53 protein-coding genes and 5 pseudogenes are annotated in these 56658 nt (G+C 59.8%); 22 read left to right on the top strand and 36 right to left on the bottom strand.

Annotated features, from left to right (window positions below; all coding sequences use genetic code 11):
- Positions 1-942: 942 nt before the first annotated feature.
- Complete coding sequence (locus J4G43_RS42500) at positions 943-1155, bottom strand: hypothetical protein (protein WP_208088533.1); 213 nt, start codon at positions 1153-1155, stop codon at positions 943-945.
- A 1-nt stretch (position 1156) separates the two neighbouring features.
- A complete protein-coding gene (locus J4G43_RS42505; protein ID WP_135215647.1) occupies positions 1157-1408 on the bottom strand; it encodes a hypothetical protein in 252 nt (83 codons plus the stop codon).
- Between the two features lie 824 nt (positions 1409-2232).
- On the opposite strand from J4G43_RS42505, the gene J4G43_RS42510 reads away from it, so the two are divergent.
- Complete coding sequence (locus tag J4G43_RS42510) at positions 2233-2424, top strand: ParB N-terminal domain-containing protein (RefSeq protein ID WP_208088534.1); 192 nt, start codon at positions 2233-2235, stop codon at positions 2422-2424.
- A 516-nt stretch (positions 2425-2940) separates the two neighbouring features.
- Here the strand turns inward: J4G43_RS42510 and J4G43_RS42515 are convergent.
- The 14 genes from J4G43_RS42515 to J4G43_RS42580 form a co-directional block, all read right to left on the bottom strand.
- Positions 2941-3129: a hypothetical protein gene (locus J4G43_RS42515; RefSeq protein WP_224517481.1), complete on the bottom strand. Its 189-nt coding sequence runs from the start codon at positions 3127-3129 to the stop codon at positions 2941-2943.
- Between the two features lie 353 nt (positions 3130-3482).
- Positions 3483-4013 carry a DUF1269 domain-containing protein gene (locus tag J4G43_RS42520; RefSeq protein ID WP_028150077.1) on the bottom strand — a complete coding sequence of 177 codons (531 nt, stop codon included), beginning with the start codon at positions 4011-4013 and terminating at the stop codon, positions 3483-3485.
- A gap of 261 nt (positions 4014-4274) precedes the next feature.
- Positions 4275-5264 (bottom strand): dihydroxyacetone kinase subunit DhaK, encoded by a 990-nt coding sequence (dhaK, locus tag J4G43_RS42525; RefSeq protein ID WP_028150078.1) that lies wholly within the window; start codon positions 5262-5264, stop codon positions 4275-4277.
- Between the two features lie 39 nt (positions 5265-5303).
- Entirely contained in the window at positions 5304-5729 is a 426-nt protein-coding gene (locus J4G43_RS42530; RefSeq protein WP_028160804.1) for a hypothetical protein, read from the bottom strand.
- Complete coding sequence (gene ptsP, locus J4G43_RS42535) at positions 5726-7324, bottom strand: phosphoenolpyruvate--protein phosphotransferase (RefSeq protein WP_208088535.1); 1599 nt, start codon at positions 7322-7324, stop codon at positions 5726-5728. Before ptsP ends, J4G43_RS42530 begins: the two co-directional genes overlap by 4 nt.
- Positions 7325-7329: 5 nt before the next feature.
- Entirely contained in the window at positions 7330-7644 is a 315-nt protein-coding gene (locus J4G43_RS42540; RefSeq protein ID WP_028150081.1) for an HPr family phosphocarrier protein, read from the bottom strand.
- Positions 7637-8038 carry a dihydroxyacetone kinase phosphoryl donor subunit DhaM gene (gene dhaM, locus J4G43_RS42545; protein WP_028150082.1) on the bottom strand — a complete coding sequence of 134 codons (402 nt, stop codon included), beginning with the start codon at positions 8036-8038 and terminating at the stop codon, positions 7637-7639. Before dhaM ends, J4G43_RS42540 begins: the two co-directional genes overlap by 8 nt.
- Positions 8035-8649 (bottom strand): dihydroxyacetone kinase subunit DhaL, encoded by a 615-nt coding sequence (gene dhaL / locus J4G43_RS42550; protein ID WP_208088536.1) that lies wholly within the window; start codon positions 8647-8649, stop codon positions 8035-8037. The genes dhaM and dhaL overlap by 4 nt, the downstream gene beginning before the upstream one ends.
- Positions 8646-9653: an ABC transporter ATP-binding protein gene (locus tag J4G43_RS42555; protein WP_208088537.1), complete on the bottom strand. Its 1008-nt coding sequence runs from the start codon at positions 9651-9653 to the stop codon at positions 8646-8648. The genes dhaL and J4G43_RS42555 overlap by 4 nt, the downstream gene beginning before the upstream one ends.
- Complete coding sequence (locus J4G43_RS42560; protein WP_208088538.1) at positions 9646-10743, bottom strand: ABC transporter ATP-binding protein; 1098 nt, start codon at positions 10741-10743, stop codon at positions 9646-9648. Before J4G43_RS42560 ends, J4G43_RS42555 begins: the two co-directional genes overlap by 8 nt.
- Positions 10744-10749: 6 nt before the next feature.
- The gene (locus J4G43_RS42565; RefSeq protein WP_208088539.1) at positions 10750-10962 is read right to left on the bottom strand and encodes a hypothetical protein; all 213 of its coding nucleotides are present in this window, start codon (positions 10960-10962) and stop codon (positions 10750-10752) included.
- On the bottom strand, positions 10959-11912 hold the full coding sequence (locus J4G43_RS42570; RefSeq protein WP_135215678.1) for a carbohydrate ABC transporter permease: 954 nt from the start codon (positions 11910-11912) through the stop codon (positions 10959-10961). Before J4G43_RS42570 ends, J4G43_RS42565 begins: the two co-directional genes overlap by 4 nt.
- Positions 11909-12868 (bottom strand): carbohydrate ABC transporter permease, encoded by a 960-nt coding sequence (locus J4G43_RS42575; RefSeq protein WP_166344242.1) that lies wholly within the window; start codon positions 12866-12868, stop codon positions 11909-11911. Before J4G43_RS42575 ends, J4G43_RS42570 begins: the two co-directional genes overlap by 4 nt.
- A gap of 103 nt (positions 12869-12971) precedes the next feature.
- On the bottom strand, positions 12972-14318 hold the full coding sequence (locus J4G43_RS42580; protein WP_208088540.1) for an ABC transporter substrate-binding protein: 1347 nt from the start codon (positions 14316-14318) through the stop codon (positions 12972-12974).
- A gap of 249 nt (positions 14319-14567) precedes the next feature.
- Between J4G43_RS42580 and J4G43_RS42585 the strand changes: the two genes are divergently transcribed.
- Entirely contained in the window at positions 14568-14744 is a 177-nt protein-coding gene (locus J4G43_RS42585) for a hypothetical protein (RefSeq protein ID WP_208088541.1), read from the top strand.
- On the opposite strand, the gene J4G43_RS42590 is transcribed toward J4G43_RS42585, so the two are convergent.
- Positions 14745-17321, bottom strand: a complete 2577-nt coding sequence (locus J4G43_RS42590) for an ATP-binding protein (protein WP_208088542.1) — start codon at positions 17319-17321, stop codon at positions 14745-14747.
- Between the two features lie 425 nt (positions 17322-17746).
- Here J4G43_RS42590 and J4G43_RS42595 point away from each other — a divergent pair, with 425 nt between their 5' ends.
- Entirely contained in the window at positions 17747-17893 is a 147-nt protein-coding gene (locus J4G43_RS42595) for a hypothetical protein (RefSeq protein ID WP_208088543.1), read from the top strand.
- Between the two features lie 200 nt (positions 17894-18093).
- Complete coding sequence (locus J4G43_RS42600; RefSeq protein WP_080586612.1) at positions 18094-18516, top strand: hypothetical protein; 423 nt, start codon at positions 18094-18096, stop codon at positions 18514-18516.
- 701 nt (positions 18517-19217) lie between these two features.
- Here the strand turns inward: J4G43_RS42600 and J4G43_RS42605 are convergent.
- Complete coding sequence (locus J4G43_RS42605; protein ID WP_208088544.1) at positions 19218-19433, bottom strand: hypothetical protein; 216 nt, start codon at positions 19431-19433, stop codon at positions 19218-19220.
- Between the two features lie 255 nt (positions 19434-19688).
- Here J4G43_RS42605 and J4G43_RS42610 point away from each other — a divergent pair, with 255 nt between their 5' ends.
- Complete coding sequence (locus J4G43_RS42610; protein WP_321576357.1) at positions 19689-19913, top strand: PilZ domain-containing protein; 225 nt, start codon at positions 19689-19691, stop codon at positions 19911-19913.
- A gap of 552 nt (positions 19914-20465) precedes the next feature.
- Here the strand turns inward: J4G43_RS42610 and J4G43_RS42615 are convergent.
- Positions 20466-20843 carry a hypothetical protein gene (locus J4G43_RS42615; protein WP_208088545.1) on the bottom strand — a complete coding sequence of 126 codons (378 nt, stop codon included), beginning with the start codon at positions 20841-20843 and terminating at the stop codon, positions 20466-20468.
- A 373-nt stretch (positions 20844-21216) separates the two neighbouring features.
- Between J4G43_RS42615 and J4G43_RS42620 the strand changes: the two genes are divergently transcribed.
- Both J4G43_RS42620 and J4G43_RS42625 read left to right on the top strand, forming a co-directional pair.
- Positions 21217-23013, top strand: a complete 1797-nt coding sequence (locus J4G43_RS42620; RefSeq protein ID WP_208088546.1) for a flavin-containing monooxygenase — start codon at positions 21217-21219, stop codon at positions 23011-23013.
- A 267-nt stretch (positions 23014-23280) separates the two neighbouring features.
- Positions 23281-23796 (top strand): hypothetical protein, encoded by a 516-nt coding sequence (locus J4G43_RS42625; RefSeq protein WP_228411336.1) that lies wholly within the window; start codon positions 23281-23283, stop codon positions 23794-23796.
- 1749 nt (positions 23797-25545) lie between these two features.
- Here J4G43_RS42625 and J4G43_RS42630 read toward each other — a convergent pair.
- Entirely contained in the window at positions 25546-26889 is a 1344-nt protein-coding gene (locus tag J4G43_RS42630; protein WP_208084195.1) for an IS1380-like element ISBdi2 family transposase, read from the bottom strand.
- 669 nt (positions 26890-27558) lie between these two features.
- On the opposite strand from J4G43_RS42630, the gene J4G43_RS42635 reads away from it, so the two are divergent.
- Positions 27559-30054 (top strand): DUF5695 domain-containing protein, encoded by a 2496-nt coding sequence (locus tag J4G43_RS42635; RefSeq protein ID WP_225005433.1) that lies wholly within the window; start codon positions 27559-27561, stop codon positions 30052-30054.
- 57 nt (positions 30055-30111) lie between these two features.
- Positions 30112-30473, top strand: a pseudogene (locus tag J4G43_RS42640) (IS481 family transposase); the annotation flags it as partial.
- On the opposite strand, the gene J4G43_RS42645 reads toward J4G43_RS42640, so the two are convergent.
- The 7 genes and pseudogenes from J4G43_RS42645 to tnpC (J4G43_RS42670) all read right to left on the bottom strand — a co-directional run bounded on the left by J4G43_RS42645 (position 30428) and on the right by tnpC (J4G43_RS42670) (position 35510).
- Positions 30428-30697, bottom strand: a complete 270-nt coding sequence (locus tag J4G43_RS42645) for a hypothetical protein (protein WP_208089631.1) — start codon at positions 30695-30697, stop codon at positions 30428-30430. The pseudogene J4G43_RS42640 and the gene J4G43_RS42645 overlap by 46 nt on opposite strands.
- 4 nt (positions 30698-30701) lie before the next feature.
- The gene (locus J4G43_RS55440; protein ID WP_208088547.1) at positions 30702-30830 is read right to left on the bottom strand and encodes an AMP-binding protein; all 129 of its coding nucleotides are present in this window, start codon (positions 30828-30830) and stop codon (positions 30702-30704) included.
- Positions 30812-31494, bottom strand: a pseudogene (locus tag J4G43_RS42650) (AMP-binding protein). The gene J4G43_RS55440 and the pseudogene J4G43_RS42650 overlap by 19 nt, the downstream one beginning before the upstream one ends.
- Positions 31495-32194: 700 nt before the next feature.
- Complete coding sequence (locus J4G43_RS42655) at positions 32195-33259, bottom strand: IS630-like element ISRj1 family transposase (protein WP_026192128.1); 1065 nt, start codon at positions 33257-33259, stop codon at positions 32195-32197.
- Between the two features lie 103 nt (positions 33260-33362).
- Positions 33363-34133 carry an outer membrane protein gene (locus tag J4G43_RS42660; protein WP_208088550.1) on the bottom strand — a complete coding sequence of 257 codons (771 nt, stop codon included), beginning with the start codon at positions 34131-34133 and terminating at the stop codon, positions 33363-33365.
- 91 nt (positions 34134-34224) lie between these two features.
- The gene (locus J4G43_RS42665; protein ID WP_208088551.1) at positions 34225-34815 is read right to left on the bottom strand and encodes a YecA/YgfB family protein; all 591 of its coding nucleotides are present in this window, start codon (positions 34813-34815) and stop codon (positions 34225-34227) included.
- 29 nt (positions 34816-34844) lie between these two features.
- On the bottom strand, positions 34845-35510 hold the full coding sequence (gene tnpC / locus J4G43_RS42670) for an IS66 family transposase (protein WP_225005434.1): 666 nt from the start codon (positions 35508-35510) through the stop codon (positions 34845-34847).
- 47 nt (positions 35511-35557) lie between these two features.
- Here tnpC (J4G43_RS42670) and J4G43_RS42675 point away from each other — a divergent pair, with 47 nt between their 5' ends.
- Positions 35558-36586: an IS110 family RNA-guided transposase gene (locus J4G43_RS42675; protein WP_208088552.1), complete on the top strand. Its 1029-nt coding sequence runs from the start codon at positions 35558-35560 to the stop codon at positions 36584-36586.
- An 89-nt stretch (positions 36587-36675) separates the two neighbouring features.
- Here J4G43_RS42675 and tnpC (J4G43_RS42680) read toward each other — a convergent pair whose 3' ends face one another.
- The 4 genes from tnpC (J4G43_RS42680) to J4G43_RS42695 all read right to left on the bottom strand — a co-directional run bounded on the left by tnpC (J4G43_RS42680) (position 36676) and on the right by J4G43_RS42695 (position 39314).
- Positions 36676-37677: an IS66 family transposase gene (gene tnpC / locus J4G43_RS42680; protein ID WP_225005498.1), complete on the bottom strand. Its 1002-nt coding sequence runs from the start codon at positions 37675-37677 to the stop codon at positions 36676-36678.
- A gap of 146 nt (positions 37678-37823) precedes the next feature.
- Positions 37824-38177: an IS66 family insertion sequence element accessory protein TnpB gene (gene tnpB / locus J4G43_RS42685; RefSeq protein WP_208088553.1), complete on the bottom strand. Its 354-nt coding sequence runs from the start codon at positions 38175-38177 to the stop codon at positions 37824-37826.
- Complete coding sequence (gene tnpA, locus J4G43_RS42690) at positions 38174-38548, bottom strand: IS66-like element accessory protein TnpA (RefSeq protein ID WP_208088554.1); 375 nt, start codon at positions 38546-38548, stop codon at positions 38174-38176. The genes tnpB and tnpA overlap by 4 nt, the downstream gene beginning before the upstream one ends.
- A 337-nt stretch (positions 38549-38885) precedes the next feature.
- Positions 38886-39314: a hypothetical protein gene (locus J4G43_RS42695; RefSeq protein WP_208088555.1), complete on the bottom strand. Its 429-nt coding sequence runs from the start codon at positions 39312-39314 to the stop codon at positions 38886-38888.
- A gap of 41 nt (positions 39315-39355) precedes the next feature.
- On the opposite strand from J4G43_RS42695, the gene J4G43_RS42700 reads away from it, so the two are divergent.
- Positions 39356-39667 (top strand): hypothetical protein, encoded by a 312-nt coding sequence (locus tag J4G43_RS42700; protein ID WP_208088556.1) that lies wholly within the window; start codon positions 39356-39358, stop codon positions 39665-39667.
- Positions 39668-39875: 208 nt separating this feature from the next.
- Positions 39876-40430: a hypothetical protein gene (locus J4G43_RS42705; protein WP_225005435.1), complete on the top strand. Its 555-nt coding sequence runs from the start codon at positions 39876-39878 to the stop codon at positions 40428-40430.
- A gap of 802 nt (positions 40431-41232) precedes the next feature.
- On the opposite strand, the gene ltrA is transcribed toward J4G43_RS42705, so the two are convergent.
- On the bottom strand, positions 41233-42534 hold the full coding sequence (gene ltrA / locus J4G43_RS42710; RefSeq protein ID WP_208083522.1) for a group II intron reverse transcriptase/maturase: 1302 nt from the start codon (positions 42532-42534) through the stop codon (positions 41233-41235).
- 1202 nt (positions 42535-43736) lie between these two features.
- Between ltrA and J4G43_RS42715 the strand changes: the two genes are divergently transcribed.
- The 6 genes and pseudogenes from J4G43_RS42715 (at position 43737) to J4G43_RS55185 (ending at position 49832) form a co-directional block, all read left to right on the top strand.
- Positions 43737-45476 (top strand): oleate hydratase, encoded by a 1740-nt coding sequence (locus J4G43_RS42715; RefSeq protein WP_225005436.1) that lies wholly within the window; start codon positions 43737-43739, stop codon positions 45474-45476.
- Between the two features lie 72 nt (positions 45477-45548).
- Positions 45549-45821: pseudogene (locus J4G43_RS55445) on the top strand (SDR family oxidoreductase); the annotation flags it as partial.
- A gap of 79 nt (positions 45822-45900) precedes the next feature.
- Complete coding sequence (locus J4G43_RS55450; RefSeq protein ID WP_256461360.1) at positions 45901-46260, top strand: SDR family oxidoreductase; 360 nt, start codon at positions 45901-45903, stop codon at positions 46258-46260.
- 43 nt (positions 46261-46303) lie between these two features.
- The gene (locus J4G43_RS42725) at positions 46304-48049 is read left to right on the top strand and encodes an oleate hydratase (RefSeq protein ID WP_208088557.1); all 1746 of its coding nucleotides are present in this window, start codon (positions 46304-46306) and stop codon (positions 48047-48049) included.
- Positions 48050-48716: 667 nt separating this feature from the next.
- Positions 48717-49550: pseudogene (locus J4G43_RS42730) on the top strand (IS256 family transposase); the annotation flags it as partial.
- Positions 49545-49832 carry an ABC transporter substrate binding protein gene (locus J4G43_RS55185; RefSeq protein WP_249814890.1) on the top strand — a complete coding sequence of 96 codons (288 nt, stop codon included), beginning with the start codon at positions 49545-49547 and terminating at the stop codon, positions 49830-49832. The pseudogene J4G43_RS42730 and the gene J4G43_RS55185, both read left to right, overlap by 6 nt.
- A gap of 15 nt (positions 49833-49847) precedes the next feature.
- On the opposite strand, the gene J4G43_RS42735 is transcribed toward J4G43_RS55185, so the two are convergent.
- Complete coding sequence (locus tag J4G43_RS42735) at positions 49848-50972, bottom strand: type III PLP-dependent enzyme domain-containing protein (RefSeq protein WP_208088559.1); 1125 nt, start codon at positions 50970-50972, stop codon at positions 49848-49850.
- 323 nt (positions 50973-51295) lie between these two features.
- Positions 51296-52078 (bottom strand): annotated as a pseudogene (locus J4G43_RS42740) (IS5-like element ISBj2 family transposase).
- A 507-nt stretch (positions 52079-52585) separates the two neighbouring features.
- On the opposite strand from J4G43_RS42740, the gene J4G43_RS42745 reads away from it, so the two are divergent.
- The 3 genes from J4G43_RS42745 to J4G43_RS42750 are packed head-to-tail and all read left to right on the top strand — an operon-like array spanning position 52586 to position 53790.
- The gene (locus tag J4G43_RS42745) at positions 52586-53170 is read left to right on the top strand and encodes a hypothetical protein (protein WP_208088561.1); all 585 of its coding nucleotides are present in this window, start codon (positions 52586-52588) and stop codon (positions 53168-53170) included.
- Positions 53163-53297, top strand: coding sequence for a hypothetical protein (locus J4G43_RS55455; protein WP_256461361.1), 135 nt, complete (start codon positions 53163-53165; stop codon positions 53295-53297). Before J4G43_RS42745 ends, J4G43_RS55455 begins: the two co-directional genes overlap by 8 nt.
- A 46-nt stretch (positions 53298-53343) precedes the next feature.
- Positions 53344-53790: an HK97 family phage prohead protease gene (locus tag J4G43_RS42750; protein ID WP_208088562.1), complete on the top strand. Its 447-nt coding sequence runs from the start codon at positions 53344-53346 to the stop codon at positions 53788-53790.
- Positions 53791-54236: 446 nt separating this feature from the next.
- Here the strand turns inward: J4G43_RS42750 and J4G43_RS42755 are convergent, their stop codons facing one another.
- The gene (locus J4G43_RS42755) at positions 54237-54530 is read right to left on the bottom strand and encodes a DUF3892 domain-containing protein (RefSeq protein WP_321576296.1); all 294 of its coding nucleotides are present in this window, start codon (positions 54528-54530) and stop codon (positions 54237-54239) included.
- A gap of 270 nt (positions 54531-54800) precedes the next feature.
- Here J4G43_RS42755 and J4G43_RS42760 point away from each other — a divergent pair, with 270 nt between their 5' ends.
- Positions 54801-55004: a cold-shock protein gene (locus tag J4G43_RS42760; protein ID WP_028182460.1), complete on the top strand. Its 204-nt coding sequence runs from the start codon at positions 54801-54803 to the stop codon at positions 55002-55004.
- 381 nt (positions 55005-55385) lie between these two features.
- On the opposite strand, the gene J4G43_RS42765 is transcribed toward J4G43_RS42760, so the two are convergent.
- Positions 55386-55613: a hypothetical protein gene (locus J4G43_RS42765; protein WP_223153796.1), complete on the bottom strand. Its 228-nt coding sequence runs from the start codon at positions 55611-55613 to the stop codon at positions 55386-55388.
- Positions 55614-56658 lie beyond the last annotated feature (1045 nt).

The following is a 56658-nucleotide window of genomic DNA, read 5'->3' on the forward strand; positions in this document are numbered from 1 at the left end:
TCGGGGACGACCGTCGTTGGCCTCAATTGTGTCGACAAATTACGGTACTGATTCGCCAGTGAGCCAGCGTCTCGCAATCGGTTGGTCCTTTGGCCTCTGAACTCACAAGTCACCGACGCGAGTGGCGTGCAATGGGGCCCGGCCCAGCCGGGCCTTTTGTCCTTTGTGAATTATGTGCACTCATTGCACCCTGGGCCCACCGCGCCGCATCGCGACCGAGGACCCTCGTTGGCGCGAACTCACAAATATTCGGCCTGAACTGCCAAGATACAAACTGCCCTTTTTACTATGGCGACCCAGTTGGCCCAACGCACGGGGTGCACTTCGACCGGGGATCGATGACCAATGCGCGTCTTTTTTAGTTGCTTGTTTTGCGGGACGCTTCACAGCGCTATCCAAATAAGGCGGCCGGTCGTGGCAAGCGGGCGGTTCGATTGCAAAGCGTGCGGGCAGACACTGCATCGATGGTGGGCCGTATACGACTTTACAGATTGGAAGGGGCCGCTCGACCAGTAGCGGGCGCGGCCAATCCGGGTCGCCGCACCTTGCCGGCCCCGCCCAAATGCGCCTATGCCCGTCCTCACCCGCCGGCGCGATCCGCACCGCAGCGATTGCTGGCACATCCACTTTGACGACATCACGTCGGCAGCATAGCAAAAGCCGTCGGAAACCCCAGATTCGTCCGAGGTTTGGCAATGGCAGTGCGGCTTCTATCCCGGCTCGAAGCCCGGCGAGCACCGCAAAGGCTCGGCGCCGTCGTTCGAGGCGGCTCCCGCGCGGCGTTCGAGGTGGCATGGAGCGAATATCTGCCCAAGAGCACAGAGGCCAATTTCCAGGCCTCGCGCGTTCATGAGGCGTGGACTCGCGAGAAATACGCGCGCTTTGATTGCGGCGAACGGATACCGTCGGACTGCCGTCAGCATGGCTGAATGCGATGGTTGCTTACGCCGCTTTGACACTCGGATCGTGCTGCCCAGCGGCACCGAGCTCATCACGTTGCGCGATGCGATCCGGCACTTCAGCGAGACGGTGCCGAAACGCGAGCACAAGCACCCGCGCGTACTTCTCGCCGCCGCCGCGCTGACCGACGCCGCCGAGGGCCGAACCGCGCAGCGATTGCCTCGGATACCGCTGCGCACCTCCTATCGTCCGCATCTCAACATATCCTCGGATTGTCGCCATTGTCGCAAATGCGGCCGGGCACGCCCCGGACCGACGGACCGAACCATATTGGAATGCCCTCCCAGACAATCCAGCAGCCGCCGGGGCCGGTATTGAATATATGACAGGGCTTGCCGTACACCGTGATGCGCGTTGGCCCGGCTGCGAATTTCTCGCGAGCCACGGCGGTCGTTGTAAGGACGGTGATCGCGATCAATCCAGTCGCCAAGAACTTGATTGTGGTCATCGAGCTTGTCCTTTTGACCCTTGATGGGGGCTGCGACCTTAGCCTGTTTCCTGGGCCAGTGGAGGACCGGATGCGCTTGCTCGTTCGCATCCTGCCTGACGAAGCTCACAGTAGGTAACGGCAAGGACCTATTTGCCCAATCGTCGCAAAGAGTGGCGTTTGGCGCCGGAACGAGGACAAGAGCAAGACGCCCCGGCTCTGTGATTTATTGGGCCTCAAGCGCTTCACGCCGCACGATCTCCGCCGAACGGCGCGCGTCGGCGGTCAAGGCGTCAAGTAAAGCGCGAGCCACGCCAGTCGATTAGACTATTAGGCTCGTAAAGAAGGGCTTGGTTATCTCGACGACCGAGGGTTCTCTCTCATCAGGAGTGGCGGCGGTGACAAACTCGCTTTTGCAGTTAAAGCAGCGCCAAAGGTCATGGATTTCTTGGGCATTGACGCGCTCACGCCACTCTAGATGGACCAACCCAGAACCACATTGAGGGCATTTTTCTGGACGGGGAGTCGAGAAGATTGATGCCATGTGGAACCTCCCTCGTTTTCGGCGCAGCGTACGACTGTCTGGGCACATTGGAATTGATCCACAACAAACAATTTGCCCATTTGTCATCGCCGGGCGGCTTCCAGGCCCGGGACCGTCGAGTGCTGGCGCGCGCCCTCCGCAATCGGGCCTTGCCAGTTGGTACACAAAGGGCGGCGATGTGGCGCATGTCGAATACGGAAGCCATCATCTTCATGGGGTGGAACGCCCAGGGCCCGCATAAAGTTAGATAGATTGCGCACCATCGCGGCGGCCTGACCGCACGCTGGATTGGAGGCAGCACATGAAAATCGTGGACGAAGACGGCGAGATCATCGCAACAGCATCCGATGACCATACTTTAATCGGCGGCCACCACCGCCTCGCAGTGGCGGCCAGCCTCGGTAAAAGACTGTTCTGGCGAGATACCGGCGAACCAGTGAAGCTTGATAACTTCTTCAAGCATTATGGAAGTTCTCTTCGACATACAAACTGAGCCGCTCGCCGAGCGTACGTTGTTCGGCGCATCGCAACAACGCCAACGAGGATTTTTGCCATCGCGCATTCCTGGTTTAATTTTTATGCGGTCCCGTACACAAAGGCGGCGCGCGATGTGGCGCAAGTGCGACAATCGATCACCCCCGTTTGGCCCTGGTCTCCGAGGGACCCCGGAAAGCAAATAGGGGCATCGTTGGTTCGCGTCTGATCGCTCTTGCCATCAGCCCCGCTCCATTTAAGCTCTCCCTCCCTTTCCCACGCGCCGCTGGCGTGATCGAGGCGGTCGAGGCGGTGCGGCCGGCGGCACTGGCGCAGAGGCCATGCCGCAACGAAGGTTCGAGCGAAAGAAATCGACTGCGACATCTGTCGCAGTTGGGAAGCGCACGGGCAAGAATGGTAACGCCCGCAAGGTGCCGGTCGAGCGGCGCGCAATGGCCGCCTGCGTCGAGCCTGTGTCACGTCGCGAGATCTGGTCACCTCAAATGACCAATTGCGCGGGCCCGCCGCCGATCTATCAGGTCTGCCTCTTCACGATTTCAAATCCCTTTGCGTGCAATTCCAGCAGTATGCCCTGTGCCAAGTGCGTGCACTCTTCAGACTTGATCCAGTGCGGACTTCTCCAATCCGGGTCGTCTTCCTTTGGGTAACTGGTGAAGGCGGAGCGAATGGCGGCTTCGATCACGTCGATGGGATTGTCCGACATCTGCATCCCTCACGCATTTTGCGAAATAGATCAAAATCCTAAAAGAACAAGCCCAGCCGGACACTCACCCGGCGGCCCTCTCCGTTCAGAAGAACGTCACCGCCATCAATGGCTTGATCTAGGTCAACGCTGTGCCTCGGGCTCAGGCACGTGAACGGATCGCACTAAATTTAACGCGGTATGATGAATTTCAGATATATTCATACGGCGCGGTCGCGCGGTCCCGGCACTTGCCTCTGGCCCTCACAAAGGACCCGGAACTGCACCAATGACCGCACCCGGTGCGGCGTCACTGGGCCAGAGAGGGCTGCGGTAATGCCGAGAGCGGTCGTCGGGAGGCGGTCGCCATCGTTTCAAGCGCCCGGCAAATCAGGAGGCGAAGCCGCCGGTACCGCCGCTTTGACCTCTGCCAGCGCCGCTTGCAAGGCGGCTTCCTTAGTGTGGTCGAGAGAAGTCTTTAGCACCGTGCCGCCTTCGCCTTTTAGCCTCTCAAGAACCTTGTCTGCCGTGACTTTGCGCACCAGTACGAAGAGCGCTGCGGTTCCGGGTTGAACGGCGGCAGCGGTCTCTTTCATCCATTTGTCGTTGATGCCGACATCCGTTAAATATCCGCTGAGTGTGCCGGACGCGACGCCAAGGGCAGCACCAGCAAGCGGCATCAAAAAGATCAGGCCAATCAGCGTGCCCCAAAAGGCGCCAGTAGCCGCACCAGCAGCCGTGGTATTGATCAGTTGATTTAGTTTGATGTTTCCGTTGCTGTCTTTCACGGCGATCACGGCATCGCCGAGTTCGATCAAATACTCCTTCTGCATGGCCAGCAATTTTTGACGAACTTCCTCCGCCTTCGCCTCGGTTGGAAATGCAATTACGACAAGGTCGCTCATCTGTTCTGCTCCTCTACTCGAACGATTGCTGCCCATGCGAGAGAGGATGCGCCCGGTCGCGCGGGACAGGCAAGCCGCTACGGATAGCGGATGACGGCGCTCCGGGCACAACGGGAGGCGGCGGGCACATCCGGCACGGGCGGACCGGCTCGCGAGAACCGACAAGATGAGGCGTCAAGGTGCGAGTCAGGAGACCGCTAACGCCTCTCCCCACACGACGCAGATTTGCGATATCAGCAAAAAATGAGCCGCGCGCGGAAATCAGACGCCCCAACGCAGAGCTGCGGTCTGCACCGGGGCATCCCATAATGTCGTGGCTTTGCGATCGAGCACCGATACGGTGATCGAGACACCGGCCATGTCGAGGGATGTGACGTAGGAACCGGTCAGGAAGCGCGTCACCGTGATCCCCGCGCGATCCAGAGTCCGCTTTGCGGCATTGACCATCAGATAGAGTTCGATCAGAGGCGTCGCACCAAATCCGTTAATGAGAAGCAGCACTTCACTGCCCTTGCTCGGCGCAAGATCCTTCAGGATCGCGTCGAGCACCTCGGCGGCGATCGCATCGGCGGAAGCCAACGGTACCCTGCGCCGGCCAGGCTCGCCATGAATGCCGACGCCCATTTCCATTTCATCGTCGGCCAACGTGAAATTTGGCCGTCCGGCGGCCGGCACAGTGCATGGCAATAGAGCTACCCCCATCGAGCGCGTACGCCGGTTGACTTCATCGCCGAGCGCCTTGAGCGCGGCAAGCGGCATTCCGGTCTCGGCAGCGGCGCCGACCATTTTTTCCACGATCAACGTTCCAGCGACACCGCGACGACCGGTCGTGTAGGTCGACTTTTCGACCGCCACGTCGTCGTTCGTCACCACGCTTGCGACTTCTCGGCCGGCCATCTCGGCTGCCATGGTGAAATTCATCACATCGCCTTCGTAGTTTTTGACGATGAACAGCACACCTGCGCCGGTGTCGACGGCCTCCGCAGCCTCGATCATCTGATCTGGCGTCGGCGAGGTGAAGACCTGGCCAGGACAAGCCGCGTCGAGCATGCCCAGGCCGACAAAGCCCGCATGCAGCGGCTCATGTCCCGAGCCGCCTCCCGAAATCAGCGCGACTTTGCCTGGTTTCAACGTGCGACGGCGCACAAATTTGCGCTCGGCGCCGAGAAGCAGGATATCGGCGTGCGCTGCGGCGAGGCCGTCAAGACTTTCTTCGAGTACAGTATCGGCGCTGTTGATCAGCTTTTTCATGAGCGTTCTCCCAGTCCGGTCTAAGGTTCGATTCAATGGCTAACCGACGCTTTCCGCAAAGCGCGCGAGCTGCGCGGCTAAATCCACGATGAGCTGCTCGAGCGCACGATTCTTCTTGTCGTCACCAAGTTCAGGAACGGTCACGGTAATGACACGCGTGCGCGCTTCGCGGTGGGGTGCGCGCAATCTTCCGGGGTGCGCGCGGCCATACGCATCGAGAAATGCCGCACGCTCGGCGCTGGACAGATGGCAGACGTCGAAGATGACCGCGACATGCTTCGCCGGGATCGGCACCAGATAAGCCGGATTCGTGATTTGACTCACGAACGAACGATTCTTGCCCAGCGCCGCCGCAAGCTTCAGGCGCGTCCCCGAGGGCCGATTGTCGAGTACCTTTCGCAGGATTATTTTGTATTCTGCGACATTCTTGTCACCGGGCGTGTCCTTGCCGACATCGTCCTTCATGAACTCACCTTTGCGATTGCGGCCTTGAGCCGTGCGACGGCAATCGGCGACACAGAGAGAGTTGTCAATCCGGTCGCGAGCAGCGCCGCCGTGAGGTGAGTGTTGGCCGCGGCGTCGCCACAGAGCGAAACCTCGACGCCTCGCTTTAGCCCGGCCTCGACGGTCGCGGCTATCAGTGCCAGCACAGCCGGATTGCTGGTATCATTGAGGTCAGCGACTGCGCCGATGTCGCGCGCCGCCGCCATGGTGTACTGGGTTAGATCGTTCGAACCGATGGAATAGAATGCAGCGCCAAAATCCGCTGCACAGAGCGCCGCCGCTGGAACCTCGACCATAATGCCGAGCGGCGGTCGAGCGCAGGCAACTCCTTTCGCTTGGAGGGCTGTGAACTCCGCGTCAAGTATTTCGTTCGCGCGGTCCAATTCCGACGGGACCGCAACCATAGGCAGCATCACTTTCAGCGTGCCATGGACAGCCGCACGGCAGAGCGCGCGGAGCTGCATGCGAAACACCTCCGGCCGCGCGAGCGAGAGGCGGATACCGCGGAGGCCGAGAAACGGATTGCTCTCACCTTCGACCGTCAAACCGGGAACCTGCTTGTCTCCGCCTGCATCCAAGGTCCGGATCGTCACCGGCTTATCTTGGGCCCAGACGAGAATGTCTCGATAGACCCTGTATTGCGTTTCCTCGTCCGGCAGGCCGTGGGCCGCCTCGAACAGGAATTCCGTGCGTACAAGGCCGATGCCGTCGCAAATTGCGGAATCAAGGTTTGCAAGATCTTCAGGCCCGGCGACATTGAGCAGAACCGCTATCCGCCGACCATTGGCGACGAAGGCAGGCGCAAGGGTGGTCGCCTCGGCGACAGCCAGTTCGGCCTTCGCAGCCGCCATACGCAGCTCAAAGAGACGGATGGTCTCCGGCTCCGGATCGAAGATGACCCTTCCGGCGTCGCCGTCTACCAGCGCCAAGACTGGTGGCTGTCCATGCCACGACAACGGACCTAACCCAACGACCATCGGCGCCCCGCGCGCACGCGCCAACATGGCGACATGCGAGGAAGGTGAGCCACTGGCCAGCGCGATCGCGCCGCCTTGCGACCAGTCAGTCGCAAGAAAGGTCGAAGGCGTGATATCTTCAGCCGCAACAATCGAACCGCCCGCGATTCCGGCGACGACATCCACACCGCCCAGATGCGCAAGCACGCGATCGCGGATGTCAACGATATCAACGGCCCGGGCACGGAAATATTCATCTTCAGCCGCGCGATAGCCGGCGATCTCTAGGTCGAGTGCCCGGCGCCAGGCATGGTCGGCAGCGATCCCGATCGCGATAAGTTCATATGCCGTATCTGTGAGTGCATCGTCTTCCAACATGGCGGCCTGGAACTCCAGAATGTCTGCCGCCTCACTCTGAATCGTCTTGATCTGCTCGGCGAGTTGCGCCCTTGCCCCCCCAATCGCCGCCCGCAGCGCCGCAGCCTCCTGCTCCGGATCCTCGCTCGCCATTCGCCCGGCCACGGCCGCAGTCAGCACCGCGACCGGCCCGAACGCGAGGCCCGGCGACGCAGCACGGCCGATAAGTTGGATCTCTGCCACTGCCGTTAAGCCTCACCAAAACCGTCATGCACAAGCGCAAGCATGGCAGCAAGCGCCACCTCTCCGTCCGGTCCGGCGACCCGGAAATGCAGCGTCGCCCCCTGCGGAGCTTTTACACGCATCACCTTCACCGGACTCTTGGCATCCGTCCAAGGCCCGTCTCCAGAGAGGGCGAGTTCGATCTTTGCGGCAAACCTCTTCGCACACTGCGTGAGCTTGACCGACGGCCGCGCATGAAGTCCGACCTTGTTGACGAGAACCGCCGAGGCGGTCAGCGGCACCGACGTCTCACCTGCCCGGCTGGCGTGGGCATCATGCATAGAATTCCTCCGCGCTACGCTTGACGGCTGCGAGCGATGAGCCACCCGAGGATTCCGTCGCTGCAATCACCGCTCCTTCGACCACCGGAGCATTGCAGACGACGACGCGCGCCCTTCGATCTTCAGCCAACATTTCCACCGCCATCTCGGAATTTGTCTCCGCTCCACCGAGATCAACGAGCACAGCCACACCTGCTGCGGACCACGCCGCCTCGATCGCCTCCAGGATTCCAGCAACATTCGTGCCGAGCCCTCCATCGACATCACCGCCGGTCCAGGCGAGCGGCACCGCATTGCCCACCATCTGGCGCACCATATCTGCCGCGCCTTCCGCTATCTTGGGCGAATGTGAAACGATAACGATTCCGACATTGCCGCCATTTGGATTGTTCATGACCTTGCCTCGAATTCCAATACTTTGACTGCAGCCCCGATCAACAGGGACGTTGAGCGCGAACCGGGGTCCATGTGACCAATGGAGCGTTCGCCGAGAAAAGAAGCCCTGCCGCGAATAGCGAGCATCGGCGTCGTGCGATCGGCCGCCTGCACCGCTTCTAACGCAATCGCCCGCGCATCGCCGCCTGCAGCCAATACCGCTTGCACGGGCACCAGGACATCCAGCATGGTTTTCTGTCCTGCCTCCGAGCGTCCGCGCGCCTTTACGGCATTGATTGCCATATCCGTAGCCGCGACAAACTCCGCGCGTGTTGGCTGCTCTGGAAGCGCCTTGCCCAACTCCATGAAGAAGGTGCCAACCAGCGGCCCAGAGGCTCCGCCAACCTTCATGACCAGCGTCATTCCGATCGACTTCAGCATTTCTGGCAGAGACTTGTCCGCAAGGCCGGGCAACGTCGCGAGCACGGCCTCGAAGCCGCGTTTCATGTTCAGCCCATGATCGCCGTCACCGATCGCCTGGTCGAGGCTGGTCAGTTCGTCGGCGTGCTGGATCACCGATTCCGCAAGCGCCCGCACCAGATTCTCCCTAGAGGTCCGATCGAGACTCATGCCGCGACCCTCCCGCCGGCCGCATCGAAGAACAGCGGCCTGTTAAGGCGTAGCGACACGACGTCGCCGACGTCTAACCTCGCCTCAGGGTCCGCCAACGTCACGACAGGTTGGCCGCCGAGATCGAGATGGACATGGCTCTGGTCGCCGAGATGTTCGACCCGCGTGACGGTGGCCGACACGTCCCCGCAGCTGCGTGCGATCGCCAGGTGCTCGGTACGAGCGCCAATCGTCTTAACGCCGGGCGGAACGCCGGCAAATAGAGTTGCCGGCAGCAGGTTGATCATCGGCTGGCCGAGCCGGGCAGCGACATAGGCGTTGACCGGGTTCTCGTAAATCTCGCGCGGCGTGCCGATCTGCATCAGCCGCCCGGCCTCCATCACGCCGATGCGCGATGCCATGGTCATAGCCTCGGTTTGATCGTGGGTGACGTAGAGGATCGTCGCGCCGAGATCGATCTGGATGCGCTTAAGCTCCAGGCGCATTTCACCGCGCAGCTTGGCATCGAGCGAAGAAAGCGGCTCGTCCATCAGGTAGATCGAGGGCGAGCGCACCAGAGCGCGGCCAATCGCAACGCGCTGCATCTGCCCGCCCGATAACTGGGTCGCCTTGCTGTGGAGCTTGGCCTCGATATGGAGAAGACGCGCAACCTGTTCGACCTTTGCGCGAATTTCGGCCTCCGGCAGGCGCCGAGTCGGCGCGCGTAGCGCAAAGGCCATGTTCTCGAACACGGTCAGATGCGGGTACAACGAATATTGCTGGAATACGAAGGCGACGTCACGATCCGCCGGCGCATCACTGGTCACATCGCGTCCGTCGATGCGGACCGAACCGCTGTCGGGCGCCTCTAATCCAGCAACGAGACGCAGCGTCGTCGTCTTGCCGGCGCCGGTCGGCCCCAGCAACGCAACGAATTCGCCATCTCCAATGGTGAGGGACAGATCGACGACGGCTTGCGTCTTGCCAAACGCCTTGGAGACCGCCCCGATCTCGACTTCAGCCATGCTTGCCTCCCTCGTGCAATGCGGTGCGTATTGCCCGTCCCGACCCCTGGTCGAAGAGCGACAACGTATCGGGCCGAAAATCGAGCCCGACATTCATCCCAATCCGAAAGGGCATGCTGGCGGGCGAGCGGGCCTTGAGAGCGCCGTAAGGCGTCGTCACCGTCACGATCTGCGTCGTGCCGAGATATTCCGACCCATAGATCTCGCCCCGCACCATGCCGCTATCGGAAAAACGCACATGCTCGGGTCTGACGCCCAGGACAAGGTCGCTCTCCACCAGAGCCTCGCGTGCGGTGGGTATCGCAACGTCGCGATCCCCGAGCCGGATCGCCTGCGCCCCGGCTCGCAGGCTGCCGCGAAACGGCAGGAAATTCATCGCTGGAGAACCGATAAAGTCCGCGACGAAGAGCGAAACAGGCCGGTCATAAATGTCGCGCGGACTCGCAATCTGCTCGACCACGCCGTTGTTCATCACCGCAATCAGGTCCGCCATTGCCATGGCCTCCAGTTGATCATGCGTGACGTAAACGGTGGTCGCGCCAAGCCGGTCATGCAGCGCGCGCAATTCCTGGATCATCGCCTCGCGCATCTCGGTATCGAGCGCTCCGAGCGGCTCGTCCATCAGGAAGCACTTCGGCTTGCGGACGATCGCCCGCCCAAGCGCGACGCGCTGACGGTCGCCGCCGGTGAGGGTCGAAACCGACCGATCAAGGAGGTGGGAGATACGCAGGATCCGAGCGGCCTCCACCACGCGCCGGTCGCACTCCGCGGCTCCGATCCCCTCGCATTTAAGCGGAAAGCCGATATTGCGCCGGACATTCATGTGCGGATAGAGCGCAAATAGCTGGAAGACGAAGGCGATATCTCGCGCGGAGGCACGGTTCATCGTCACGTCCTCACCGTCGAGCCTGATCGTGCCGGATGTCGGCAATTCCAGTCCTGCAATCATCCGTAGCGTTGTCGTTTTGCCGCAGCCGGACGGCCCAAGCAGACAAAGGAACTGTCCGTCATCCACCGTAAAGCTCGCGCCCTTGACTGCGTGAAACTCTCCAAAGGATTTGTTGAGCGCTTCGACCCTGATCTGTGCCATCGAGCGCTACTCCCGGACCTTCGAGACGATCATGAACATCACCGTCCCAATGAGAGTGACCGCGAAAGACCAGGAATAAAGCGTCAGAAAAAACGGCTGCATCAGCATGACCACGCCTGCGGCAATGATCGCCGTCGCGATGGCCTCCAGCGGACCGCGCCGCAACATTCTGCTCGTCAGGTTGACGTGCGGCGTTGACGTGTTCACATCAAGGTTCATTTGCGAACGGCCCCAAAGGTAATCCCGCGCAGAAGATGCTTGCGAAGCAGCACCGTGAACACGACGATCGGCACAAGAAAGATCGTCGTGCCGGCGGCTACGGCCGGCCAATCCTGGCCGCCTTCGCCAATGATGATCGGAATGAATGGGGGCGCGGTCTGGGCGTTGCCAGAGGTCAGAAGCACAGCAAAGGCGTATTCGTTCCACGCAAAAATAAGGCAGAAAATCGCCGTCGCCGCGATCCCCGTCGTCGCCTGCGGTAGAACCACCTTCACGAACGCCTGAAAGCGCGTATAGCCATCGATCATTGCCGCTTCTTCGTATTCACGCGGGATTTCGTCGATGAAGCCCTTGAGTAGCCAGACAGCGAGCGAGACGTTCACCGAAGTGTAGAGCAGGATCATCCCGAGACGGGTATCCGATAGCCCGACGGTGCGGTACATCAGGTAGATCGGGATCGCGACCGCGATTGGCGGCATCATTCTGGTCGACAGAATGAAGAACAGGAGGTCGTCCTTGAGAGGCACGCGGAAGCGCGAAAAACCATAAGCCGAGAGCGTACCGAGCGCGACGGCAAGCACCGTCGAGCCAAAGGCGATGATCAGCGAGTTGATGAAGCGCGGCACGTAGTTCGACGGCCCGGCGACAACCATGTTGCGGCTGCGCGCGATGTTGTCACAAAGCCCCTGCGGCGGCCCCAGCGTCTGGATAAACTCCTGAGTCTGACGCGAGCGTGTTGTGAAGACATTGCAATAGCCTTCAAGGGAGGGCTTGAAGAGGACCTTCGGCGGATAGGAGATCGCATCGTCAGGCGACTTGAACGAGGTGAGCACGATCCATATCAGCGGAACCATCGTGATGATGGCATAGAGTACGACGAGCAGGCCGGCAAAGCGGCGAGTGCCGGTCGACGGTTCGACGACTGAGTGGGCTGCATTTGAGGCGCTCATCTGCTTTTCACCCGGTTCAGCGCCTTGACGTAGATGTTGGCAAGGCCAAACACTGTCACGAACAGAATGATCGCGAAGGCCGAGGAATAGCCGGTTCGCCAACTCTCAAAGGCTGCGCGCTTCAGTGTGATCGAAGCGACTTCCGTGGTCGAGCCCGGCCCTCCTCCGGTCAGGAGGTTGACCATGTCGAACATCTTGAAATTCTCGATCCCGCGAAAGAGCACCGCGAGCATGATGAACGGCAGAGCCATCGGCAGCGTGATCGACCAGAACTGCCGCCAATTCGACGCGCGGTCGACCTCCGCTGCCTCATAAATGTAATCCGGGATCGACCGTAGCCCCGCCAGGCAAATCAGCATCACGTAAGGCGTCCACATCCAGGCGTCGACGATGACGATGGCCCACGGGCTGAGGGTCACGTCTCCCAGCATCTGGAACGACGAAGCGCCGCGCCCCGTGAAGAAGGCGACCACGTAGTTGAACAGCCCGATCTGCGGCTGATAGAGGAAGGTCCAGAAATTGCCGACAACCGCTGGTGAGAGCATCATCGGCAACAGAATGATCGTGGTCCACAGGCCATGGCCACGGAATTTCTTGTCGATCAGGAACGCAAGGCCGAATCCGAGCACAGTCTCGATCAGCACGGTCCAAACCACGAAATGCGCCGTGACCTGCATTGCCGCCCAGATATCCGGATCGGTCAGGATCGACTGGTACCAATCGGTCCCCAGCCATAGCGTCGGCGCGTTCGGCCGATTGGCGCGGTAGTTGGTAAATGACAGGTAGATCGTCCATACCAGCGGGAAGATATTGATCGCCAGCAGCAGCACGATCGTCGGTGTGATGAAAAGCCATGCGAGCGCCTGGTCCGAAAGGCCGCGGATACGACGTATCGCGCCTGGTCGGATCGGGACGGCCCGGTAGGTGATCTGCGACGAAGTGCTCAAATCGTTCATGGCCCTGGTCAATCCTGGCGTCGCGATTGTCGACTATGCGACGCCTGCGGGTTCTACCGAAGAGAGCCTGGAGCGCGCTCGGCGTGCGCTCCAGGCGTTTGCCCTAGAACTTCTTGCCTTCTTCCTTGAAGATCGACTTCCAGTCCTTTACCAGGCCATCGAGCGCTTCCTGCGCGGTGCCCTTGTCCGCCACCACGTAGTCATGCACGCGCTTCTGTTCGGCTTGCAGGAGTTGGGCATAGGAAGGCTCGGCCCAGAAGTCGACGACCATTCCCATCGACTTCAAAAACTCGCCGGCAAACGGCGCGCTGTTCGGGAAGCCCGGATCGTTCAACACTGACTTGGCGCAGGAATAGCCGCCCAGCGCCCACCACTTCTTCTGCACATCTCCACCGGAGAACCATTTGATATATTGCAGCGCCTCGGCCTGGTTCTTGGAATAAGAAACGACCGAGATGCCCTGCCCGCCGAGCTGCGTCGCCTGGGTCGCTGGGCCGGCGGGATTGCTGAAGAAGCCGATCTTGTCCCCACCGACGTTCGGATCCTTGTAGAGGCCTGGGAAGAAGGCGAAGAAGTTCATTTGCAGCGCGACTTGCCCCGACTTGAACGCATCAAGCCCTTCGGACATGTAGGAGTTGGATGCGCCGGGCGGCGTGCAGCACTTGTAGAGCTCCTTGTAGGCCTCGAGCCCCTTCACGGCGCCGGGCGAGTTGACGAACCCGTCCATTGAATACGGCTTCTTCGGATCCTGATACTGGAAGCCGTAATCATAGAGGTAGTTCGACACGCCCATGGTGATGCCTTCCGAGCCCCGCTCGGTATAGATCGAAGCGCCATAGACCTTCTTGCCGTCGATCTCGCGGCCCTGGAAGAATTTTGCGATGTCGCGCAGTTCATCGAGCGTCTTCGGCACGGCGAGATCGCGGCCGTACTTGGCCTTGAAATCCGCCTGGATCTCAGGCCGCGCAAACCAGTCTTTGCGATAGGTCCAGCCCACCGCATCACCCATGGCGGGCAGCGCCCAATAGTTCGGGCTGTTCTTCGGCCACTCGGAATAGCCGACCACTGTCGCCGGCATGTAGTCGTCCATGCTGATTCCTTCCTTTGTGAAGAAATCGTTGAGCTTGACGTACTGACCGTTCTCGGCAGCGCCCCCGATCCATTGCGAATCCCCGATGATGAGATCGCACAGCGAGCCATGCGAATTGAGCTCGTTCAGGAAGCGGTCGGCATAGTTGGTCCACGGCACGAACTCGAACTTCATGCCGACGCCGGTCTTGGCGGTGAAATCCTTCGACAGTTCGACCAGGGCGTTGGCAGGATCCCACGCGGCCCAGCACAGCGTGATGGTCTTGGCCTGCGCATGCGCAGGAGTAGTCCCCACTCCGACACCGAGCGCGGATGCGAGAACTCCGAACGTAGTAAGAAGCGCCTTTACTGTCTGTTTCATAACGCTTTCCCTCCCAGTGGGGTCGGCCATCGACATGGCGCGACTCTCCAACCCGCTCGAATGCTTCGAGCAGAGCGATACAGTCCTTCACGGGCTGAACGACTAAACGGACGTTTCCTCGCGCCTGCCTGGATTCTTAGGGATTCAGCCAAGCTCGATTTGTTTAGTGAAACACTATATACTAAACATTGCAAGCACGCTCTTAAGTCGCTCGGTCATGGTGCCCCTCGCGAAATTGAGGCAGCGACCATGCGCTCAACCGGTGCTGGCTATGCGATCTGCGCCACCTTAAGTTACATCAGGGACTTTGCGTTCGCGCACGGCTGCCTCGACCTGATCTGCAAGAACCGCGAGATGGCTGGCTCTAGAGACGAATACGCATTGTCGCTATGGACGGCGATGCCGTCTGGCTTCGTGCCTGCCTAACTAACTATCTTCTTTCTGAAGAAGAGAATGCAGACGTTGAGCGAGTTCGGCCACGCCAAAGGGCTTGTGAATAATCGGGAACTCGTCTGTCGCCCCGTGACGCGCGAGCACGTCTCCCACGTAGCCCGACGTAAGTAATATCTTGATCCTGATCCTGCTGTTCCGCCGCTTTGCTTCGCGAGCAAGCTCGACGCCATTGGGACCATTCGGCATGACGACATCGCTGAACAGAAGATCGAACCCCTGATCGCTGTCGAGAATTCGGATGGCTTCGGTACCGTTGTGAGCAAGGCGAATCCGATAGCCAAAGCTCGTCAGCATTGCAGACACGACTTCCAACAGATCTTCATTGTCCTCGACCAAAAGAATTCGCTCGGAGCCTCCCGGCATAGCCCGGGTCTGTTCAGTTTCCACCTCGTCGCGAGCCTCCTGATTGGCTCTCGGCAGGTACAGTGAGATCGTGGTGCCGGCGTTAGGGGCACTTTCGACTGAAATATAGCCACCGGATTGCCGGACAAAGCCATACACCATGCTGAGACCGAGGCCAGTGCCCTTGCCAACTTCCTTGGTAGTGAAGAAGGGCTCGAAAATCCGGTCTCGCACCTCGGGAGACATCCCCTGCCCCGTATCCGAGACGGACAGCCTCACATATGATCCGGCCGGACATCCAGCGACGGCTTCCCCATCCAGAACGACGTTCCGCGCCTCGATCTCGAGCACTCCGCCGCCCGGCATCGCATCGCGGCCGTTCAGCGCTAGATTGAGAAGGGCAGTCTCCAGCAGGGATGGATCCACCTGACAGAGCCACAATCGCTCGTCGATCTTCAGCCTAACCTCGCATTCTGCGCCGACCGCCTGACGGACGAGCCCCTGGAAGTTGGAGATCAGCTCGTTGGCATTGATCAGTTTAGGGTTGAGCTTTTGCCGTCGAGAGAAAGCGAGGAGCTGTGCGGTGAGCTTCGCCCCCCGGTCGGCGGCACGCCGCGCAGTCGCGGCGAAGCGCCGGATCTTGCCGTCATTTGCCGCGCGCTCGATGAGATCAAGGTTTCCCGAAACGACGGCAAGCAGGTTGTTGAAGTCATGGGCAACACCGCCCGTGAGCTGTCCGACGGACTCCATCTTCTGGCTCTGATGAAGCTGCTCTTCGATGCGCTGGCGCGCCTCCACAGCATGCTTTTGCTCGGTGACGTCTCGAAAGAAGATCGCTATCCCTTCGCCAGAAGGAAACGCGTTGATCGCATACCATGCGGCACGACGAGGACAGTGCGCTTCGAACGAAACCGGACGGCGGTTCGACATGACTTCCCGAAGCTGCTCGACGATTCCCGTATCGCGGGCATCCAGAAGCGACGCCGGCAGGTGCATTCCAATCAGATCACGCCCCTGAGCGATCTGAGACCAGGCCCTCTGGTTGAAGAAGCTGATCCGCCAATCGTGGTCGACGATCACGACGCTGTCTGTCGTGCTTTCGAAGAGCATCGTAAGCCGGGCCGCGGCGTCCTCGGCCTTCTCTTTTGCATCGGACAATTCCTGCTCGCGGCGATCCAGCGCATCGGCCATGGTGTTGAAGGCGCCGGCTACGCCTGCGATTTCAGAACTGCCGCGGATGTTCACCCGGCGAGCATAGTCGCCGAGGCGCCATCGATTCGCGGCGTCAACTAATAGCCCGAGCGGCCGATGGATGAATTGCCGGGCGCCGAGCAGCGTCAGGCCCAGCACCATCATGGCGCTGAGGGCGATGAGGAAGATGTCGTGTCGGGTCCGGCTCTGGATCTCGGCAAAGGCGTTCGCCTTGTCGAGGCCGAAGCTGACGCGAAGTCCCCCAGAATCGGGCCCGAGAGCCGAGAAACCCACGATCCTCTCGACGCCGTCGACATCAACCAGGTCGGCTGCGAGACCGTCGCCATACTGCCTCTCATCACCAGCGCGAACCAATTTCTTACCGACAAATCGGTCATTGTCCGGATAGCGGGCAAGGTAGGTGCCGTTGCGATCGGTGATGGCCAGCGCGTCTCCCGCCGGAACACCCGCGCGCGCGATGTAGTCCGCTAACCAGTCCAGGCCGAGAGGCGCAATGATGACGCCCCCTGGCTGACCATCATCTCCGTAGAAAGGCAGCGCGAACTGAATGAGTTTCCGATCGACGGACAGACCGATCGAGAATTGTCCCACCGTAAACGCGCCCGTCTTCAACGCGTCCGCAAAGTAGGGACGCCCGGAGACATTCACCGGCTTGCGATCCGTGTTTGTATCGCAGAAGGGCTGGCCACTCAGATCGGTAGCGACGAAAGTGAGGAAAGCCGGAAACCGGGACCTCATCCCTGCCATCGCCGCATTGCACCCCTTGCTATCTTTCGCCTTTATCGAAGGGAGTTCGGACAGCGCAATCAGGACCTGCCGAATGCCCTGAACGATCTGTTGCTGCTGTTCGGCGGCGAGCTTAGCGAGACCGAGCGCCTGATTCTGTACGTCCACTTGGCGCGCGCGTCGAAGGTTAACTTCGTTGTACGCCTGAATCGAGATAGCGGGCAATAACGCGACTGCGACAAGCGCCAACAGGCGCGACAAGATGGTCATTCTCTGCCGTATTCAAATCGTCCCGGAGCTTGCTGTGCATTTCAATCCCAATGGGGATACGCTTATAGGCGTTCGTCATTCCAATCACGATCGTGAGAACCACGAGTGACCGCTCGTTGAACATGCGCGGCGGCGCAAGCTTCATCCGCACCCGCATTCAAATGACACATGCTGCATGTTCGCCCCTACAATCCCGCCCTACTCGCGAGCGCCATGACATCGCGCGGTGGTACAGCCAAAATCGACAATCTTGGTACTGTTTTTTTGAGCGGGCATCGCGCATCTATCTGGCAAGACCAACGGCAACTCGGATGTAACTTCGACCCGTGGCACGACGGTTCGAATGCGTCGGGCGCGATCGCGCCACGGCGTCGGAGTATTGCGTCGGTAATTTAGACCAAACCTACTTTGCTTAAAGCACCGCCTTGCTCATGATCGCTCATGAAATGCCAGGCGATCACAGATCCGATCTGGACCGCGCCAGCGATACCGGCAAGCGCCGGTACTTCATGCTGGAAAAGCTGGCGGTGATGGAGTTATGGTCTAACGAATCGGCGGATGTGTTTCGGTAACGGAAGGAGCCACCTGGATCGGTTCCGTTACAAGCGCTTCATCTTGTCGAAGTCTGCCTTTGACCCTCCAGGCACGATTAACCTTGGCGGTTAGGCTTACCGAGCAAGCATCTCCGCGAGAAGCTTGACGGCCGATCTATGAGCCGTTGGCCAGAACCGATAGATTGTAAGGATTGAGTCGTTGCGTTCGAGTGGCGCGCGTGAGTTTTCAGCTTTCCATATTGAAGATTTTGGCAGGGCAGCCAGACGGCCGGGGAAACCTTGAGCTTATCAAGCTGCATCTCGCGGTTTTCTATACGAGCGGCCCTGAATGGACGTTGCGTATGAAGCGTCTCGCTGAACTTGCGCCGGATCTTGATGCGTTCAGCCAAGGACTCATCACTCGTGAACGCGGCGCATGGACTATCACGAACCAAGGACGCGACTTCCTTGCCAAACTCGAGGAGGCTGCCTTGGGTGCAACGCCGGCCATACGGCCCCCCGACCCAGCCGAGCCGGTTGAGGTCGAGCAAGCCTCGCCAATAGCTCCTCCAGCGGCGGCTTCTCTGCCGAAAGTACTGGAGCGATCGCACGGGCGCCCCCAAGGCAAACACCGCAAGAACCATCGCAAACGATCGGCTTAAGACGGCGGAATCTTAGATCGGTTCGGTCTAAGACGGATCGACCTCCTCAGCCCTACGGTTGGTCAGTGGGGCGAGAAGGCGCGCGATGGCCTCGTAACGGCGATGTACTCCCTCGTATATTCCCCGCTCTCCGAAGATGACCGTCCGGGGGCGCGTCAGCCGTCGTAACGAGAAGGGCAGCGGTCGAAAGACGCAGCGAGCGACGGGTCGTGATTGTTGGATGCGGTACGTTTCTCATCGCTGAACTCCAAATCGGTGCAACACTGTTGCGCGGTCGACCCACAAAACCGCTTCCGACTTTCGATCAATCGTTATCGTTGTGCCTCGCTATCCGACCAACACGCAATTGCGCGAGTGTTGTTCAGATACCTTTGTGGGCGAACCTAAGAACCAAATCACCAGATCGGCGTTATCCCGGCACTATGGAGCCGTTTCGCGGAGGTCTAATGATGGACCCGAATCGAGCAGCTTTAGTCCTATCTGCTATCGCTCTGGCCATCGCCATTGGATCGGCAATCATGTCAGAGCGCCTCGATACTCGTACGGCCAGCAACGACGCACCTCCCGGAACGGTAGGCCTCGCTAGGCCACACCCGCCGCTGGACCGTGCGGCAGGTGAACCGATACAAACGGTAGGCGGGCCGCCTGGCGCGAGTATTCGGCAGCGTCCCTGACCGAACACTGGCCACCCAGCGAGAGCGCTACCGAAGCTCCTTGATGTGGCCGGTGCTGTCGACGACGAGCGACCGCTCCGTACCCTCCTTGATTGCTCGGTAGGTCTTGATCTTGCCGCTCGGGACCTCCTGAATCTGCGAATAGCCCGCGGCACGTAGCTTGGCCTCAATCTCCCCCTGCGTCAGGGCGAGCACCGGCGAGGACGCCCCCACCGTTACAACAATGGCAATGACTGATCGCATCGTTCGCCTCCTGGCTCCGCCAGAGGATGCGATGGCTCCGACCGTTTTTGGCGGCACGCACTGTCTCACTGAAGTTCGCCAATTTTCGTTAGCGATTAGTCGAGCTGCAAAGCGCGAATCGCTAACTCTTGTTAATCATTGGGGCACACGCTCTACGTCAGATATTTCATACTTCTATTTTTTTTGCCGCGCATGGCCTTTGGTCGAAGAAAATCGGACCGTGTTCAATTTGCCCATCAGCACGCCGTCAACTTGATGGCTGTGGTTGGCACTTGGAGCCGAGTCTGCGTTCTCAAAGACATTTCGGCAACGGGGGCAAAGCTAGAGGTTGAGGGCTCGACTGACGTCCTAACCTCGCGAGAGTTCTTCCTAGTTCTATCGTCAACGGGCCTCGCATTTCGTGGCTCTCAGTTGGTCTGGTTGGATGGACCAGCCGCTGGCTTGCATTTCATCCACGATAAGAGGAAGTCTGCGTCGTGAGCGCCATGCTGCAAAACATGGAGCTGATCGTCCAGCGCAGCTTGCCTACTCTTGACGTAGAGTCCCTTGAATGTTGTGAGGCAAAAGAAGCACTTTTCCGAAGCAAAGATGGCTTTATGCTCTATCTAACAGATGGAGCCCCACCGCCTCTTGGTAGGGAGCGACTGGTCCCATTGAGTCTTCGTCAGGCACTCCTCTGGCTAAACGAAAACCAACTCTCCGAGGCTGGGTCTTTCTGGGCATAGCGGAGAGCAGCTTAGCTGCAATACCGGCAAAACCAAGTTTGCGTCTGGGCCCAACCCGCTTAAGCAGCTCGCGGAGTTGCGGATGGAGCATCCCCGCGCGAGACCGCAATCGCATTGAGGCCACTCCGGATCCTGCCTTCAAATCACTTCCGCCGATGCTGTTGGCTTACGTTCTCAACCAGGCCCTGATCAGGATCCGCCACCGGGTGCTGTTCTGGGAGCGTCTCGGACGGGTTGAGGCACGCTTGTTGCTCCCTGCCCTCACGCGACGCGCATCAACTCGGCGTCACGCCAATGCTCGACCCGCCTACTTGATCGTCGCGTGCACTGTGATGACCGATGTGCCAGAAACCTTCGGCCCCTTGCCGGTTGCTTTGATGGCAAAGGTGTCACTTCCTTTGTATCTCGCCTTCGTCCTGTACTCGTAAGTCGCAACGTCGAGCTTCTTCAGTTTGCCGTGTGCTGGCTTTTGCGAGATTTCCGAGCTACTCGCCGCGCCGCGCAACGTGATCGGGAAGATGCAACTGTCCCCAGACGCGACGCTGATGTCGCCGGTCGAGTTCTCGCCCCAATCCGCCAATTCCATTGATCTGGAACATTCCGAAGCCGCCAGGACGATAGAAACATAAGTTGGGCTGGAAGCCCCCGCGACAAGTGCCAGAGTGGCAAGGCTAGACAATCGCATCGTTGATCTCCCGGATCATGCCGCACCTTAGCGCGAATCGGTGAGCAGTAGTTTCGTTGATTTCAGTGGGGGACTGGCATCGGGTTGCAGTCCGCCGGATCATGGCGGTCGTGAGCTGTCCGGGGTAGAGCGGACATGCCCTGCCCCTCCGTTACAGGAGCCTGCGGGCCAATTCCGGACGCATGCACCGCAGCAAATGGAGCTCTTAGTCTACCCGATCGCCGGTGGGCAAAGCGGCGTTGTTGCAGGCGAGCGCTGAGAGACGCCGAAGCCGACCGGGAACCCTGCCGCGCGAGTCTGGATTCCCGCGATGGTTGGAGTAAGGTCGTGCGGCCTGCGCAGAACAATTGCAAACGACATCCGGGAGGAAGTGATGCTCGACACCACGCTTAGCGCGCGCGTCCAGGTTTTCCTCGACAAGTTTGAAGCCGCGCTTGCGGCGGGCGATCTCGACGCCGCCGTAGGGATGTTCGCTCCGGAATGCTACTGGCGCGACCTCGTTACCTTCACCTGGAACATCAAGACCATGGAAGGCCGCGATCAGGTCCGCGACATGCTCGCGCATTGCCTCGCGCATGTGAAGCCGCGCAGCTGGAAAATCGCCGAGGGTGAAACGCCAACCGAGGCCGGCGGCATGACCGAATCTTGGATCACGTTCGAGACCGAGGTCGCGCGCGGATATGGACTCATCCGCCTGCAGAACGGTCAGATCTGGACGCTCTTGACAACCATGGCCGAACTGAAGGCCCATGAGGAAAAGGCTGGCTTCAGCCGACCGCTCGGCGCCAGGCATGGCGTCAATCCCGGCGCCAAGACCTGGAAGGAACTGCGTGACGAGGAAGTCGAGCAACTTGGTTTCAAGAGCCAGCCCTACGTGCTTGTCATCGGCGGCGGACAGGGAGGCATTGCGCTCGGGGCCCGGCTGCGCCAACTCGGTGTGCCGACGATCATCGTCGAAAAGAACGCACGCGCCGGCGATTCCTGGCGCAACCGCTACAAGTCGCTCTGCCTGCACGACCCCGTCTGGTACGATCACTTGCCCTACATCGATTTCCCCAAGAACTGGCCTGTGTTCTCGCCCAAGGACAAAATCGGCGATTGGCTGGAAATGTACACCAAGGTCATGGAGCTGAACTACTGGACGAACACCACGGCCAAACGCGCCAGTTGGGACGACACCAAGAAGGAATGGACCGTCATCGTCGAACGCGATGGCAAGGAGATTGCTCTGCGGCCCAGGCAGCTTGTGTTCTCGACCGGCATGTCGGCCAAGCCGAACATGCCGAAAATCAAAGGCATGGAAACGTTCAAGGGCGAGCAACACCATTCCTCACGCCATCCCGGCTCCGGCGGCTACAAAGGCAAGAAGGTGGTGGTGATCGGCTCGAACAATTCGGCCCATGACATCTGCGCTGCGCTGTACGAGGCCGGCATCGACGTAACGATGGTGCAGCGCTCGACGACCCACATCGTGCGCTCGGATTCGCTGATGGAGAGCATCAGCGATCTTTATTCCGAACGCGCCGTCCTCGGCGGAACGACGACGGCCAAGGCCGATCTGATCTTCGCTTCACTGCCCTACCGGATATTGAATCAGTTTCAGAAGCCGGTCTACGACAAGATCCGCCAGGATGACGCCGCTTTCTATGCCGGCCTGGAGAAGGCCGGCTTCAGGCTCGACTTCGGTGACGACGATTCCGGGCTATTCATGAAATATCTGCGCCGCGGCTCGGGCTATTACATCGACGTCGGCGCCTCTCAGCTTATCATTGACGGAAAGATAAAACTGTTCGCTGGACAGGTCGAGGAAATCACGCCCAACGGCGTCAGGCTCGACAACGGCAAGGAATTGCCGGCGGACGTGATCGTCTATGCCACCGGCTACAGCTCGATGAACGGCTTTGTCGCCGATCTCATGAGTCCGGAAATGGCCGACAAAGTCGGCAAGGTCTGGGGCCTCGGCTCGAATACGACAAAGGACCCCGGCCCATGGGAAGGTGAGCAGCGCAACATGTGGAAGCCGACGCAGCAGGAAGGCCTATGGTTCCACGGCGGCAATCTGCATCAGTCGCGACATTACTCGCAATTCCTTTCCCTGCAGCTGAAGGCGCGCTACGAGAGCATCCCGACGCCGGTCTACGGCCTGCAGACTGTCCATCACAAGGCCTGAAATTGCCGAGCGCACAGTGGGGCTCGCGGGTTGCGAGCCCCATGCCATTTCCGGGTCTCCGCACTCACCAGCGCAATGGCCGCCTTGTCAGCGCGCAGCAGAAAGCGCTCGGGAATGGTTAGGCCAAGTGCCTTCGCACTCTCCGGGCGTCATCGAAGCTGGTGACAGGGAGGTCACCGGTTCTGAGAGAATTCCCCTCGCCAGTGGAATTGGACCTTCTATTTAGACACGGTTGAGAGCGCAGTTCTCAGTGGTTTGCGGGCTGAATTGAGCGCGCCGAAAGTTATTGCGGAGTACGTGCGTACTTATCTCGAAGAGCGAAAGCGCCTCGCGATCACATCGAATGGAAAAAGGCAGCGCCTCGAACAACAGCTTAGACAGTTGAATCGAGAAATCGAAAGACTGGTGGATGCGATCGCAAAAGGGCACGGCGATCGATCCATTCTCGGTCCGCGATCGACCGCCCTCGGCGCCGAACGCGAGCGAATATCTGAAGAGTTGCGGAGTGAACCGCCGGCCGCAAAAGAGGTCGCGCTGCATCCAACTATTCTCAAACGATATGAAGAACGGCTGGGCCGGCTCGAGGAGGCGCTAACGAAGGGTATCAGTTCGGGCGACGGAGAGGCCGCCGAAGCCATCAGAGACCTGATCGACACTGTCACCGTGTTCCGAGATCCATCACGCATCGGTGGCGTAACGGTGGAGATATTAGGCCGGTTAAACGCCCTGTTGGGGGAAAAGCTTTCCCAAACCAAGTCAAAGGGGTGTGGGGAAAGATGGTAGCGGGAGACCGCTACATCGCGAGACCCACTATTTCGGAGGCCTTGTTTTCTCACCGGAGAGCAGCCTAACTCGGATGGTCGGACCTCGACAGTCCGCCAAGAACCGCTGTTCGTGCGAAATCCGTCGGCTAAATGGTCGGCGAGCAGGTTCAAATCGGGGAGGCGCAACACCCGACCGCTGCGAAATGGAACTCGGGACGCCAGCGGCGCCTATTCCGGAGTGCCGTCGCCGGTCACGCAAGAGTCAGTGGCTGCGGGGGCTCGCAACACCGATTCTTTCGTTTGATCGAAAGTAGGATTCCGCGACGGGCTGCATAGCGTAAGTCTTTCCTCTGGCCGACGGGATCCCAGGTCAGGCGACAGAAACAACGTTATTGCGTGCCGAGCCAGGATATCCCGTAGAGTCTGGCGCACATCAGACAGCGCGACGACAATTCTAGGCGCCCCCAGGCAAATGCGGCTTGCGCCGGAGTCGCCCTTCCCAACCGCGGCCGCAATGCGTGGGGTCACAAGTATGCTGCGACCGCGGGCGGCGGCAAATTGATCTGCGGACCACTCCTGGGGCAATGGCAACCATCCGTAGAAGGCCGGAAACTGGAGTTTTGCGGCTTTCGGAAAGATATCCAGGATCACCCGGTAGCGCTCAAGCGCCTCCAGACGCCGCTCGCGCAGTGCTTACTTGCTTACCGCTCTCGATCAGCCACACCACCACATGACTCAGTATCGGAACCACAAACCAGGTGGAGGCGGGCAGGAGGAGCTCAGTTTGAGCAGTGTAGGCTGCCGGGCCCGTCAATGTGCCGAGACGAAAGGCTGGCCGCAAGACATTTGGAGTACTGCGTGACGTGAAAGGAGCGGATTGGTGCCAACGACGCGATTGGCACAGGACGCTCGGCGAAGAAAAAACCGTAACGTCATACTCTATACTTCGGCGATGCGCTTCCGGCGAGCAAGACTCATGGTGCGAGCCGCGGGACTGTGTAAGGTCGGCATGCACGGATGCGCTTGCTGTTGCGCAGCTTCGTGATTCTAGGCCCGTGAGGGAATCTCCTCAACTGCTGCCCGAGGTCAACGCCGTCCTGCGTGGGTTTCCGGCCCAGCATCTCGCCGCGAAAGCTGTAGAGCCAAATCGTGCCCAGGGCATAAAGGGCGGCGATCGCCGCGAAAGCAAACGTGTTCTGAAGCCCTGATGTGCTGAGCAGAGCGCCAGCAAAAGTGCCAAGGGAGACCGCACGAGCGCGGATGGCAAGACGATCGCCTAGGGGGATTGGATAATCGACGTCGTTGGTGGCTTCAGCGTGATTGGGTTGAAGCTGGCATCATGGTCCTTATATGGACGCCTCAGGCGCGCCGTGGCTTTGTCGTAGACCGGAAAAGCCGCTTGGCCTCCTTGCGTGCAAGGTCTGGTGTCCAAGTGCACCGTGAGGACCGATGGTGACGAAGCGGTGGCAACCGAACGCTGGGTACTTGAGAACGTATGTCGCTTTGTCGCGTTGACGTTTACGGCGGGAAACGGCACGCCTTGATCATCCGTATGGAGCGATACCGGATACGGTTGATGACGAAGATCAAAGGCATGTCTAACCCGTCCTATTCGTGAGAGTGCGGCTTTTGGGCCCGATTGATGCGGCCGCACATCTTGTCTGACGAGGCGCACAGGATTGCCTTCGGCTTTTCGCCGCCTGACGACCGGTACTTTGCAACGCGCTTGAGGGATGGGTTGGGCGAACGGGGGCGGACGCCCCGCCGGTCAAGGACCGAGCGGCAGCAGCGCGCCGGGCAAGCCGCAGATCAGGTCGGCTTCGGGACATGCCGCGGCAAACGCAAGGCGAATGCGGCTCGTGGTCTCGACGACACGGGCGGCGATTTTCAAGAGCCGAAGACGCAGCGTCGCGAACTCGGCAGCGGCCAATTCCCGGGCTTTGGGAATGGCGTCGCGCACGGTCAGCATCAGCCAATAAGCGGCCGTATGGAGCACGAGACGGACCTGGTTGGCGAGCGCCGAACGGCAGCTGGTGCGATCGGAGGCGAGCTGCGTCTTATGCAGCTTGATCAGATTCTCGGCTTGGCCGCGCGCGCAATACAGGCTGTCGTAGATCCACTCGGCCGAGCCGACATCGAGGCTGGTGACGACGAAGCGGATGTCGAGGCCGAGCATCGTCGCCTCAATACGGGCGACAGTGCGCCGTTCGCGATCCCAGGACTTTGCCTTGTGGCGCGTCTCGGTATAGCCACGCAGAACCGGCAGGTTCTCGATGGCGCGTCGCGTGCGGATGTCGTCGGCGACCTCGTCGACTTTTCTGGCGAGAGGCTTGGTGCCGGACAGACCGAAGATGTAGTCGATGCCGTTGGTCTCGCACCACGCCATGGCCTCCGGCCGGGCATAGTGCCCGTCGCCACGGAACGTAATTTGCGTGTTGTGCCATCGCGTCCGGATATGCCGTACCAGGCGGCGCAGATGGGCACGCACCTCGACGCCGCCCGGCGTCTTGCCGGGCCGCAGCACGACGGCCACGGGCCGGCTCTTCTCCGTGTCGTAGACGTGGATCGGCAGAAAGCAGCGTTCATCATAATGAGCGTTGAACAGCGAGAGCTGCTGATGGCCGTGGACGACGTCGCAGGTATCATCGATGTCGAGCGTGACGGATGCCGGCTCGTGGGGGTAGCTATCCATCCATGCGTCGACCAAAATGTAGGTCAGTCGGATCACGTCGCGCAGGCGCGGAGCATTCTCCAGCCGCGACAGCGTCGGCTGGGAACACAAATCCCGGCCCGTGTCCGGCAGCCGTCCGCAGGCCAGTTTGAATGCCGGATCGGACCTCAGATGATCGAGGTCGTCGGCGTCCTCGTAGCCGCAGCAGATCGCGAACATGCGAGCGCGGAGCATATCGACCAGGCTGTGCACGACCCGCGTCGGATCGCGCCGATCCGGGAACACCCGGGCCAGATTGTTGGCCAAACCGAGACGCCGCTCGGCCATCGCCAGAAGCATCACGCCCCCGTTCGAGGTTAGGCGCCCACCATCGAAGGCAGCTGTGACTTTCTTGGCGTGAACGGCTGGAAACGAGAAGGGCGGAATCGTATCGTCGGTCATGGCGGGCGTGGCGTTCGCGGTTGGAGGTGATGGGGTTGGCTTCGCAACCGAATCCTACGCCGCATCAGCGCTTTACCCCTCAGGCGCACTCTTACGAATAAGACGGGTTAAGTTGAAGAAAGATTGAGTGACTCCCGATCATTTCTGTGCCGAAACGTGGAGTCGCGGTCGTGCCGCGTCCAAAGAAACCGGCGCGAGCGGCCTATTAGACGCGGTAGGTGATCAGCCTCCGAAACGAGACTATCAAGCATGAAGAGATCGAGCGCGAGGCAGAGGTTTTATTTGTGTTGAATTCTTGCTTCTCGATAGTGGTCTGAAATCGTATCATCGGTCATGGCGGGCGTGGCGTTCGCGGTTGAAGGTGATGGGGTGGCTTCGCAACCGAATCCTACGCCGCATCAGCGCTTTACACCACGCTCGCCAGCCTCTCAGGCGCCCTCTCGCGAATAAGACGGGCTAAAGCCTGGACGTATACGCGTCGTACGATGCTGTTGGGCAGTAGCTTCTTGGGTAGCGCGTTGTTCGGGGGCGTTACGGTGCCTACACCCAATCAGCCGCAGCGCAAGGATGCCATGGTGTTGAAGGCGGCCGACTCTCCCTTCGTCGTTGGCTGCACACAAGACGGCATTACCTCGTTGCGTTATCGTAACGATGCTTATGACACGGATTATGTTCTGCCTGGAGCCGTGCTGGGGACGGCTCACGCTAGAGTTCGGCGTGCCGGATCACGAGTGGCATACGCTTCGAACCGGCGTTGATGCAACGAAGCCGATGCATAGCGCGGCCCTTGAACTAGCAGCCCGCGATGCCGGCGTCCTTCTCACGACCCGCCTCGCAGTCGACGAGGCTGGATTGACGTGGGAGATCATGCTGCGGAACGACGGCATGGCGAGCGTGGAGGTTGGCGACCTCTATTTTCCCATGCCGATGAACACCGAATTTCCGGCAGGGCAACCGGCATCGGTGGCTGTTTTGAAGCACAGCTTCGTCTCGGGGCATGGATCGCACATCTTCTGGATTCGCGGCAACAGCACCGGCCCCTTCCTCATGCTCTTACCGGAAGCGGACACGTCACTGGAATATTGGGATGTCCACAAGGATTCGGCCGAAGCCAGTGGGACGTGGTGCGCCTACATCTTGGGCGGAGCGGCCGCCGGCGAGGCAGTGGCGGCGGGGATTCGCTGGCGACAGCCGACGCATTCCCTGTCCCTGTCGCCGGCCGAGCAACGGCGTTACCGTCTCCGCTTCCAATGGGTTGCCAATTACGAGGCGGCGCGCAGGGCTATCGCGGACGCCGGTCTGGTGGACGTGGAAGTGATGCCGGGCATGACGGTTCCCAATGACCTGCATGTCGACATCGCGCTCGCGTCCTCCATTCCGGTGGAGCGAATCGAAGCGGAATTTACCGGCGACACGGTGGTGCAACGGTTGCCGGATCGGGCTGGCAGGCGCCTGTGGCGGGTTCGCTTTTCGCGATTGGGCGAGAACCGGCTGACCCTGCACCAGCCGGGTGCGCGCCAGACATTTCTTGAATTCTTCGCTACCGAGCCCGTCGAGACGATGATGAAGAAGCGCGCAACCTTCATCGTGAAGCGGCAGCATCGTGACCCGTCCAAATGGTACGACGGTTTGTTTGGCGAGTGGAATATGGAGACGCAGGTCCTGCTTGGCCCGGACAATTACGACCGGATCAAGGGTTGGCGCATCTACGAGGTGACGTGTGATGATCCCGGGCTGAGCAAGCCCGCTTACCTCGCGACCAAGAATGCCGAGCATCCTGATGTGGCGGAAGTGGCGGCGCTGGATCGGTATATAGACACGTTCGTCTGGGGCGGGCTGCAACGTACCACACAGGAGGCATACGCCTACGGCCTCTACGGCATACCCGATTGGAAGCAGAACAGGGAAAGCAGCGATCCCGGCCCGAAGGGTCGCCTGCATATCTGGCGGCCTTATGACTATCCGCACATCTTCGCGATGTATTTGGCCATGCACCGCATCGCGCGTGACCATCCCGCGATACCCACCCGCCAGAGCGCACGAGATTATTTGGTACGCGCCTACGGTACGGCGCTGGCCATGTTCACGGTGCCGATGCGCGTGGTGATGTGGTCTGCCTACCGCACCGGCTTCTACAACGAATGTGTGATCCCCGAACTGGTTTCGGCGCTCACGACGGCGGGCTTGACGCGCGAGGCGGCGACGTTGGAGGCGCACTGGGCGCGTAAGGTGCGCGCCTTCGTCGATCCGAAGGCGGACCTGTTCAAGTCTGAATATCCGTTCGATTCCACAGCCTTCGAATCAACGCAGGCACTGGCGCGCTCGGCCCTTGACGACCCTGTCGCCATGGGGGTTTCGAAGGCGGCGGCGCGTGCCTTCTCGGAGCGTCAGATCGCTGCAAATCTGTTCTGCCGTGGCTGGCTGGAACCTGCTTATTACTATCTGGGCAGCGATTATCGCCACACTGCGGGCGACGCCTATACGCTGACTTACATGGCGCAGATGGGTGGCTGGGCGCTGCTTGATCATGCGCTGAACGATGCAGACGACCCGCATCCGCTCCTTCGTCTCGGCTATGCCTCACAACTCAGCGCGTGGGCTTTGCTGAACAGCGGCCCTGCGTCGGCGGGTCATGGCTATTGGTATCCGGGCGAGGAGAATGACGGCGCGGCCGGTGGCGGCTTCGAGCCGGCGCCGAGCGGCACCACATGGCTCGGTCAGCCGCATCACCGTGGAACGTGGTATTACTCGTGCGAGATCGACCTGGGATTTTGTGGGGCGGTCCGCGCTGCTGCGACGATCGTTGCCGACGATCCCATCTTTGGGCAGGTTTGTCACGGTGGCATCATGGAGACGTTCGCTCACACCCTGCGTATCTGGCCACGTGATGGCGTGCGGCGACGGCTCAACGTGCGGCTCCAGTCTCTTCGATTGGACTTGGTGCTGCTCGACGCGCGATTCCGGGCGGATCGACCGATCATTCTGAATTTGGGGGCGGGGTGGATCAGCCTTACGCCTGAGCCCTTTGCCCCATCTGGATCGGGAGTGTCGTTCGAATTGCGGTACGATGACGGGAGAAAGCGCAAGGAAGTCATCGACATCACGGACAGCCAGCTCGTCGTCCGCTTGCCTGCGGCGCGCTTACCGCGGGTTCAGGTTCGCTAGATGTTTAGTCCCGGGCTTTGATGGTGCATCCTTATCGCACGATTCGAAGGAAGCGCCATGGGACAAATTTTACACGGCCGCGCCACCACGACGGAGGCGGTCCGTCGAGCAATACAAAATAGTCAAGAGAGCTTAAGAGCGCTGGCTAAGCGCTAAGGGATCAATCCCAAGATGGTCGCCAAGCGGAAAAGGCGCGGCTCCGTCAGTGACCTGAAGACAGGACCCAAGGAGCCTAAGTCCACCTTTCTATCAGTGGAGGACGAAGCCATCATCGTGGCATTTCGCAAGTATACGCTGTTTCCGCTCGATGACGTCTCTACGCTCTTCAGGCCCCGATCCCGCATCTGACCCGCTCACCGCTTCATCGATGTCTTCAGCGCCACAACATCTCGCGGCTGCCAGACGTGGAAGATGGCAAGGCATCAAACGCAACGGCGCCTGCAAGCTCGCTCCCATCCAGCCCGTTCGAAGCTGCTTCCGGGGCGCACACCACATAGGCGACAAGACGCTGCTCGCCGCCAGGGCCCTCGTGCGCCACCACCACCGCCTCGCGCACGAACGGGTGCTCGGCAAATCGCGCCGCGATCTCGCCGGGCTCGATGCGGAAGCCGCGGATCTTCACCTGGTCGTCGTTGCGGCCCAAAAACTCAAGATTGCCGTCCTCGCAGATAGCGCGCCAGATCGCCGGTGCGGTACAGCCGGTCGCCGTCCACAAAGGGACTGGCGATGAACCGCTCCGCGATCAGCTCGGGCCGGTTCAGATAGCCGCGCGCCACCCCGCCCCGCCGACGTAGAGCTCCCCGACCGCGCCAAACGGAACGGGCGCGCCATGACCGTCCAGCAGATAGATCCGCGTGTTCGCGATCGGACGGCCGATCGGGAGTCAGCGGGCCGTCTGATCAATGGCGGCGATCTCGCAGACCGCCGCAAAGGTCGACGTCTCGGTTGAACCGTAGCAGTGCAAGAGATGTTGCGGTCGGCTTTGGCTCAAAACCCGCGCCACGGCCGCCACATCAACCGGGCCACCACTAAATAGGAGAGATCGCAAACTCGCCAGCACCGGGCCTAACTCATCAACGCTCTGGCTGAACAACCCGGCGGTCAAATGCAGGACGGTGATGCGGTGCCGCCGAACCAGAGCGCGCATCACCTCCGGCTGCAGCACAGCTTGTGTGGAATCACAATTAGGCTGGAGCCGTGCAGCAGTGCTGGCCAATCTTCCAGCGTATTGATACTAAAGGCGGGATTGCCTACCCAGGCCACGCAATCACTCGAGGTAAACTCCGCATAGCCGTTGTTGATGACGAGGCGGTTGACAGCACGATGAGGTACAACCACCGCCTTCGGAAGGTCGGTCGACCCGGAGGTGTACATCACGTAAGCCGGAGCATCGGCGGTCAATGCCAGGCCACGATCGGTCCTACACCCTGTTCCAGCCATGATAAGGTCAATGGCCAAAATAGGAATCGCAATCTCAAACCGTCCCTCATTCTCGTCACCTACGAGGACCAGGCGCACAGCTCAGTCGGTCATAACCCAGCTTTGTCGCCCAACTGGAACGCCCCGATCAATCGGTACATCAGGCACAAATTGCATCTGTAATGCTAGTGCATGGGAACGAAGCACCCCTTATAAGCTCGAACATTTCTTCGCAGCTTCGGACGAGTGACGGGCAGGTCGGTTAGGGGCGCACCAAGGCTACCTTGCCGGCCGGCAACAAAGCAGGACAGCAACTTGTTGTGTCCTCGCGAGCTCGCTCCCTTCAGAAGTGTCGGCGCTAGGAGCTGGACGTGCGACGCCGTCCCAGATCGGAAAACTCTGCTGAAATATACCACGCGCGTCTAGATGTTAGCATGCAAGTGACTTAAGCGCTCCAGCCCCTGCTCTATGAGAGATATTGGAAGATAGCTGAAACACAGGCGCACGTGACGGCCACTTCCTGGGCCATAGTTGCGACCATTTACAAGGTGCACGCCGTGCAAGCGGCTTGCATCGCGCTATCAACGTCACCGGCGAGCGACAACACGCCTCAAGCACCTTGCGAACTTTCCTCGAAAGGTGCACTTCTCTTGCTCCGAGTATCATCCATATCTTGAATCACGACTCACGATCCAAGGAAAGTGGGTACTAGTACCCGGAATCAGAGCTGAGTGATACGGCGGCCTTTGAAACGGCGTTGACGGACCTTTTTCTTGGTCCAGACGAAGGGCTCGGCTCTGTCGTTGTATGCGTTCACGTAGGCATCGATGTGTTCCTGAAGCTGCTTGAGGCTCGTGAAGGAGGTGCCGCTGAGCGACTGCCCCTGCAAGATGGAAAACCATACTTCGACCTGATTGAGCCATGACGCACTTGTCGGCGTGAAATGAAATTGCACGTTGGGGTGGGCCTTGAGCCAGTCCTCGTTCTTTTTATGGGTGTTGAGGTTGTCGAGGATGACGTGAAGCTTGCGGTTCGGAAAAGCCGCGGTGACGCTGTTCATGAAATCGAGAAACTCGACGCGGCGCCGGCGTTTTGAATGGGTCGCGATGATCTTTCCGGTGGCGACTTCGAGCGCCGCAAACAATGTTGTGGTGCCATGCCGCTTGTAATCGTGGCTTTGGCCGGTTAAGGCGCGGCCATTGGGCAACTTCAGATAACCCTGCGCTCGCTCCAAAGCCTGGATCGAGGGCTTCTCGTCCACGCACAGCACAATGGCCTTCGCCGGCGGCGCGACATAGAGGCCGACAACATCGGCGGCTTTGGCCGTAAAGTTCGGGTCGTTGCTCTCGCACCAGGACTTGCGAGCCACCAGGTCAATCTTGTGGCTGCGCAGGAACCGCCAGACATATTGGACATCGACATCGCCCAGCGCCTCGGCCAGCAGGGGGCCGGTCCAGCGCGCAAACCCTTGCGGTGGCGGCTTATCCAGCAGCTTCAGAATCCGCTTGTCGGTCGTCTTCGTATAGATCGGCTGCTTGCCAGGCCGCGGCTTGTCTTGCAGCCCTTCAAGGCCATGGTCGGCATAGCGATGCCGCCAAAGGCTGACAATCCGCGGCTGGACCCCAACTTCCTTGGCGATCGACCGGGTGCTGCGCCCATCCGCCGCCAACAGAACTATCCGCGCCCGCTTCAAATCGCGCTGCAACGTCACCGGTGAGCGACAGCACGCCTCAAGCACCTTGCGATCTTTCCTCGAAAGGTGGACTTCTCTTGCTTCGGGTATCATCCCGACCTTGAATCACGACTCACGTTCCAAGAAAAGTGGGTACTAGGTGATATGCTGTCGGCGCTGTAGATCGGGACCAATGAATTCGTTCGGTCCTGGCGACTCAATATCTCGCAGCTCCCGCGCCACCCCAGCGGTAGTTCACGCGGACCAAACCGATATCAACGTCCTGACCAATACGCGCGGTCCCAGCACGACCGCCCGCCGGCCCCACGAATCCGGTTGAAAAGAAGAAGTCCACATCCCGATGACCCATGAACAAGTGATCGTACTCAAGGCCTAAAGACCAGTTCGGAGCGAAATCAAATTCAAGGCCCATGCCTACGGCGCCGCCCCAGCGAGTTTCGCTGCCGTTATCGACGTTCAGCCCCGTTGCGAAATCAAAGACCCGGTATTTGTCGCGGACGACCGCAGCGCCACCTTTCACGTAGAGCAGCACGTTATTCCAAGCGTAGCCGACCTGGCCCGTGAACAGGCCGAAGGCGTCGATCTTGGTTCCATCCTGGACGCCGACGAAAGCGAGGTTGGCGTTGGAGCCTCTGAAACCGGCCCAGTTGCCCTGCGCCTCCAAGCCGAACACCGAGTTGGCTATTTGCCAGCGGTAGCCGATTTGGCCGCCGAACGTCCCTCCGGTCGCATTATGGCAACCCATGCCACGGGGTGGACTGAAGACCAAGCCGGCGGCGTTGATCACGTCCCAGCACTGATGCGCTGAGCCACCGCCGCCGTTGATGCCGATGTAGAAGCCGGTCCAATCAAAGATCGGAATGACTATTGGAGGCGCTTTCGAGTAAGGCCGCGCGGGCAGATCTGCGGAAGAGGCAGGAGCGGTCAGCGCGATAAGCGCCACTGCGCCCATCAGGACGTTCTTCATACGAGTCGACTCCCCAATGGTTTACGGGGCACGATTGCCATGCGCCCGCCTTATCAATCGTAACCGGTATGAGCTCCCACGTGCGCGGTGATCAGCGAGCGCGGGCGTAGCGGATCGGCATCCAGTATTGCCGCAAGGCCTCGACCGCCGCCGGAATGTCGGCGTGGGCGTTACGCAGAAAGTTCTTGGTCTCGCGACCGCTTCGTGGTGGTCCAAGCAGCGGACGGCCCTGATCGTCGCGACAGTGCAGCAGGATGGGCAGAAGTAGGCCGCGATTGACGTTGCTGGCGTCCAGCAACGGCGCCCACGCCGATAGCTTGAGCCGCATCGCGGCATAGAAGCCTTGGCACCATGGTCGCGGATCGACGTCTCCACTGGGTTTGCGCCGGTGCATCGGCGCGAAGCTGTCGGGTGCGGTCGAGAGGGTGTTGCTGATGTCATTGTGGCGCAGCGCGACGGCCGATATGGCTGCAAACTCCGGGGTGCCGCCGTGGTTGAAGGCATCGGCATCGATGGCGAGCAGCGGGCAGATCCAGTCGAGTGGGCTCATCGACACCGGTCCGGCCACGATTGCGGCGACGTAGCCGTCGAGCATGGAGAGATTGGTGGCGGCAGGATGCTGATCGACGCGAGCCTGCAGCCATCGCTGGAGTTCCGCAAGTGGCATCGCGGCGACGGCCATCGATGACGATGCTTTATGGCGACGTGGGCTCACGCAGCGGCCTGTGCGGTGCGCTGGCGCGCCGCCTTCCAGTGCCAGGCAAGCAACTCGTGCAGTTGATGGCTCTTGGTTCGCCCGGAGACGATGCGCTCCAGCACGTCGGTCAGATAGGCCTGCGGATCGAGCTCATGGAGCTTTGCGGTGTTCACGATCGACGCCAGGATGGCCCAGCTCTCGGCGCCGCCTTCGCTGCCGCTGAACAAGGAGTTGCGTCTTCCCATGGCAATCGGGCGCATGGAACGCTCGACTGTGTTGGAGTCGACCTCGACGCGGCCGTCGCGGAGAAACAGCGTCAGTCCGTCCCAGTGATTGAGCGCATAGTTGATCGCCTCTGTCAGCTTCGATTGGGAGAACAGCTGGCCGACGATCTCGGTCAGTCGCGCATTGAGCGCCGCCATCAAGGGTGCGCTCCTGGTGCGGCGGGCGGCCAGCCGCTGCTCGGCACTACTGCCGCGGATCACTGCCTCGATCGCATAGACCGCCTGCAGCCGTTCAATCACCTCGCGCGCGAATGGCGACTGGGTGGTCTTGTACACCTCGACGAATTTGCGTCGGGCATGGGCGAGACAAAAGGCGAGCTGGATCGCGCCGCCATGACCGCGTGCCAGCGCCTTGTAGGCGGCATAACCGATGGAGTGGACGCCCCCCGACGGCATCGATTGTGCCAAAGTGCGGGTGTTGAAACCCGGTAAGGAGGACGTCCATGGACGACGAGGTTAGCATCATCGGTTTAGATTTGGCCAAGAACGTGTTTCAGGTCCACGGCGCGGGGCAGGACGGAAGGATGATCCTGCGTAAAAAGCTCAACCGCAGCAGATTGCTCGAGTTTTTCGCCAAGTTGCCAAGGTGTGTGGTCGCAATGGAGGCCTGCGCCAGCGCCCACTATTGGGGACGGGAGATTGGTAAATTTGGGCACGAGGTCCGGCTGATCCATCCCTCCTACGTGAAGCCCTTCGTTAAGCGTCAGAAGAACGATGCCGCGGATGCGGAAGCGATCGCCGAAGCCGCGTCTCGACCAACGATGCGCTTTGTCGGCGTCAAGAGCGCCGAGAAGCAAGCCTCTTCCATGGCATTCAAGGTTCGTGATCTCTTGGTTCGACAGCGTACACAGGCGATCAACGCTTTGCGCGGACATCTTGCGGAATACGGCTTGATCGTGGCTCAGGGCGTCAGACATATCCCCCGATTGCATGAGCTCCTGACAATATATCCGGACCTGCCCGATCTCGCTCGTGGCCTTTGCCAGACTCTCTTGAAGCACGTGGAATCCCTGTCGGAGCAGATTGCAGAGCTTGAGAAGGGACTGCGAGTGCGCGCGAGACAGGACGAGGTGGCCTCTCGCTTAATGACCATTCCGGGGATCGGGGCAATCTGCGCCACAGCGATAGAGGCCTTGGCGCCCTCGGCGGAGACCTTTTCCAAGGGGCGTGATTTTGCGGCCTGGATTGGTCTCACGCCCAAACAGAATTCTTCCGGAGGCAAGGACAGGCTTGGCAAAATCTCCAGGATGGGCCGGCGAGATCTCCGACGGCTCCTCGTGCTTGGTGCCACCGCCGTGGTGCGATGGGCAAGACGATATGGACCGCCAGCAGGATCCTGGCTCGCGAGAATGCTCTTGAAGAAGCCACCAAAGCTGATCGCGGTCGCTCTAGCGAACAAATTGGCGCGTATCGCTTGGGCCTTGATGGTCCGCGGTGGCGCTTATCAAGCTCCAGCGTCTGGCGCTGCGTAACGCAGGGCCAGAAGCCGAGAGACGTCGGGAATGTGGTAAGGTCTAACGGAGGATTATGGGCAATCGGTCAGGGACTGGGATTGGAAGAATCAACAGGTGGATGAGTGCCAGAGAGCACGCATAGCCGAATTGGATCCAATCCACGCATTCCATAAGGGCCCGCGACGTGTCGAGGTCGCATCACGAGGCCGGACACACGTCAGCACCCGACCACATGCCTGTTCCGAAGTTAAATTTTGCTTGCATTTAGTGGGGCGTCCACACACGTCCACCTGCAGAATGCCGGAAAAGCCCGTCAACTGTCCGGCGATCTCCTTGGTGCCACGGCCGTCGGCGAATACGTAGGCAACCGCCGGCGGCGAGGGGCCACCCCATGGCTGGTCATCCATAGCATGCGCCCAGAACTGGCAGATGCGGGGGCGATGTCGTCCGGGATCGAGCACCGGCATCGGCGTCTCATCGCAGAACACGCGCGGCGCGGCCTGAATCATCCGCAGCTGCAGCTCATAAAGGCTCCTGAGCCACCAGGCGGCACGTTTGACCCAACCGGCGAGCGTCGCGCGGTCAAGATGGATGCCCTGGCCGGCCAGGATCTGAACCTGCCGGTACAGCGGCAAATACCAGGCGAACTTCGAGACCACCACGTGGGTCACGAGGGCCGTCGACGCCATGCCGCCTTCAATCAGGCGCGGCAGCACTTTCGCCTGGACTACGCCATCAGTGCAGCCGCGGCAGCCGTATTTGGGACGGATCGTGCGCAGCACGCGCAGGATCGCCGGGATCACGTCCAACACCTCGCTGACGTCCTCGCCGATCTTGTGAAGCTGGCCTTGGCAGCACGGGCAGGCCGTCACCTCCGGCTCCAGGACCTGCTCACAGCGCGGCAGATGCTTGGGCAACGCGCCGATGTTGCGGCGCGCCTTCTTGCGCGGCTTATCGGCCGGCTTCGCCGCAGGCACATCGTCGTTGGCAGCTGCAGGCGGCGTGACACTGGTCTCAAGATCGTCAAGCTCAAGCGCAAGTTGCTCGGCCACGAGCGTGGCAAGCCGTTCCGAGCGCTTCCCGAAGATCATCTCCTTGAGCGTCTGCATCGCAACACGCAGCTTCTCGTTCTCGGCGTCAAGCGCGAGCACCATCTCGGTTAGAGCGGCTGGATCAGTCGGGAGAACGTCCGGGCGAATCGCCATGAACGGACCATACATCCGCGCGCCACAGGCTCCAGCGAAATCCTCTCCTCTCAGCCGACAACGGCCGGCTGCTTCACAGGCTTGGGTGAGACGCGCGTCCACTCGAGTCCGTCGAGCAGCATCGCGAGCTGCGTCGCACTGAGATGCACCACGCCGTCGCGGATCGGCGGCCAAGTGAAGTGCCCCTGGTGCAACCACTTCGTCACCAGCACCATGCCGCTGCCGTCCCACGCCAGAAGCTTCACCCTGTCCATGCGTTTGCTGCGGAACACGAAGACGTCGCCACAATACGGGTTCACACGCAGCGCTTCGCTCACCAATGCCGACAGCGTATGCACCGACTTGCGGAAATCGACCGGCTGTGTCGCCAGCACCACCTTGAGGTCAGAGCGTAGCGCAATCACCGGATGCCCCGAAGCGCCGCCAGCACGGTCGACAGCGTCGCCAGCTCCACGCCCGGCTCGACCCGGATGCGCGCCCCGTTCACCTCGATCTCGACAACTCCGCAAACCTTGGCCGGCGGCGCGGCGATCTCCAAAGGCTTCGTCTGTAGCCGCGAAATACGCTCGGGCTCGCCGGCTGTCCCGCTACCGCTCTCGGCACCAATTTGGATTGGCACGAAGTTCGGCGCCTTGCCCACCACCGCCGCCGCAACTTGGCGTCGCCACACCGTAAGCAGCCCCCGCGAAACGCCGTTGCGCCGCGCAACCTCGGAGATGTTCGCACCCTCCCCAAAGCTCTCCGCCACGATCCGGGCCTTCTCCTCGCCGTCCACCGACGCCGTCGGCGCTCCCCAGTGATCACTTCGACGCGACGATAGGAGTCATCTTCCTGCCTGGCATCAAGCATGGCATTTGCCATCGTTCCACCTCCACCGATCAGCTCATGCCAGGCTGTATCGCGCGCAAGCCGAGGGGTGGCTAGGTGGGGGCCTCATGCCGGTTACTATCAATCAACTATCAGGGTCAGTAGCTGACTAAGGTGCAAGACGTTGTGAGTCCAGCAGCATGCTGAGCGAGCACGTTCATTTAGGATGCCCACCAATTCCGGTAGGGAAACGTCGCGGTCCCGTCTTGGGCGATACTGAGCTAAAATGAGCATATTGAACCGTCTCAACGCGAAGAGATGCTCAAAATGCAAATGGCTATTTGGACCGCACTCGCGTCTTCGCGGTGGGCGTCTTTGCGGTAGGCGCCTTCGGTTGGATGGTAAGGCCGTTTATGAGCCAGCCCGTCAGGCAGATGCTCAGGCCCATCCTCCACTTGAGACCCGACGCGACTGCCTGGAAGCGCGGGCCTCCAATCATCAATAGTGAAGACGAGCTGATGGACGGGAGGCTGATACGGGCAATTGCGCGTGCAGAGGTCCGGACGCGCGACCGTATCATCCGCCTGCTCGAAGCCGAGGTCCTCCTCGATGCCGGCATCCAGGCGCTTCGCCCTGAAGAACGGCTTCGCATCGTTGCGGCCGCGTGCCAAGCACAACTGGCCGATGCCGCCCTTAAGCTCCAGGAGCGCAGCGTGGTTGTGCTGGAGCGCCAAGCCACTGCATTGGTCGCATGTGCCCAGCAGCGAGGCCGCGGTTGGGCGTCAGCATTGCTGCCACGGTGCCGACTCAAGCGGCGCCGATGACGGTAAGTCTCGCTTTTTCATCCGTGTCGGAATTGGCTGCAAATCATTCACTTGCGCTGTCGATGATTGCGGGGACGACAACGATCGACATGAAGATACCGTGGATAGGTCTGGGTGCAAACACCACGACGAACGCAAGTCGGAAAGCAGACAAAGCCTACACAAACATGGTGCGAACTGTCGACTATTGCCTGGCACGAAGAATGCAGACCCCCGATATGCCTGGGGCGCCCTCCTTGGGCATGGCTACCATCGCACGTTGAGGCCGTGGCTGGCCACGGAGGTTAGCGGACGTGACATCGATGGGGGACGGCGCCTGCTCGTGCGGGACACCGACAGGCACCTGCGTCACGTCGCCGCTAACTTTTATCTCTCGCGAATGGCGTATTCGGCGGTTGGTCCACTTTATAAGTGACGTGTCGAAAACGAACAGATGGGCCCGGACTTATGAAAGAAATGGTTGGACGACGAATGCTTTGGTTCCGTCCCCGCCTGTTGCTGGTCTGCTTGGCAGGGGCCATCACGTGCAAAAGTGTTCGTGCCGACGACAATCCACTTGTCGACAAGGTCAAGTCGACGTGGCGAGCGCAAGACGGCGAGACAGTAGAACAAATTACTGCCAACGTCGCGAAGGTGGCGCACTTCGTCCCTCGAACGTGGGGCGTTGCCCGAGGAATTGATCAATCTGAATATGTCTTCCTTTCGTGGACTTGGCACCGCGGCCAGGTCACGCCGAACGGGACGATTAAGATTGCGTCGACGTATGCAAAGCCGATGGAATTGGGCTGGCGGGCCTTCGCGCTCTCATTGATTGCCGGTGAAGTCTCTGACGACGAAAAGGACGTGAATCTTGGCTTTCTGCACGATCCGGCCAATTTCAACTTCGTGACGACCGCACAAGGCAAGCTGGGCAATCTCCTCGGGCACGGCCGTGCACGATCGTTGAACCTGTTAGCGTGGATTACTTGCCGAAGGTTGACGAGAATCAGACCACGAAAGGTGATCTGTGGCTCGTGCTGCTTTTGATGAACTGCAATATATCCCAGGTCCCCGCTATTTTACCCGCAAGGGGGTCATCACCTTCGAGAAACGCGAGGGACAAGAGTGGGGAGCCGCAATCCTTCCTTGCCAAGCGTATCGCGACATTTCCCCCGGGCTCATGGTTTGATCACATTGAGCCGGATGAACGGGACGCGCTAGAAAGGGCGTGAAGATGAACGCGGAGAACAATTTCGCGGCGCGGCTCATCGACGCCGGTCGCCTGCCGGCAATAGCACGTACATGCGGTCACTGAAAGCTGACGTCTACGTCAATAAGGCGCTCAAGGAGCTTTGGCGAACCAGGTCGCCTGAAGAGGCAAAGAGGATTGCTGAGCGCTGGGTCTTGTGGGACCCAGAAAGGAAGGCCGTGGCCGCGCATGCCTCCGCTGGAAAACGTGATTCCGTTCCATCGCCGGCACGGCACGGGTATCGGTTGTGAATCGGCCGGTGACGCCATTGCATGCAATCCGGGACTGGTTCGCAAAGCAGGATGAAGAGGTGCAATGCGAGATCGCTGGCATGGCGGCGCTTTTGGTCTTCGAAGGTGCGGACCTTCTCGACCTCAGCAGCCGAGAGTGGTGTGACTGTCTTCGGAGGTGGCTGAGTGAGGCGGGATTGCCAGCCCATACGATCATCGGCCGCGCTTTGACGTTCCGGTAGGGTCGAAGACTGGCGCGCCGACAGGCCTCTCGACCGTGCCACGTTTCCAGTCCCCTCCACGTCGCACGCAGCATGCGGATTTCCCGCACTGCGCGCTCCCATTTGCTTCACGCCAACGCTTATGGGACCTATCCTGCTGGGGCGACTTTCGGCCCGTCGCGTCGCACTCTGTAGGCGTTGAACAGCCCGAGAGTGTCGTACAGCCACCGCCTATTCCATCGTTCCCAGCCGAAGCCCTTTCGTTTCTGAGCATGCGCCAGATGGCGCCTGACCTTCTTCTCCACCCAGTCTTTGATGAAGCTGAAGCACTCGCTGGAATGCCCCACCGCGAAGTAGTTCACCCACCCCCGGAGCATCGGATTGATCAAGTTTATCACTCGTTCAACCGGTTGCGACCGGTGTCGGCGGAACACCTCTTTGAGCGCCCGCACCAGTGCCGTCCGCTTTTTGAGCTTGGGCGTGTAATGCGGCCGCATCGCTCCGCTTAGTCCGCGGAAGTAGCGGAACTCAAAGCCCAGGAACCCAAAGCACTCACCGCGCTCAAGGTCCACTGTGCGGCTCTTTTCATCATTGATTTCCACCTGCAGCTTGGCGAACTCCTCCCGGAGTCGTTTGGTCACGGCTCCAATCAGCCAGTCATGACGCTTGTAGGCGTCGATCAAGACCACCAGGTCGTCAGCGAATCGCGCGTATTCGACGTAGGTGTACTTGCCGTTGCGGGTGACTTCCCGCGCTCGCTCCAGCATCCTGTCCACCTCATTGAGGTAGAGATTACTGAGCAAGGGCGAGATCACACCGCCCTGCGGAACGCCCTTCTTGCCTGAGGCTTTCAGCATCATCTTTAGGAGATGCAGTATATGCGCGTCATCAACCCGCCGCGCCACTTTCTCCAACAGCCGGTCATGCCGGACATTGTCAAAGTAGGCCCGTAGGTCAATGTCGAGAATCCGCGTCTTCCGTTGGACTATCGCTTCAGCCACACGCTTGATGGCGCCATGTGCTGTCCGTTTGGGCCGATATCCATACGACCCCGGTTGAAAGTCAGCCTCGAACACAGGCTCGAGGATGAGCTTGAGCGCCCCTTGCACCACTCTGTCGCGGATCGCCGGAATCGAGAGGACACGGACTTTGCCCCCGTCCTTCGGTATCTCCTGCCTCCGCGCGGGAAGTGGCTGGTAGGTGCGCCCGATCAGTTCGTCCCGTAACTGCTCAAGCAGAGCTTCCACGCCTTGCGTCTCAATGGCCTCGAAGGTGACACCGTCTATTCCCGGTGCTCCATCGTTCTCTTTGGCCATCTCATACGCAGCGCGCAGGGTCTCCATCTTGCAGACGTGGACGTATAGTCCCCAGAACCGCCAGGACGGTTCAGCCTTTGCCTTGACGTATATTCTCCGCCTCAGGTCCTGCAAATCAATGGACGCCTTTGTCATCTCGTCCTTGCCTTCCCTATGTTGGAGACATTGCAAATGGCAGGGTCCCTTGGCTCCACGGATATTACTCCGCTTCATTGCTACTCCGGACCCGGCCGCCACCCTCTCGTCTTCGGCCGACTTCCCGGTTTCGCCGGTTATACGGCCTACCTTGCTCCGACGATTTCGCGTCGGGACGAGGAGGGCTTCTCCAGTTGCTCAGCATGTCCTTGTCACCGTGCTGTCGCTTCCACCCCGCCGAGGTGAACATCCGTATCGGTCAGTCTTCAGTTGCTCATGCTGCCTTCGCCCTCCGGTTGAAGGCTCGGCCCTCGGGGATACTCACTTTCGAGGCCACAACGCGTTCACTTTTATTACGGCCCGATGACTCGTAGCCTCCCCTGGGGAGACTTTGTCGATAGGCTTCAGAGTTTCAGTTTCCATCACCTCTGCTATCCAAACTACGGGGCTCTGACTTCTACCCCGGCAGGTTTGTCTCCTGCTGAACATGCCAGCCTTCGCTGGACACACGACCGGTTTTGAGTATTTCGCGGAGAGCAGGTTCACCGAGTCGGGGTGGACGCGGTCCGAAACGACAGCTCTTAAAATTCTCGAAGATGCCAAGGACGTCCCGAACTCGGAAGCCGTGCGCCTTGCACCGATTGCCGAGAAAATGTTCGATACCCTGCCCGCTCGAAAGGGCCGTTGGATGGAGGTGCGGAAGTCCTGGATAGACCTGGCCAGTGCCAGCCTCACAGCCCCGGCTCTCAGGGTTTGGAGCGCCTCACAGATGAGATAGGAGGCAGCGCGGACCCTGATTGAGAAGTGCGGCGCCATCCCGAAAGACTTTAGCGAGGCGGCAAGGACCGGTACGTGCTTGCACTCGACCTCGATCCGGCCGCTGGCCAAGTACCTTGTAAGGTCGCCCTGAGCAACTTCGTGCTGCCGTATGATCGAGTTCGGCAAAAGCGACGACCGGCAGCAGCTCAATTTCCGTGTTGTCCAGTTGCTTTCCGTCTTGTCTGGTTGAAGACGGTGATGGTTGGAAACCCGACATGACGATGCTCGCATTCCGTCTTCATGCAAGGCCCGCAATCAGTTCTTTGCGCGGCGCGCAGCCGCTGCTGGTATGACTTGGTCGATGCCAATCAACGCGGCGCTGTTGCTGCTTCTGGTCAGGCACCGGGCGGCGACTGCATGTGGCTGTATATTCCGGAGGGCTTGTGGCGCTTGCTGATTATGCAGTCCCGGCAGTTTTGCTTCGCGATCATATTGTTTTGAACGCGCCGCCATCGGCGCGCCGATTGCATAGACATTCCGACTGCTACACGCCGGAGAACTTTATGTGCTCTGCTTCTCCCGTTTCCCGCCTTGATCCACCCAAGCAGGCGGCTCCTCGCAACGCCTATTTGGTCGGAACAGGCATCGCCGCCCTGGCCGCAGCGGCCTACCTCGTCAAGGAGGGCGGGCTATCGGGCCCGAATATCGTCCTGTTTGAGCAGATGGAGCAATTCGGCGGAAGCCTCGACGCACATGGCAATCCGAAGGATGGATACGTCATGCGCGGCGGCCGCATGTTCGAGGAAAAGTTCAACTCCACCTACGACCTGTTGTCCTTCATTCCCTCGATTGCCGACCCGAGCAAATCGGCGAAGGACGAACTGATGGAGTTCCATCAGGAGTTCTTCTGGAACGACAAGGCGCGCCTGGTTTCGGGCGGTCAGATCGTCGACGTCTCCGATCTCGGTTTCAGTGAGAGAGATCGGCTCGACCTGATCGCGCTTTGTGCGGCTCCAGAATCGGTGCTCGACGTCAGGACGATCCAGGACTGGTTCGAACCCCACTTTTTCCGCAGCAATTTCTGGTTCATCTGGTCCACGACCTTTGCTTTTGCGCCTTGGCACAGTGCGCTCGAGTTCAAGCGCTACTGTCTGCGCTTCCTGCATCTGTTCTCGACGATCGACACCATGGCGGGGATCTACCGCACGCAGTTCAACCAGTTCGACGCCATGGTCCGCCCGATCGTTGCATGGTTGAAGGCGCGGGGCGTGAGGCTCGAGATGGGGGCGGAAGTGACCGATATTGATGTTGGGATCGAAGGCGGTCAGAAGACCGCGACGCGGCTGCGGTATCGGCAGGGCGACGAGGACCGCGCCATCGATCTGGCTGAACGTGATCTTGTGTTCGTGACCAACGGGTCAATGACATCCGATACCAGCTACGGTTCGATGAACACGGTTCCGGTGCTGAATACGGAGCGAAACGGAGGTTCGTGGAGACTTTGGGAGCGTCTGGCTGCCAAGAGTCCAGACTTCGGGTGCCCCGCCGTCTTCGTTTCCAGGATCGACCAGTCCAAATGGGAATCGTTCACAGTGACGGCGGACGACTCGAGCTTCTTCGACCGGCTTGAAGCCTTCTCCGGCAGTCGAGCCGGCAAGGGCGGACTGGTAACAATCAAAGATTCTAATTGGCTCTTGACCGTCGTCCTTAATCGTCAACCGCACTTTTACCAGCAGCCAGAGAACGTCTGGGTCTGGTGGGGTTATGGGCTCTTCCCGGACAAACCGGGTAACTTCGTGCAAAAGCCCATGTCGGAGTGCACAGGGCGTGAAATTCTCATCGAGTTGCTTTCGCACCTGCGATTCACAGAGAGTATTCCGCACATTCTCGACACTTCGCGCGTCATAATGGCGATGATGCCTTACATTACCGCCCAGTTCATGCCGCGCGTGAGGACCGATCGACCGAAGGTTATCCCGGAGGGATCGCGCAACCTCGCCTTCATCGGCCAGTTCTGCGAGATTCCCGACGACGTTGTTTTTACCGTCGAATATTCCGTGCGCGCGGCGCAGACCGCCGTTTTCGGCTTGCTCGACGTCCAGCGTCCGCTCTCACCCTTTTACAAGGGCCAGCATGATCCCCGCGTCCTCTTCGACGCCTGGAAGACGCTGCACCGACATTGACCAACGGCACGAAGCAAGGATCATGGGATCGTGAACGACAAATTCATTCTGGTGACCGGCGGGGCTCGCGGGATGGGTGCGGCTTATGCGCGCCTGCTGGTGGCTGAGGGAGCCAAGGTCGTCATCACTGATATTCTTCATACAGAAGGAGAGGCTCTCGCGGCTCAACTTGGCGGATCCACCGTCTATGTCCCTCAGGACGTTACCCAGCCGGAGCAGTGGGCCAAGGCGATCGCAAGCGCCGAGCGTCGCTTCGGCGCGCTCCACGGGCTGGTCAACAGCGCCGAGATCGCCCACATCGCCCCTATCGAGCAGTTCCCGCTCGATCAGTGGAACGAGACCCTTGCCGTCAATCTAACCGGTGTATTCCTCGGGCTGCAGGCAGCCCTGCCGGCCATCAGGCGGGCGGGCGGGCGGAGGCTCGATGGTCAACGTCTCGTCGGTCGAGGGGCTACGGGGCAGTGCCGGACTCCACGCCTATGTCGCTTCGAAGTTCGGCGTGCGGGGCATAACCAAGTCCGCTGCGCTGGAAGCCGCGGCCTCGGGAGTCCGCGTCAACTCGATCCATCCCGGCTTCATTGCTACCCCGATGACCGAGAGCTTGGAGTCCTCCCTTCTCCCCGTTCCGCTCGGGCGGGCAGCCGAGCCTCAGGAAGTATCCCAGGTAGTCTTGTTCCTATTCAGCGACGAGTCCAGCTACCTTACCGGTTCCGAGATCGTCATCGATGGCGGTCTGACGGTCGGCGTCCCGCGCAAATGCCTGGCGCCCGAGAACATCTTTTGATGAGCCCAACCCGATTGTGCAATCCATCGGATAGAGTGTTGCGATGTATTACGGTAGCGGAAATTATGAAGCTTTTGCCCGCCCTCGCAAACCCGAAGGTGTGGACAACAAGACTGCGTGGTTCGTCGGTGCGGGACTGGCGGCGCTTTCCGGCGCGGCCTTCCTGATCCGCGATGGCCATATGCGTGGCGACCGGATCACCATCCTCGAGCGGCTGAAGATACCCGGTGGGGCTCTCGACGGTAAACAAGACCTGGATAGGGGCTTCGTGGTCCGGGGTGGCCGCGAGATGGAGGACCATTTCGAGTGCCTATGGGATTTATTCCGATCGATCCCCTCGCTGGAAATCGAAGGTGCCAGTGTGCTCGACGAGTTCTACTGGTTGAACAAGGATGATCCGAACTACTCGCTGCAGCGGGCGACGGTGAACCAGGGACAGGATGCGCGCACCGACGGCCTCTTTACTCTGAACGAAAAGGCGCAGAAGGAATTGTTTGCCATCTTTCTTGCCTCCCGTGAGGAGATGGAGAACAAGCGCATCGACGAAGTGTTTGGGAGGGACTTTTTTTACAGCAATTTTTGGCTCTATTGGCGGACGATGTTCGCTTTTGAGGAATGGCATTCCGCGCTGGAGATGAAGCTTTATCTGCATCGGTTCATCCACCATATCGGCGGCCTGCCGGATTTCAGCGCGCTGAAGTTCACCAGGTACAATCAGTATGATTCGCTGGTTCTACCCTTGTGCAAATGGCTGTTGGAGCAGGGCGTCAACATCCGCTACGACGTCGAAGTCACCGATGTCGATTTCGAGATAAAGGCCGGATGCAAGCAGGCCACGGCCATCCACTGGCTGGAGGATGGCGTCACGGGCGGTATCGGCCTTGGCGCCGACGATCTTGTATTCATGACAATCGGGTCGCTCACCGAAAACTCGGACGAGGGAGACCATCACACGCCCGCCAGGCTCGACGAGGGCCCAGCGCCTGCTTGGGATCTGTGGCGGCGTATTGCGGCCAAGGACGCGGCTTTCGGCCGCCCGGACGTCTTCGGTGGCAATATCCCTGCAACCAAATGGGAATCGGCGACGATCACGACCCTAGACGCGCGCATTCCGGCATACATCAGCAAAATCGCGAAACGCGATCCGTTCAGCGGCAAGGTCGTCACGGGAGGGATCGTCTCGGCTAAGGATTCGCGCTGGCTGCTCAGTTGGACCGTCAACCGTCAACCGCATTTCAAGCACCAGCCCAGTGATCAGATCGTCGTCTGGGTCTATTCACTTTTCGTCGACAAGCCTGGCGATTACGTGAACAAACCGATGCAAGATTGCACGGGCGAGGAAATCACGCAGGAATGGCTGTATCACCTCGGTGTGCCGGTCGAGGACATACCGGGACTCGCCGCGACGGCCGCAAAGACAGTGCCGGTGATGATGCCGTACGTCACCTCCTTCTTCATGCCGCGGCAGGCGGGTGATCGACCAAATGTCGTGCCAAAAGGCGCTGTCAATTTTGCCTTCATCGGCCAGTTTGCTGAGTCGGCCGAGCGCGATTGCATCTTCACGACCGAATACTCAGTTCGCACGGCGATGGAGGCTGTCTACACGCTCCTCAACGTTGAACGCGGTGTGCCGGAGGTGTTCAATTCGGCCTATGATATCCGCAAGCTGCTTGCGGCAATCGGCAGACTGCGCGACGGCAAAGAAGGCGAAATCCCCGGAACGGCGTTCTTGCGCCAGCTAATCCTGAAGGATATCGGCGCTACAGAGCCCGGCAACACTGCTCAATGAAAATCGTCGATCTCCGAGCGAGCGGGGCTTTGTGTAATCGCCTGTCTTGTGCAGCTGAAGCTCTGTTCTCCTGATTGGCTGCAAGCACCGCAAGCGCTTGCGACCGCAGTGAGGTGATGTCCCGCTCGAATGTGTGCATTCCGTTGGCCTGTAGCCTACCCTGTAAGATTGCGTCGCAAGCAATGGTGGCCAGCCCGTCCTCGAAGACTGAGGCTGGCCACCCTTGCTCCCGAGGGGCCCAAAATTCCCCCCTAGCGCCACCAAGGAGTATCGCTGAGAAGGACTGGAAGCACCTACCAGCACCAGTGGGTTGCCGCGCCCCCGCGTGCATGCCATATTAAAGTGCTCGGCCCGCAAATGTTCGAGCCGGCTCCGCTCATAGGAGTAACCGCCGTGCCTAGGACCGAAGTGGTAGCGGCAATCCAGGCATTCACGGACTACGTCCGTAGGCTAAGCCATACACCGGCAGAAGACACGTACGCGCCACAGCGAACTGAAGAACAGCTGGCCGATTGGCGATCACGGGTTGAAGTTATCTGCTCAAAGATGGACGCGGTGGCGGATTGCCCGAGCTATCGCTGAAAGTTGGTGACGGCGGGAATCGGAAAGGCGGCATATCGTGGGGGTGCTTGACGCCTCCACTTCTCCACCGAAGGAGCGATATGCCGTGTCAAACGATAACGTCATCCAGCTGATTCAGCCAGGAATCTTCGACGATCAACTCACAGAAGTCTTGCGCAACGGGGCACGAGCCCTTCTCGCCAAGGCGGTCGAGGCCGAAGTCGCAGACTTTCTCGGCCAGCATGCCGATTTGAAGACCGCCGACGGCCACCAGCGCGTCGTGCGCCACGGTCACCTGCCGGAGCGCGAGGTGATGACCGGCATCGGTCCGGTCGCCGTCCGCCAGCCGCGTGTACGCGATCGCGAGGCGGCCGCTACCGATCCTGGTCGCATCCGGTTCTCTCCGTCGATCCTGCCGCCCTACATGCGCCGCTCGAAATCGATCGAGACGCTGCTGCCGATCCTTTACCTGAAGGGTATCTCCACCGGAGACTTCTCGGAGGCGCTGGCGGCGCTGCTCGGCAAGGATGCTGCCGGGTTGTCGGCATCCGCCATCGGCCGGCTGAAGGACGGTTGGATCGACGAGCACGCCGCGTGGCAGAAGCGCGATCTGTCGGCGAAGCGCTACATCTACATCTGGGCCGATGGCATCCATCTCCAAGCACGCCTTGAAGACGAAAAGCAGTGCATCCTGGTGCTGATCGGCGCGACGCCGGAAGGCCGCAAGGAACTGGTCGGCTTCACCGATGGCGCCCGCGAGAGCGCGCACGATTGGCGCGATCTGCTGCTCGACCTGAAGCGGCGCGGGCTCGACCTGGCCCCGCAGCTCGCCATCGCCGACGGCGCGCTCGGGTTCTGGAAGGCCGCCGGTGAGGTCTGGCCGAAAACGCGCGAGCAGCGCTGCTGGGTGCACAAGACCGCCAACGTGCTTACGGTGCTGAATTTAAAGAGGCTGGTTCAGTTTGCGACACAACATCATCTTCCCCTGGTAGGCGGTTGGGGAGCTTGGGCTAAAGAAGGCGGCTTGTTTTCGTACGGACCTGACAGCGTTGCCATGGCTGGTCGCGCCGCCAACTACATCGACAAGATATTTAAAGGTGCAAATCCGGGTGACCTTCCCGTCGAGCAGCCGGCAAAATTTGAATTGATCATCAACCTCAAGACCGCGAACCTTTGGGTCTCAATCTCCCGCATTCGCTTCTTTCGCGTGCTGACGAATTAATATGTTCATGAACAACTACTGAATGGCGGCGGGCAACATGGTAAGTTCATCCTGCCCTACAGCCACGATCTTATCAACCGAAAACCCGTTGAATCGCGCCATATCCGTATAGGCGCCCACATTCTGGAATTCAATCCAATCACCTTCGCTCAAATCGCGTGGCAGTGAATACGAGAATCCAAGCCTGTCCAAGCTGTCGCAAGTTGGGCCAAAGATGATGAAGTCCTGCCACTCCTCAGTCTGGATCGGCTGTCCGCCACGCCAAGCGCGGGCGGGGAGCAGAAAACATTGTCGGGAAGGTGAGAGCCCGCTGTAGATGCCCGCGCCGCAGTAGAGCGCCTCGCCTTTTCTTAAGATCACGCGGCAAAACAAAGAGATGCTATCATGAACCAGTGCTCGTCCGGGCTCACACAACAGTTCAACACGCTTTAGTGCATCCGTTCCGCGCACCAGTTTCGTGATCTCGGAGAGCATGCGCAAGGGAGAGTGATAGGGGAAGTTCAGATAATGGCCGGGAAAGCCGCCACCGATATCGAGCGCTGTGGGGGCCGGAGAAACAGCTTCTATAATGTCGACGGCCGCCCGAATGCCATGCAGATAGGGATCGACAACGATCGTTTGGGAACCTGGGTGAAAGGACAACCCCGTGGTCCAGCGCGATTGCGCGTTGACGAGATCCAGCAGACGGCTCGCTTCGGCGGGCGAGGCACCAAACTTGCCGCTTAAGTCTATGATGGCGCACGTCGCGCTACACTTGAACCGGACGTAGATTCGTATTTCCGGATCATGTAACGGCAAGACTTCGAGGAGCTTCCGCAGCTCGGCTTCGCAATCGATGACATAGTCGCGAACTCCCAGATCACGGAACGTCCGTTCGATATCGCGACGAGATTTCACGGGATTCATGAACCATGAACGGGCCCCGGGAATAGTGGAATGGACAAGGTGGGCTTCGGCCAGCGACGCCACGTCGAATCCGGCCACTCCGGCGCGAGAGACCGCGTGAAGAATTTTGGGCAACGGATTCGCCTTCACCGCATACAGCACGCGTCCTGAGAAATGCTCGGTAAATTCGCGCGTGACGGATGCAAGACGCCCCTCATTGAGCGTATAAAAGGCGTCAACTTCTGCCCTTTCCAATGACCTTACCAAGCTCATACCATTCCTCTCGCGCCAGACGCGGAGTAGCCAGCGCCGTTGTTGCCTGCTGCGAAAGCAATGACCATGCCAGCGCTCATTAAACCGCCTGGTTACGCTTTGAAACAGTTCGCCATGCGCCACGGCGCGCGATGTCTTGGATCTTACAGCTTTTGTACACGGCTGTGAAAAACCAGACAAAGATCGAGGGGCCGACGCATACGGATCGTGCATCACGGCCTTGAAATTCGCTCTGGCCTAAGACAAGGACCAGGCTATAAACCGGGGCAGCGGCCGTCAGTTTGAAGGCCAACTAGGGTCCAGACTCAATTGAGCCAATATGCGACGAGAGCGGCGAGATGAACAGCGGCCAAAAAATTACGGGCGAGCTTGTCATATCGCGTGGCGATGCGCCGGAAGTCCTTGAGCCTGCAAAAGCAGCGTTCGATGACATTTCGTCCTTTGTAGGCGCGTTTGTTGAAGCGATGGATGACGACACGGTTAGATTTATTGGGGATTACGGGCTTGGCGCCACGACGAATGATTTCGCCGCGAAGCTTGTCGCCATCATACCCTTTGTCGGCGAGGAGCACGCTCATGGGTGGCGCGAGCGCCAGGACATCGGGAGCCGCAGCGATATCGGCATCCTGGCCTGGAGTCAGATGCAGGACGACCGGCCGGCAGAGCGGATCGCTCAGCGCATGGATTTTTATCGTGCGGCCTCCGCGCGAGCGGCCGATTGCTTGATTGTGCTCCCCCCTTTTCCGCCGGAGGCACACCGGTGAGCTTTAATCGAGGTCGAGTCGAGCGACAGTACGACGCCGTCTTCGCCAGGCTTGGCCAGCGCTTCGAAGATTGCGCACCATCGTCCTCGCTTGGCCCAGCGATTGAAGCGATTGTAGATCGTCGTGTAAGGGCCGTATTCACGTGGACAATCACGCCATCGTGCACCCGATTGCAGCATGTGAATGATGCCGCTGACGATGCGTCGGTCGTCGTCCCGATCCGGCCCCGTCAGTCCCCTCGGCAGATGCGGTTCGATACGCGCCCATTGCCTGTCGTTCAGCCAAAACAAACCAGCGCGCATTCTCTCGCCCCCGAATCAACACGTAGGCAAGAGAATCACGTGGCGCTATTTAGGTACAGACCCTAGTAGATTAGCTAGCCGTTTTGCCTCGCCGCGCATTTCTGCTGTTGACCCATCGCGTTTCGCTGCGATGCGGAATTTGATCGCTACCGGGGGCATAGCGGACTCTCGCGAGTCGTCAGCGCAGTCGATTTATACCTGAAGCGGTCCAGTATTTCAATTATTTGACTCCAGGCGGCGTAAGCCTAGCCGGCGCTCCGGACTCGATTCCAACGGCGTCGATCGCTGTCGCCATCCTGGTTGAAGACGCCCGCGCTGGCGTTTCGGACGCGCGTAAATCTCAGGTCGAGATCTCTCATAATTCGCGTGCTCTTGCGATCCACAAACCGGTTGGCAGCGTTGGGCGTTTCTGCATGCCCGGTCAGGACGCGATCCACTGGCCGAAACGCGGCCACCACAGGTCGACCACGCTCAACGTCGCAGCGATTGCTGACGCATTTGACGATATTTTTGGAAAGGTTGCTGCCTAATGGCATCATTGCTTAAGAAGAAAACCGCCGACGAATTCCGCGTCCCCAGCCTCGCGGAGGCTGATCCCTCCTACGGTGCGCTGACCGACAAGCAGACTGAGCTCCATAACAGCTACATCAAACTGCGCGACGAGCGCTCAAAACTCAGTCGCGAAATTGAAGCTGAGAAAGCGGCTGGCGGTCAGCGTGTCGCGCCCGACGTTGCGCGGCTTCTCGGAGATCCCGAAGACTCTATAACAGGACTCTCGCAGCGGCTACGCGACGTCGCTACCGAGATGGGAAATATCGAAAGCGCGCAGGAAATTCTTCGACGTCGTATGGAAGAAGCACGCGGTCGAGCCAGCGCGATGGTTTGTGCAACCGTGCGGCCTGAGTACGATCGCCGTCTCGGCGTTCTGTGCAAGTTGCTGAGCGAGGTAGAAACCGCGCGCCAGTCGCACGATGAGATTCTTGATGATTTGGATCGAGGGGATGTTGCGAAGAGTTCTCTGCAGCCGGTAATTCCATTCTTTCTTGGCGATCGGCATGATGGGAAAATTGCATATTGCCTGAGGGAAGTGAAGGAGGCTGGTCACAATGCTTGAGAAAGCCACCTCAAAGCGCGCGCAGTCGAGCAAGCAATCGCGCCGCATAAAACTGCCCGGCGAGTCAGAAGCCTTCGCCAATACTGATCCCGTCGAGATTGCGCGCGAGTTGCGGGCGCAATCCTAGCTTGGCAAGCGCGAGGCTCGGCTCGCCGCCGAGGAGATGAAAGCGCGTGGCTGATAACGTGATCACAGGATTCGCAGTGGTGTTCGGGGATGAAACCGTCATCGCAGGCGAGTTTCGCGAAAGGATCGCTCCCGGCGCATTCACTCGCACGCTGAAGGAAAAGCCGGATGTTGTGATGTTGCTCGACCATGATTCCGGCCGTGTTCTGGGCAGGACGGCGGCTGCGACGCTTTCTCTGCGAGAGACTGGCGCTGGCCTGTACTTTGCTCTGACTGTCGATCCTTCAACGCCAGAAGGACAGACAGCGCTCGGAACGGTTGGCCGGCAGGATATACGCGGCTGTAGCTTCGGATTTCGGGTGCGCGCCGAGGAGTGGCAGGACGGCGGCGACAGATTGCCGTTGCGGACAATTACAGATGTAGATCTGTTCGAAGCTAACGCTGACGGCATTCCCGGCCTATCCAACGACCTCAGGGGTGGAGGGGCGCAATAGATCCCTCCCATCGCCGCCACCAGTTACCGGCGGCCTCCACTTTCGCACGCATCTGCAATTCAGACCCCCAGGGTAAAACTGCCACGACCACGAAAACCAAGCGCTAAGGCGCAGGTTGAGGGCCGACATCTTATCAATGCTGGCCGCTATAAACGCAACGATCCAACCGGTGCCGAAATCGGCGCTCCGCCCACTTGGCTAAACGCACAACAGGCTACTGCTTGGCGTGAATTCGCCAGCGAGTTGCCGTGGCTCAATGCATCGCACCGTTGTCTTGTCTCCATCGCATCAGTCTTGCGCGCTCGCCTGCAAAGCGGCGCGGAGATGGTACAAAATCGCTCAGCCTACTGAGGCTGTGCCTAAGCAGTATGGGCGCGACACCGGCCGATGCGAGCAAGATTAGTTGGGCGACGGCAGAGGAGGCGGACGATTTGCTTGACTAGAACTCACGGACACTCCGGCAGAGCTAGGAGGTTATCGTTGTAGTAGCCATCAGCGTGAGCTCGAACATATTTCCCATTCGGGCCGCTAACGACACCAACGTCGGCGCGCTTACCGCTGACCAACGTGAAAAATGTATTGGTGCCGTTCTCGATCGATCGAATGACCTCCGATCTCGGCCACTTCCAACCGCCCCCTCCGAGGTGCGTAATCCCCTCATGCGAGTTGTCGCGTGGCTGATTGTTGATGCAGGTGACCTGTACGTCTGGCATTTCCCCTCCCGATGTTCTGCATTCCATAGAAAGCAACTACAGCGGGAACGCAATAATCAGTTAGTCGCAGAACGCGAGGCCTGGTCCCTCAGCGTGTAGCGCCTCGCAACGAGGTGCGGAGCCACCACGACATTCCCCAGAAGAGATCATCGCGTCGGGACGCGGAGTGGTTATCACCGGAACAATTGAAACGACCTAATCATTCGGGAGTGTGACTCCTAAGCGAGGGGTTACCGCCAGCCTTTCTTTTGTCGAAAGTCGGGAATAGCTTTGGTTTTTTAAAAATGGAGAAGTTAAGTGGCAATGGGGACGGTGAAGTGGTTCAACCCGACGAAGGGGTACGGGTTTATTCAACCGGATTCTGGTGGGAAGGACGTCTTTGTTCACATCTCGGCAGTTGAGAAGGCTGGTTTCACCTCACTCGCAGAGGGAGCTAAGGTTAGCTTCGACGTCGTGAACAATCGCGGAAAAGACTCGGCGGAAAATCTACGAATCGGGTGAAGGACCGCAACGTGCCTTCAACGAAAAAAGGCCGCAGTGGTACGCCGCTGCGGGCGGCCGAGGAGATCGATCGGAATCGGCCGATGGATAAGGCGCTATTGTTCGCGTGGGCGTGCGCTCTAATCCTCTTGGTACTGTTCGTCGCGCTGTACCTTCCTTGGTAGTAAGTTGCCGATGGCGACACGCGACGGCGCTGCCTGCGATCCGAGACTGATTGCCAAGTCACCGCCCTATCCTGGTAGTTGCTCTAGGGCATTCGTCCGGAGGATAACGTTGCCCGGTCAGCTTCTCCCTCCCTTGAGGCTGACCGGGCGAAGTTAGCGGCGCGTGATAGGGACAGCGCTTTATCGGTCCACCCCAAAGCGCCGAGTCACGTGGCCGCTAACGTTCCCGCTGTTTAGGTCGCGCGGCTGCCACCGTGAGCCCGGTGTGATCCTTGAGGCTATCGATTACCTTGAGCGCGGCTTCGAGTTCATCTCGAAGACGCTTCGTAATCCGCAGAATGCCGCTCGCGAGCTCCTCGCGGCTGATTTCTGCACCGTGAGCAACTTTTTCTTCGAGGTCGCGTATAGCTTCGTCGATCTTGTGCAGCGAGAATGTGCTAGGCATCATCCGGCTCCGTCCTGATTAAGGGGCCGGCATCCGCCGACCCGCAGCGTAAAAATGCGTCCGCTACACGGTTTAGTAAAGCGGGTGGCGTTGCGGGAAAATCTGTCCCCATCTCGCGTCTGAGCGCCTCGAATTCGGATAAGGTCGAAAGAGGGCAATCCGCCACCGCGTCCATTTTTGAGCAGATAACTTCAACCCGGGATCGCCAATCGGCCAGCTGTTCTTCAGTTCGCTGTGGCGCGTACGTGTCTTCTGCCGATGCATGGCTTGGCCTACGGACGTAGTCCGTCAATGCTTGGATTGCCGCTACCACTTCGGTCCTAGGCACGGCGGTTACTCCTATGAGCGGAGCCGGCTCGAACATTTGCGGGCCGAGCACTTTGATATGGCATGCACGCGGGGGCGCGGCAACCCACTGGTGCTGGTAGGTGCTTCCAGTCCTTCTCAGCGATACTCCTTGGTGGCGCTAGGGGGGAATTTTGGGCCCCTCGGGAGCAAGGGTGGCCAGCCCTGCCAATCCAAGGGGCGAAGGCTGGCCACCATCGCTTGCGACGTCACCACACAGGGTAGCTACAGGCCAATGGATGCACATATTCGAGCAGCAAATCACGTCCCTGCGGTCCCAAGCGCTTGCGGTGTTTGCAGCCAATCAGGCCAGCGCGGCCGATCAGTCTTTGAGCCAAGCAGATCGCCAAGTCGCGACGTTTAATGCCGAGGAGGCTCAGGCAGTGCTAGGCATACTCGACAGCTTGAAACCCAACCTCGGGCCGAAGGAGGCGCGGAAGATCGCTGGACGCATACGCGCTCTTCTAGGAGAGCCGCGTGTGTGCCAACCGGTTCGGGTGGCATGCCTGTGAGACTTTCGCCAGCGCGCCCGCGCTGCTTGCGGTGTGCGGGTTAGTCATAAAAGGCACTGGGTGCGCTCGCGATAGCTGACGAAAGGGTGACGGACTGTCTTGCTTCAATCACGACCGACAGGCTGCCAGGACTCCAAGTCAGTCTCCGAAAGAGAGACCCCAGCACGGGCAGCATGCTGGGGCAAGAC

The organism is Bradyrhizobium barranii subsp. barranii (assembly GCF_017565645.3).
Taxonomy (GTDB): Bacteria; Pseudomonadota; Alphaproteobacteria; order Rhizobiales; family Xanthobacteraceae; genus Bradyrhizobium; species Bradyrhizobium barranii.

Excerpts from the sequence above, each read along its gene's own strand:
- J4G43_RS42500 (WP_208088533.1), bottom strand. The coding sequence starts at position 1,155 with ATGCGGACGATAGGAGGTGCGCAGCGGTATCCGAGGCAATCGCTGCGC.
- J4G43_RS42505 (WP_135215647.1), bottom strand. The coding sequence starts at position 1,408 with ATGACCACAATCAAGTTCTTGGCGACTGGATTGATCGCGATCACCGTC.
- J4G43_RS42510 (WP_208088534.1), top strand. The coding sequence starts at position 2,233 with ATGAAAATCGTGGACGAAGACGGCGAGATCATCGCAACAGCATCCGAT.
- J4G43_RS42515 (WP_224517481.1), bottom strand. The coding sequence starts at position 3,129 with ATGTCGGACAATCCCATCGACGTGATCGAAGCCGCCATTCGCTCCGCC.
- J4G43_RS42520 (WP_028150077.1), bottom strand. The coding sequence starts at position 4,013 with ATGAGCGACCTTGTCGTAATTGCATTTCCAACCGAGGCGAAGGCGGAG.
- dhaK (WP_028150078.1), bottom strand. The coding sequence starts at position 5,264 with ATGAAAAAGCTGATCAACAGCGCCGATACTGTACTCGAAGAAAGTCTT.
- J4G43_RS42530 (WP_028160804.1), bottom strand. The coding sequence starts at position 5,729 with ATGAAGGACGATGTCGGCAAGGACACGCCCGGTGACAAGAATGTCGCA.
- J4G43_RS42540 (WP_028150081.1), bottom strand. The coding sequence starts at position 7,644 with ATGCATGATGCCCACGCCAGCCGGGCAGGTGAGACGTCGGTGCCGCTG.
- dhaM (WP_028150082.1), bottom strand. The coding sequence starts at position 8,038 with ATGAACAATCCAAATGGCGGCAATGTCGGAATCGTTATCGTTTCACAT.
- dhaL (WP_208088536.1), bottom strand. The coding sequence starts at position 8,649 with ATGAGTCTCGATCGGACCTCTAGGGAGAATCTGGTGCGGGCGCTTGCG.
- J4G43_RS42555 (WP_208088537.1), bottom strand. The coding sequence starts at position 9,653 with ATGGCTGAAGTCGAGATCGGGGCGGTCTCCAAGGCGTTTGGCAAGACG.
- J4G43_RS42560 (WP_208088538.1), bottom strand. The coding sequence starts at position 10,743 with ATGGCACAGATCAGGGTCGAAGCGCTCAACAAATCCTTTGGAGAGTTT.
- J4G43_RS42565 (WP_208088539.1), bottom strand. The coding sequence starts at position 10,962 with ATGAACCTTGATGTGAACACGTCAACGCCGCACGTCAACCTGACGAGC.
- J4G43_RS42570 (WP_135215678.1), bottom strand. The coding sequence starts at position 11,912 with ATGAGCGCCTCAAATGCAGCCCACTCAGTCGTCGAACCGTCGACCGGC.
- J4G43_RS42575 (WP_166344242.1), bottom strand. The coding sequence starts at position 12,868 with ATGAACGATTTGAGCACTTCGTCGCAGATCACCTACCGGGCCGTCCCG.
- J4G43_RS42580 (WP_208088540.1), bottom strand. The coding sequence starts at position 14,318 with ATGAAACAGACAGTAAAGGCGCTTCTTACTACGTTCGGAGTTCTCGCA.
- J4G43_RS42585 (WP_208088541.1), top strand. The coding sequence starts at position 14,568 with ATGCGCTCAACCGGTGCTGGCTATGCGATCTGCGCCACCTTAAGTTAC.
- J4G43_RS42590 (WP_208088542.1), bottom strand. The coding sequence starts at position 17,321 with ATGACCATCTTGTCGCGCCTGTTGGCGCTTGTCGCAGTCGCGTTATTG.
- J4G43_RS42605 (WP_208088544.1), bottom strand. The coding sequence starts at position 19,433 with ATGCGATCAGTCATTGCCATTGTTGTAACGGTGGGGGCGTCCTCGCCG.
- J4G43_RS42610 (WP_321576357.1), top strand. The coding sequence starts at position 19,689 with ATGGCTGTGGTTGGCACTTGGAGCCGAGTCTGCGTTCTCAAAGACATT.
- J4G43_RS42615 (WP_208088545.1), bottom strand. The coding sequence starts at position 20,843 with ATGCGATTGTCTAGCCTTGCCACTCTGGCACTTGTCGCGGGGGCTTCC.
- J4G43_RS42620 (WP_208088546.1), top strand. The coding sequence starts at position 21,217 with ATGCTCGACACCACGCTTAGCGCGCGCGTCCAGGTTTTCCTCGACAAG.
- J4G43_RS42630 (WP_208084195.1), bottom strand. The coding sequence starts at position 26,889 with ATGACCGACGATACGATTCCGCCCTTCTCGTTTCCAGCCGTTCACGCC.
- J4G43_RS42635 (WP_225005433.1), top strand. The coding sequence starts at position 27,559 with ATGTTCTGCCTGGAGCCGTGCTGGGGACGGCTCACGCTAGAGTTCGGC.
- J4G43_RS42655 (WP_026192128.1), bottom strand. The coding sequence starts at position 33,259 with ATGATACCCGAAGCAAGAGAAGTCCACCTTTCGAGGAAAGATCGCAAG.
- J4G43_RS42660 (WP_208088550.1), bottom strand. The coding sequence starts at position 34,133 with ATGAAGAACGTCCTGATGGGCGCAGTGGCGCTTATCGCGCTGACCGCT.
- J4G43_RS42665 (WP_208088551.1), bottom strand. The coding sequence starts at position 34,815 with ATGGCCGTCGCCGCGATGCCACTTGCGGAACTCCAGCGATGGCTGCAG.
- tnpC (WP_225005434.1), bottom strand. The coding sequence starts at position 35,510 with ATGCCGTCGGGGGGCGTCCACTCCATCGGTTATGCCGCCTACAAGGCG.
- J4G43_RS42675 (WP_208088552.1), top strand. The coding sequence starts at position 35,558 with ATGGACGACGAGGTTAGCATCATCGGTTTAGATTTGGCCAAGAACGTG.
- tnpC (WP_225005498.1), bottom strand. The coding sequence starts at position 37,677 with ATGCAGACGCTCAAGGAGATGATCTTCGGGAAGCGCTCGGAACGGCTT.
- J4G43_RS42705 (WP_225005435.1), top strand. The coding sequence starts at position 39,876 with ATGCTTTGGTTCCGTCCCCGCCTGTTGCTGGTCTGCTTGGCAGGGGCC.
- ltrA (WP_208083522.1), bottom strand. The coding sequence starts at position 42,534 with ATGACAAAGGCGTCCATTGATTTGCAGGACCTGAGGCGGAGAATATAC.
- J4G43_RS55450 (WP_256461360.1), top strand. The coding sequence starts at position 45,901 with ATGGTCAACGTCTCGTCGGTCGAGGGGCTACGGGGCAGTGCCGGACTC.
- J4G43_RS42725 (WP_208088557.1), top strand. The coding sequence starts at position 46,304 with ATGTATTACGGTAGCGGAAATTATGAAGCTTTTGCCCGCCCTCGCAAA.
- J4G43_RS42745 (WP_208088561.1), top strand. The coding sequence starts at position 52,586 with ATGGCATCATTGCTTAAGAAGAAAACCGCCGACGAATTCCGCGTCCCC.
- J4G43_RS55455 (WP_256461361.1), top strand. The coding sequence starts at position 53,163 with ATGCTTGAGAAAGCCACCTCAAAGCGCGCGCAGTCGAGCAAGCAATCG.
- J4G43_RS42755 (WP_321576296.1), bottom strand. The coding sequence starts at position 54,530 with ATGGAATGCAGAACATCGGGAGGGGAAATGCCAGACGTACAGGTCACC.
- J4G43_RS42765 (WP_223153796.1), bottom strand. The coding sequence starts at position 55,613 with ATGCCTAGCACATTCTCGCTGCACAAGATCGACGAAGCTATACGCGAC.